Below are 53,832 nucleotides of genomic sequence, written 5' to 3'. Positions count from 1 at the left end.
CTGCTGTTTGCGCTGTTCACCATTTCGGGCGGCATCTTCGTTGCCGGCAACATCCATGGCACCCCGCTGGTCAATGCCGGGCTGTTGCTGGGCGGCGCAGTGCTTGCTTCGGTCATCGGCACAACCGGCGCCTCGATGATCCTGATCCGGCCGCTCATCCGCGCCAACGACAACCGGCGCTTCAACGCCCATGTCGTCATTTTCTTCATTTTCCTGGTGTCCAACATCGGCGGGTCTCTGACGCCGCTCGGCGATCCGCCGCTGTTCGTCGGCTTCCTGCGCGGCGTCGATTTCTTCTGGACGACCGTTCACCTGCTGCCGGAGACGCTGTTCGTCGCCGGCGTGGTGCTGGCCGTTTTCCTGGCGATCGACATCATCCTGCATCACCGCGAGGAAGGTGCGCCGAAGATCAAGGATCCGACGCCTGACGCCAAGGTGCGCATTCGCGGCCTGGCCAACATACCGCTGCTGGCAGGGGTGATCGCTGCGATCCTGATTTCTGCTGCCTGGAAGCCGGGAGTGAGCTTCTCTTTTCAGGGCGTCAGCCTCGAGCTGCAGAACCTGGTGCGCGACGCCGCCATCATGATACTGGCCTTCACTTCGCTTGTCGTCTCGCCGAAGGAGTTTCGCGGTGCAAACGCCTTCAGCTGGGGGCCGATCGCCGAGGTGGCGAAGCTGTTCGCCAGCATCTTCATCTGCATCGTGCCGGTGGTCGCCATATTGCGGGCCGGCCTCGACGGCGCGCTGGCGCCGTTGGTGCTGCTGGTCAGCTCGCCGACCGGCGCGCCTGACAATCTCGCCTATTTCTGGCTGACCGGGGCGCTGTCGTCCTTCCTCGACAATGCGCCGACCTATCTGGTGTTCTTCGAACTCGCCGGCGGCGACCCGCAGCATCTGATGACCGAGCTCGCCTCGACGCTGGCGGCGATCTCGGCCGGCGCGGTGTTCATGGGTGCCAACACCTATATCGGCAATGCACCGAATTTCATGGTCTATGCCATCGCCAGGCATCGCGGCATCAAGATGCCGAGCTTCTTTGGCTACATGGTATGGTCGGGTGCCGTGCTGATCCCGACTTTCCTGCTCGCCGGCTTCCTGTTCTTTCGCTGATCAGCCAACGCCGACATAGCGACGGACGGCCGAGGGATCGGCACGCAGTTCCTCGACGTCGACCGTCTCGCGGTTGCGGCCGTTTTCAATGAAGCAAATACGGTCGGCGACCGACAGCACGGCATCGACGCGCTGCTCGACGAGGATTGTCGACACGCCAAGCGCGCGCAGCTTCGACACGGTTTCGCGGATCTTGGCGATCATCGACGGCATCAGCCCTTCTGTCGGCTCGTCGAGCAGCAGCACCCGCGGCTCCAGACACAACGCCCGCGCCATGGCCAGCATCTGCTGCTCGCCGCCGGACAGCGTGCCGGAACGCTGCCTGAGACGCTGGCGCAGCAGCGGGAAAAGATCGAGCACGTTTTCGCGCGTCGCCTTGCCCCTGTTGCGGGCCATCAGACCGATCTCGATGTTCTCCGCCACCGTCATCTCGGCGAATAGCCGCCGGCCCTGCGGCACATAGGCGACGCCGGCCTTGGGCACCTCATGTGCCGGCAGGCCGGTCAATTCCCGCCCTTCGAGCCTGATCGAGCCGGCGGCTGCCGGCACCAGGCCCATGATCGCCTTCAGCGTTGTCGTCTTGCCGGCGCCGTTGCGGCCGAACAGGCAAAGCACCTCGCCCTCGTTCAGCACCAGATCCAGGCCATAGAGCACCTGGACCTCGCCGTAGAAGCAATCGAGCCCGGAAATGGTCAGTGCCTTGGACTGGACCTCAGCCATGCGTGGTCCCCAGATAAGCGTCCTGCACCGCGGCATTGGCGCGGATCTGTTCGGGCGTACCTTCGGCCAGAATCCTGCCGGCGTTGAAGACGGTGATGCGGTCGGCGAGTTGCATGACCACCGGCATGTTGTGCTCGATCAAAAGCACTGTGGCGCTATCGGCGATCTCGCGCACCAGCTCGATGAAATTGTCGATCTCGCTGTCGGCCAGCCCTTGCGTCGGTTCGTCGAGGATCAGCAGGCGTGGCTTCAGCGCCAGCCCCATCGCCACTTCCAGCAGGCGCTGGTGACCGTAGGACAATTGCCCGGCCGGCATTTGAGCGCGATCAGCAAGGCCGGTACGCTCGAGAGCCGCCATGACGCCGCTGTGAACCGCGCCCTTCGAACGGCCATCGGTCAGCGTGCGCTGCACCGGCAGGGCGACATTGTCGTAGGCGCTGAGATTGGCAAAGACGCTGGTGATCTGGAAAGTGTAGGCGACGCCCAGGCGAACCCTGGCGTAGGCCGGCAGATTGGTGATGTCCGCGCCGTCGAAGACGATCATGCCCGACGAGGGCTGGATACGGCCGCTGACCAGGCTGACGAAGGTGGACTTGCCGGCACCGTTGGGGCCGATGACAGCGCGGACCTCGCCCGGCATCAGCGCGAAGTCGACGCCGTCGACGGCACGCAGGCCGCCGAAACTGCGGGACAGGCCTTTGGTGGTCAGCAGCGGCATCATGGCAGCCACCCCAGCCAGCGCTGGCGGATGCTGCCGAGGATGCCCTTGGGGAAGAATAGCACCAGCAGGATGAGCGCGATGCCGACGATCAGCAGATAGGCGGAGGTGTAGCCGCTGGCGACGTCGATGACATAATACATGAACAGCGTGCCGATCAGCGGCCCGAGCGTGGTAGCGGCGCCGCCCAGCAGCACCCAGAGCAGCGGCAGGATGGAATACTGCACGGAAGCGAAGCTCGAGCCGACATAGCCGAACAGCAGCGCATAGGCGGCACCCGAAGCCGCGCAGATGGTGCCGGAGACGACGACGGCGGCGAGCTTGTTGGAGAACGTGTTGTAGCCGAGCATTTTTGTCCGCTCCTCGTTCTCGCGGATGGCGACCAGCACACGACCGTAGCTGGAGCGGACTATAGCCAGGCTTATGAGCAGCACGATCGAGAACAGCGCCAGCGCGCTCATGTAGCGCACGGTCGGGTTGGTGAGGTCGAACGACGCGCCGCCGAGGACAAGGACACGCATCGGCTGCGGCACGACCATGCCCTGGTCGCCGCCGGTCCAGGCGGCGAAATAGAGGATGACGAGGTAGAATACCTGCGCGAACATCATGGTGACGATCATGAAGGCGACGCCGGAGGTGCGCAGTGCCAGGAGCCCGATCACCAGCGCAAGCAGCGCGCCGCAGGCAAGCCCGGTTGCGAAGGCCGCCGGCACGCTCCAGCCGAGATGGATGATGGCAAGGCCGGCGCCATAGAGCCCGGCTGAAAAGAACATGGCGTGGCCGAGGCTGAGCAGCCCGACATAGCCGAACAGCAAGTTATAGCCCATGGCGAAGACCGCCAGCACCATGATACGGGCGAGCAGCCCGTGATGGTATTCCGGCAGGACAAAGCTAAGTGCGAAAAGCAGGGCGATGACGCCGAGATGCAGTGCATAGGGCTTTGCCGGCGAAGCATCCTTCATCGCGATGCCGTCCCGAACAGGCCCTGCGGCCGGAACACCAGCACCATGGCGACCAGCAAGGTGGCGATGATCTTGGCCAGCGTCGGCGAGAAGAACACCGAGATGATGCCGTCGGAAAGGCCGATCAGCACCGCCGCGACCACCGTGCCGCGCAACGAGCCGAGGCCGCCGATGATGACGACGATGAACGAGAGCAGCAGCGGGTCTTGTCCCATCAGATAATGCGCCTGGCTGATCGGCACGATCAACACCGCGGCGATGGAAGCCAGCAAGGCGCCGAGCGCGAAGACGCAGGCATAGACGCGATCGACCGGAATGCCGAAGGCCTGCGCCGTCTCGCTGTCATACTGGGTGGCGCGCATAACAAGGCCGATTTTCGTGCGCGTCAGCACCAGCCAGGTTGCGATCAGCAGCAGCGCAGACGCTGCGATGATCGACAGCTTGTAGCCGGAATAGCCGAACCACGGCAGAAGAATGCGGTAGCTGAAGGGCGGCTCCACCGGCCGCGCCTCCGGACCATAGAAGGTCAGCGCCAATTGCTGGATGATGTAGAGCATGCCGATGGTGGCGACGATGGTGGCTTCCGGATTGTAGTTCAGCCGGCGCAGCACCAGCCGTTCGGCGACCAGTGCGATCAGGCCGACGATCAGCGGCGCCAGCACCAGGGCGACCAGGAAGCCGAGCGCCGGATGGCCCGATATCGCCGTAGAGATCGCCCAGGCAAGCACGGCGCCCAACATGAAGAATTCGCCATGCGCGACATTGACGACGCGCATGACACCGAACACCAGCGACAGGCCGAGCGCCGTCAGCGCCAGCACGGCGGAGGTGACGAGGCCTTCGAGGGCGGCGAGGAGAAGGTGGGGTCCGAAGTGCATTCAGTGCGCCCTTGCCCTCCCCCTTGTGGGGAGGGTGACCGCGAAGCGGTCGGGTGAGGGTGAGAAGAATAGGGCACGGACTGTCACGACCCCACCCCGTCTCACAAACTTCGCGAACGCGAAGCTTGTGTGCCGACCCTCCCCACGAGGGAGAGGGTAAGGCGGCTCACAGCGCCTGCGTCGTGTAATTCCCTTCCGGCTCGTAGAGGCCGTCCTCGATCTTGGTCTTGTGGATGACGTTCAGCCGGCCGCCTTCGACCTTGGAGATGTTCTGGATACCAAAACACTGGTGGATCTTGCCGTTGAAGGTTTTCGGCCCCTGCGGGTGCTCCGGTCCCTCGGCGAACTCGGTCAACGCCTCGGTCGCCTCGACCAGCTTGGCGCGGTCTTCCGGGCCCTTGTAGCCGGCGTCTTCCATCGCCTTCTTGACCACGTAGAGCGTTTCCCAGCAGCCGAACATGTGCGCGGCGGTGGAGACGTCCTTGGGATCGCCGACGGCGGCACCATTGTCGTCGATGCCGACGGCGGCGCGGTAAGCCTTCTGCGCGGCGGAATCATCAGGCTGCGCATAGCGCGGCGAGCCTTCCCAGAAATGGCTGCCGTCAAGGAATTCAAGACCGGGGCTGTTGATGTCGGTGGCTTCGAGCGAATCGATGAAGCCGAACAATTGCGGCCGGTTGGAGCCGTAGAACTCGCCGAGCTCCTTGACGAACGTCAGCACCGCCGGGCCGACCATGACGTGGTAGATCACCTCGGTCTCGGCCGGGATCTGCGGGAAATATTTGGTGAAGGAGGATTCCGTCGGCGGGATGGCGATCTGGGCGATGACCTCGGCGCCTTGCGCCTTCAACGCCGGCGGCAGGTAATCGCGATGGTCGTAGCCGAAGGCGAAATCGGGGAAGATCTGCGTCACCTTCTTGCCGGCATTGGCCGCAATCCACGGCGCCATCGACTGAATCTGACTCTTCACGTCGGTGATGCCGGGCTGGAAGACGTAGCGGTTCAATTTGGTCGAGGCAACGTGGTGGCCTTCACTAACAACGAAATAGGGCATCTTGGCCTCACCGGCAGCCGGCGCCGAGCCGATGACGACATGCGAAAACAAGGTGCCGTAGACGATGTCGGTCTTGTGCTGGGAGGCGAACTTGCCGACCACTTCGGCACCACGGCCGGGGTCGGTGCCGTCATCCTCGATGATGACCTCGACCGGCCGCCCGTTGATGCCGCCGGCATCGTTGATCGCCTTGATCGCCGCGGCCGTGGTCTTCTCGTACCAACGGCCATAGGCGGCGCCAATGCCGGTGCGGTGCGACTGGAAGCCGATCTTTATCGGCGCCGAGCTCTGCGCCTGGCTGTAGCGAACGAAGCCCGGCGCGACCGCAAGACCGGCGCCGGCGGCCAACCCCTTCAGCGCCGTGCGGCGGGTAAGAGTGGATTTGGAGAGATCGAAAAACCCATTCTTGTCAGTCACGGCAGTTCCCCTTGTTTTTGAGCTTTGACCAATGGCTGTAACGAGGCGGGCCACTCTTGGGAGAGGGCCGAAATTGCATGTGTACAAACTAAATCACCAAAGCCCTGACGTGGCAAGCGAGCTTTCCCCGAGGTTCAATCAGGGGCATCAAGCTAGCCTCATTCATCCGGCGGTCGGCGTGGCAAGCAGCCACAGGCCGAAGACGGTGTAGGCGATCATCAGCAGGGTGAGCGGAAACTGGCTGAGCGCGGCGCGGGCGGGAATGGGGTGCAGCCGCCAGGCCAAGCCATGGGCGACAAGCACTGCAAGCATGTGGCCGGCTATGATGACGGCGGCCTGGAGATTCCACAGCCACCATGCCGAGCCGGCGCCCGCGACGACGCCGGCTTCGATCGGCATGTCGGCGGTGCCAAACAGGTTCCAGCCCAGCGCAAACGGGTCGGAGAGGGCTGCAACGGCATATTGGCCGTCGACCAGCAGCGCGGTCAGATAATGCGCCAAGTGATAGGCGAGCGCGATCGGCACGATCGACCAGACCAAAAGCCCGGCAGCGTGGCCGAGGGAATGCTTGCTGCCGGCCAGATGCTGGCCAAGAAAGACGGCAAGCGCGAACGCGGCCGCAAGCACGACAAAGGTCAGCACGAGGCCGAAACTGCCGCTGCCGATCAAGGCCGTCCGTCCAGGAAACTCCAGCGGATTGATGCCGAACCAGCCTAGCCAGAAGAAGGTTTTCGACAGGCCGTCGAACGACACCGACGACAGAGCCAGCAGCAGGAAAGCGATACCGCTGAGCGGCAGCGGCGCGGCACCGAGCAGCTTGGCGCCCGGCCAGCAGAGTTTCGTCCTGCCGCCTTCGCCGCGTTCGACGACGGCGAAGCGCGCAACCATCGAAAAGAACACGGTCAGGAATTCGCCGCGCCGGCTCCAGTCGCGGTAGCCGAAGACCAGCATGGCGACGAAGCTTAGCAGCCAATAGAGGCCCGCCGCCCAGGCCAGCCGTGCCGGGTCGTCGGGCGCCGGATCGATCAGCTCGAACCAGGCGAAGGCGAAGAACAGCACGAAAGCCGGCCAATAGCCGAGCCACGGGGACAGCCGCTGTGGCTCCTTCCTGCCGAACAGGTGCGAAACGACGCGGCACGGCCCGTACCAGGGATTGAGCCATGACCAGAGGTCGCCAAACAACCCCTGCAGCAGAGCCAGCCCAACCCAGAGCAGCGTCCAGACAGTCGGCGGCAGCGGATTGGAGAGCGGGTCGCGGCTGCCGAACATGCCGGCCGCAATAAGAATTGCAAAGCCGGCAAAGGATATCCGGCTGACGATTGTCCGCGCGCCGTCCCCGAAGGTGAAAAGCGGCAGGCGTTTGCGCCAAAAGCGGTCGAGGGAGTCCGGCGGGAGTAGAGCCAGGACAATGAAGCTGGCGGCAACGGCGAGCGCGCCGCCGGCGACGTAGTAGCCGGTGGGAAGGAGCAGTACGTGGCCGCGGTCGGAGGCATGGGCGAAGGCGGGAGTGGGCAAGAATGCAAAGGCAACAATGACGAGAGCTAAACTGTAACGACGGCGCTCTACGGCGCCCCCCTCTGTCCTGCCGATCTCCCCCCAAGTGGGGGAGATGTCCGGCAGGACAGAGGGGGGCGCGAAGGAACTCGTATTATGCAAAGAGTTCCCCACCCCTCACACCTTCACCAGCTGCTCCACGCGATCCTTTTGGCCAAATATGCGCAGGTAACGCTCGATCTCTTTCTCGTCGCCTGTCGACTTGGCCGGATTGTCGGAGAGCTTGACCGCCGGCCTGCCGTTGGCTTCGGTGACCTTGCAGACCAGCGAGATGGCGTCGAGCCGGTTGGTTTCGGTCGGCGCGCAGCCCTCGAAATCATTGGTCAGGTTGGTGCCCCAGCCGAAGGACATGCGCACCTTGCCGCGGAAGTGACGGTAGGTCTCTTCGATGGTCTCGACCTCGAGCCCGTCGGAGAAGATGAGCAGCTTCTGCTTGGGGTCCTTGCCCTTTTCGCGCCACCAGGAAATGATCTTTTCGCCGCCCTCAATCGGCGGCGCGCTGTCGGGGCGGAAGCCGGTCCAGTCGGCGACCCAGTCCGGCGCATCGCGCAGGAACGCCGCGGTGCCGAAGGTGTCCGGCAGCACGATCAGAAGGTTGCCGCCGTAGTAGCGCTGCCAGTCCTGCAGCACCTTATAGGGCGACTGTTTCAATTCCTTTTCCGAATTGGTGAGCGCGGCGAACACCATCGGCAGTTCATGCGCGTTGGTGCCGAGCGCTTCGAGGTCGTTGTCCATGGCGAGCAACACATTGGAGGTGCCGGTGAAGGCCTCACCGATGCCTTCCTTCAACGCTTCGACGCACCAGCGCTGCCACAGGAAAGAATGACGGCGGCGGGTGCCGAAATCCGAGATGCGGATGCCGGGCAGCGCCTTCAGCCGCTCGGTCTTGGCCCACATCTTGGCCTTGGCGCGGGCATAGAGCACGTCGAGCGCGAAGGGCCCGAACGCGCGCATGGCGGCGCGCGAGCGCAGTTCGTTGATGATGGCGAGCGCCGGGATCTCCCACAGCGTCGTATACATCCACGGACCGCTGAAGGTGAGCTCGTATTGGCCGTCGCGCTTGGAAAGCTCGTATTCGGGCAGCCGGAAATTTTCCAGCCAGGCGAGGAATTCCGGCTCGAAGATCTGCTTGCGGCCATAGAAGGTGTTGCCGCCGAGCCAGATCATCTCTTTCTTGCTGAAGCGCAGCGTACGGGCATGGTCGAGTTGCTCGCGCAGCTCTGCCTCGTCGATCTCCTCGGCAAGGCGGACCGAAGTGGTCCGGTTGATCAGCGAGAAGGTGGTGTCGACCTTAGGATACATGCCCCAGATCATCTGCAGCATCAGAAGCTTGTAAAAATCGGTGTCGAGCAAGCTGCGGACGATCGGGTCGAGCTTCCAGGTGTGGTTGTAGACGCGCCGCGCTATATCGGTCCTAGCCATGTCTGAATGCCGCCTTCGCTGCTCTGCGGAATGCCTCTTAGCATTGAATTTTTGAAAGCGCCTCCCGCTTTGCGGGCTGGCCCGACAAAAAGAAGCCCCTGCGGCAAGCGGCGTCTATGGCAGTGTCGACCTCAGGATACGGTCTTGGCGCCGACCACCTTGAGCGCCGGACGCTTGCGGCGAGTGCCGATGCGGCCCGCCACCGGCGCATCGGCCCGGCGGTCGGCCTGCTCTTTTTCGGCAAAAAGCCAGTCGATGAACAATTGCACGATCGGCGCCGATCTCATCTCGTTGCGGCAGACGACGTAGAAATCGTCCACTGCTGGCACGGAAAGGCTGAATGGCGCGACAAGCAGACCCCTGGCGAGCAGTCCGCTTGCGGTCACCGTATCGCCGAGCGCCACGCCATGACCGTGAACCGCGGCCTCGGTCGCCATGCGCGCATCGCCGAGATGATGGCGGCGGCTGCGCTCGAGGTCCAGCGCGTCGGCGGCGGCCAGCCAGGTGTGCCATTCGCGGCCGTCGTCGCCATGCAGGAAGACGTGATCGGCGAGGTCGCGGACGGTGCGGATCGGACGGTTGTTGATCAGTGTCGGGCTGACCACCGGGAACAGTTCGAGGCCCGACCATTTGCGCATCCAGCAGTCGGTCCAGCTGCCGTCACCATAATGCACGCAGATATCGATATGCGGGGCGCGGATGTCCTTGGCGTCGTTGGAGGGGATCAGCGTCAGCCTGATATCCGGGTATTGCGAGGTGAAGCTGCCCAGCCGCGGGATCATCCACAGCAACAGCAGCGCCGGCACGCAGGATACCGACAGCGCGCCGGTGCTGGCCGGCCTCGTCATGCGCTGGGTGGCGGCGGCGATGCCGTCGAAGGCGGTCGACACCGCCGGCAGCAATTCGGCGCCGTGCGGCGTGAGCTTCACCCGCTGGCCGGCGCGCTCGAACAGCTTGACGCCCAACGATTGCTCGAGCGCCTTGATCTGATGGCTGATGGCGCCGTGGGTGACGTTCAACTCGGCCGCGGCCTTGGTTAGCGAGGCGTGGCGTGCCGTCGCCTCGAAGGCACGCAGCGGATTTAAGGGGGGCAGACGCTTGGCCATGCGCACTCAGGGCTTATGTGAGATTTTCTCACAGGAAACACACTAACAATATCAATTGATTTTTCAATGCAGCTACAAGACACTTTACCCAAGCATTGCATCGAGACAGCCAACGGCCGGACCGGATGACGGCTACGAAGGTCGTTGTCGGCGCGCTGCACCAGCCATGGAGGACCGACATGGGTTATGATCGCAGCAAGCTCGAAGCGTTGCGCCGCAAATATGGCGAGAGCCATGGCGGCGAAATGTTCGACCCGAAATTCCAGCGTGTCGCCGATAAGATCTTCTCCAAGACCGGCACGCGGCTGGCGCCCTATTCCGGCATCCCGACCTTCCTCGCAGCGCCCTACCGTGAGATCGCCGCCGACAATCCGGATTTCGGCGATCTGCAGGTGGCGATGATCGGCGTGCCGATGGATCTCGGTGTCACCAACCGGCCGGGCGCCCGCTTCGGGCCAAGGGCATTGCGCGCCATCGAGCGCATCGGCCCCTATAACCATGTGCTGGAATGCGCGCCGACGCATGAGCTTAAGGTGGCCGACATCGGTGACGTGCCCTTCCAGAGCCGCTACCGGCTGGAGACCAGCCATGACGACATCGAACGCCGCACCAACCAGATCGTCGACGCCGGCGTCCTTCCACTTTCGGTCGGCGGCGACCATTCGATCAGCCACCCGATCCTGAAGGCGGTCGGCAAAAAGGCGCCTGTCGGCATGATCCATATCGACGCCCATTGCGACACCAGCGGCCTGTTCGACATGACCAAGTTCCACCATGGCGGCCCGTTCCGCAACGCGGTGCTGGACGGCGTGCTCGATCCGAGCCGCACCATCCAGATCGGCATTCGCGGCTCGGCCGAGTATCTGTGGGAGTTCACCTATGAGTCCGGCATGACCGTGGTGCATGCCGAAGAGGTGACCGGCCTCGGCATCCCCGCCATCATCGAGAAGGCGCGCAGAATTGTCGGCGACGGCCCGACCTATGTCTCCTTCGACATCGACAGCGTCGATCCGGCCTTCGCGCCGGGTACCGGCACACCGGAAGTCGGCGGGCTGACGACGCGCGAAGTGCTCGAGCTGCTGCGCGGCCTGAAGGGCCTCAACATCGTCGGTGGCGACGTCGTCGAGGTGGCACCGCAATATGATGCGACCACCAACACGGCGCATGCCGGCGCGCAGGTGCTGTTCGAGATCCTCAGCCTGATGGTCTTCAGCCCGGCAATCACCGGCAAGGCTGCCTGATGCGCTCGACCATGATCCCGAAAAGTGGGAACCGGTTTTCGGAAAAGATCATGGTCCAGTAGAGAATCCCAAAGGCGACCGCCGCGCTGGAGCCGGCGGTTGCGCTCAACAAACAAGCTTCCAGCAGGGGAACGACAATGACATTTCATATGACGCTCAAATCAACCATCGCCGCCGTGCTGATGCTCGGCGCGGCCGGCGTTTTCACCCAGGCCGCCAATGCCGACGCCGTCGACGACATCACCAAGGCAGGCGCGATCAATGTCGGCATCTTTTCCGACTTCCCGCCCTTCTCCTCGGCCAGCGCCGACATGAGCATCAAGGGCTACGACATCGACGTGGCGCAATTCATCGCCGACCAGCTCAAGGTCAAGCTCAACCTGGTCAGCGTGACCGGCCAGAACCGTATCCCGTATCTTACCGACAAGCGCGTCGACCTGCTGATGAGCGTCGGCTACTCCAAGGAACGTGAGCAGGTGATCGATTTCGCCGCCGCCTACGCACCCTACTACATCGCCGTCATCGGCCCGGCAGCACTTGCTGTCAAAGGCAAGGAAGACCTCGCCGACAAGTCGATCGCCGTCAATCGCGGCACGCTGGAGGACACGTCGCTGACCGAGGCAGCACCCGCCTCGGCCGACATCCGCCGCTTCGACAACTACAATTCCGTCATCCAGGCGTTCATCTCGGGCCAGACCCAGCTGATGGTGGTCGGCAACGATGTCGGCGCCCAGGTGCTCGCCCGTCAGGAGGCGCTGAAGCCGGAGCAGAAATTCCAGCTTCTCACCTCGCCCTCGCATATCGGCCTCAACAAGAAGGAAGACCGCCTCAAGCAAGCGGTCAACGATGCGGTTGCCAAGATGCTGGCCGACGGCAAGCTGGACGAAAGCTCGAAGGCCTGGCTGAAGACGCCGCTCGATCCCGCCAATCTCAAGGATTGATGGCCGGTGAACTATAGCCTCGACTTCGGCTGGCTTGCCGGGGCGACAGGGGCGATCGCGCGCGGCGCGGCCACGACGATCCTGTTGATCGCCGTGACCACGCTGGCGGGAACATTGCTCAGCATCCTCGGCGCGGCAGGGCGGCGGAACGGTCCGCTGCTGCTCAAGCGGGCGATCGGTGTCTATGTCGAGGTGATCCGCAACACGCCGTTTCTGGTGCAGCTGTTCTTCATCTTCTTCGGGCTGCCCAGCATCGGCGTGAGGCTCGATCCGGTGCTGGCCGCCATGCTGGCGATGACGCTCAACATGGCGGCCTACACGATCGAGATCGTCGGCGCCGGGCTCGACGCGGTACCGCCCGGGCAGACGGAAGCGGCTCTCGCCCTCGGGCTCAGGCCGCGCCAGGTCTTCATCAAGATCGTGCTGCCGCAGGCGCTCAAGGTGATCTATCCGGCGCTGACCAGCCAGATCGTCATCATGATGCTGGAATCCGCCGTGGTGTCGCAGATCGCGGTGCGCGAGCTAACCTACGAGGCCGACATGCTGCAGGCGCGCACGTTTCGGGCTTTCGAGACCTATTTCGTGGTGACGGTGGTCTATCTCGTCTTGTCGATGGGGTTGCGCCGGCTGCTGGTCAGCGGCGGGCGCCGGGTTCTCGGAGCCGGCGTGTCATGATCGAATTCACGTTCTGGGATATTCTGCGCAACCTGCTGCTCGCGGCGCGCTGGACGGTGCTCTTGTCGTTGGCTGCCTTTGTCGGCGGCGCCGTAGTCGGCATGATCGTGCTGTTCTTCCGTATCGCCAAGAACAAATGGGCCCGGCGGTTTGCCTCGGGCTATATCGCGCTTTTCCAGGGCACGCCGTTGCTGATGCAGCTCTTCCTGATGTTCTTCGGCCTGCCGATGCTGGGCTTGCGCATCGAGCCGTGGACCGCGGCGGTGCTTGGCCTGACCTTCTTCGCCAGCGCCTATCTGGCCGAGATCTGGCGCAGCGGCGTCGATGCGCTGCCACGCGGCCAATGGGACGCCGGCGCCAGCCTCGGCCTGCATTATCTGCAGGAGCTCAGGCTAATCATCCTGCCGCAGGCGTTTTCGATCACCCGTGCGCCGACGGTCGGCTTCCTGGTGCAGCTGATCAAGTCGACCGCGCTGACCTCGATCATCGGTTTCGAGGAGCTGGTGAGGACATCCAACGCGATCAACAATGCGACCTTCGAACCGTTCAAAGTCTATGGGCTGGTGGCGCTGATCTTCTTCGTCATGTGCTTTCCGCTGACGCAATATGCACGTTCGCTCGAACAGCGGGCGGCGGCCCGCTGAGCGGGACGCCATCGATTTCAACGCCCGAATACCAATGGCGGCGCGATATGGTCGCGCCGCAGCCAGCGCCCCAGCAACAGCGCCGCCACCACCGCCAGTCCCGACGACAGGCCGATCCAGATGCCGACGCCATTGAAGCCGAAACGGAACGCGAGCAGCACGCCGAGCGGCAGGCCGATGCCCCAATAGCCGATCGCGGCATAGATCATCGGCACCTTGGTGTCGTGCAGGCCGCGCAGCATGCCGGTGGCGACCGCCTGCGCGCCGTCGAAAACCTGGAACAGCGCGGCAAAGGCGAGGAATGACACGGCAAGCGCGATCACCCTGGCATTGGCCGGATTGCCGAGATCGATGAAGGCGCCGATCAGGAGATGCGGCCACAGGATCATCACCAGCCCCATCAACGCCATGAAGGAGACGCCGATGACAAAGGCGGTCCAGCCGGCACGGGAAACACCTTCCGGATTGCCGGCGCCATGGGCAAGGCCGACGCGCACCGTCACCGCCTGGTTGAGGCCGAGCGGCACCATGAAGGTGACCGAGGCGATCTGGATGGCGATCGCGTGGGCGGCAAGCGAGGCCGCGTCGATCAGGCCCATGAGAAAGGCCGCAGCGTTGAAGATCGTCACCTCGAAGGCGAGAATGCCGGCGATCGGCAGGCCGAGCCGCAACAGGCCCTTGAAGCGCGGCCAGTCGGCGCGCCAGAAGCGCCCGAACAGGCGATAGCGGTGAAACTTCGGCTCAAGCATCACCACCGCCGCCATGCCGGCGAACATCAGCGTGCTGGACAGCGTGGTGGCGAGGCCGGAGCCGGCGATGCCCATCGACGGGATGCCGAGATTGCCGAACATGAACAACCAGTTGAACAAGGCATTGCAGGCGACGGCAACGAAGACGATGATCAGCGCCCAGCCCGGCCGCTCCAGCGCCGAAATGAACGAGCGCAGGACGATGTAGCCGTAGAAGGGCAGCACCGCCCATTCAAGCCAACGCAGATAGATGCCGGCCTGATGCGCCAGCGCCGGCTCCTGACCCATGGCCAGCAACACGGCCTCGCCGTGCCAGAGAAAGACCCAGATCGGAAGGCAGATGAGGATCGCCAGCCACAGGCCTTGGCGCACGGTACGGCGCAGGTCGCGCACCGAGTGGCGGCGGCGGCCAAGCTCGGTCGCCATCATCGGCGAGGTCGCCAGCATCAGGCCGAGCCCGAAGATCAGCGGCATGAAATAGAGGTTGGCGCCAAGCGCGCCGCTGGCCAGCGTGTCCGGTCCGAGCCGCCCCATCATCATGACATCGGTGGCGGTCATCGCGGTCTGGCCGAGATTGGTCAGCACCATCGGCCAGGCGAGCGCCAGCATCGCCCTGATTTCCCGACGCCAGAGGTTTTCCGGCGCGTGAGCGCCGGCTTCGATCGCAGACATTTTTTCCGCCTATCCGATTGCGGCACGTCGGCAAGAGCCGGAAGCCGCGTCTCAGCGCGGAAACGGCCATGATCGGCCAGATCCCGCATTTACGGTGGGTTTGTCTATGAAATGGGCACCGGTGGCAAGAGGCTGACTTGCGGAAGGGTTAAGCCAGGCAGCTCAATGCAGGCTGTTGGAGAGGCCACGGAAGCCGCTATGGTCACGGCGGATCCATTTTAAAGGCACCCCTGATGAGCGCGTTTCCCGAAATCTACCTGGTTCGGCATGGCGAGACGGAATGGAGTGCGGCCGGAAAACATACCGGCCGGACCGACATACCGCTGACGCCGTCCGGCGAGGACGCGGCAAGGCGGGTCGCCGATCGGCTCAAGGACCCGTCTTTCTCGGCCGTGTGGTCGAGCCCTTCGCAGCGCGCCTTCAACACCTGTGCGCTTGCAGGCTTCGGCTCGCCAGGCGTGAAAAAGGACGATCTGGCGGAATGGGATTACGGTGCTTATGAGGGACTGACCACGAAGCAAATCCTCGTCGAGCGTCCCGGCTGGCGGCTTTTTCGCGACGGCTGCCCGGGCGGCGAGTCAGCCGCCGATGTCGGCTCGAGGGCGGACCGGATCGTCAGCCAGTTGCGCGAGGCCGACGGCAATGTCCTGCTGTTTTCAAGCTCGCATTTCCTGAGGGTGCTGGCCGCACGCTGGCTCGGCCTGCCGCCGCAAGACGGCGCGCTTTTCGTGCTGGATACCGCCAGCATAAGCGTGCTCGGCTATGAGCGCGATCTTGACGAGCCGGTTGTCCGGCGCTGGAACCAGAGATAGCGGCCGATCCCGATCTATCTGATCGCGTCCAGCGCCTGCCTTTGCCTGTGCATTTCGAGAAACACGCGGTAGTCGCGGTCGAACCGGCCGGCGGCAGCCGGATTGGGCTCTCGAGTCTTGCCGCCTTGCTGCATGGCCACGCAGGCGGCGTTCAAATCGGGGAAAAGCCTGGCGGCGGTGGCGGCAATCATGCCGGTGCCGAGCAGCACCGCCTCGTCCGCCAGCGGCTCGACCACCGTGCAGCCGGTGGCGTCGGCATAAAGCTCCATCAAAAGGGGGTTCTTGGTATGGCCGCCGGTGACATGCAGCGTGTCGATCAGATAGCCGTTCTCGTTCAGCGCCTCCAGCACATGGCGCAGGCCAAGCGCGATGCTGACGGCGGTGCGCCAATAGAGCTTGCACAGGCTGTCAAAAGAGGAATCCAGCGTCAGCCCGCTGATGACGCCGACGGCATGCGGGTCGGCGAGCGGCGAGCGGTTGCCGTGGAAATCGGGCAGTACATGCAGCCTTGCGGCGAGATTGTCGCCATCGGCGGCGCGCAGCTCGGCGACGCGGCGGGCGATCCTGGCATGCATGGCGGCATCCGGCTCGCCGCCGGCGCCATGCCAGCGGATGATGTGATCGAGCAGCGCGCCGGTGGCCGACTGGCCGCCTTCCGACAGCCACAGGCCGGGAAGGGCGGCGCCATAATAAGGACCCCAGACACCGGCGAAAGGCTGCGGATCGGTCGACATCGCCATGACGCAACTCGACGTACCGGCAATCAGGGCGAGATGGCGGCCGATGTTCGTCGCGTCACCGGCGAAACCGCCGAGCACGCCGAGCGCGCCGGCATAGGCATCGATGACGCCGGCGCCGACCCGGCATTTTTCGGTGAGGCCAAGCTCCGCCGCGGCTTGTGCGCCGAGCGGACCGATATCGGCACCGACCGGGCTTCCCTTTTCCGGCAGATTGCCGTGCTCAAAGATATCGCCGAGCCCCACGGCTTCGAAGAAGTCGCGCCGCCAGCCGGTGTTTTCGTGCGCCAGATAGGTCCATTTGGCTGTCAGCGTGCATTGCGAGCGGGCGAGCGAACCTGTCGCCTTCCATGTCAGAAAGTCGGTGAGGTCGAATAGATAGCCGGCTTCGTTCCATGTTCCGGGCAGGTTGCGCTTCAGCCACATCAGCTTCGGCGTCTCCATTTCCGGCGACATGACGCCGCCGATATAGCCGAGCACGGCATGACCGCTTTGGGTGCATTCATCGGCCTCGGCAATGGCGCGATGGTCGAGCCAGACGATGGTGTCCCAGCGCCTTTCGCCTGACACCGACACGCTGAGCTGGCCGCCATGCCGGTCCCGCACCACCAGCGAGCAGGTCGCGTCAAAGGAGATGCCGACGATATCCTGCGCCTTCACGCCCGCCTTTTCACGGGCAGCGCGCACGGCAATGCACACCGCCGACCAGATATCCTGTGAATCGTGCTCGGCGTGATCGGCCTTCGGCTGCTTCATGGCGATCGGGTGCTCGGCGCGGCCGAGCAAGGCACCACCGGTGTCGAGAATACCCGCACGGGCGCTCCCGGTGCCGACATCGACCGCGCAAACGAAACTGTTGGTCAAGGTGTTCTTGCTCTCGCTCCCAGGCCTGCAATCAGATCGGGCAATTGCAACATGTCAGCGAATATAAAGTCCGGCTCACTCGACGCAAGCCGCGCTTTCAGTGCCGGGTTGCCGGTGTGCGAGCCGCCGGTGAAGGCAAGGACGCGCATGCCTGCCGCCCGTGCGGCCGCGATGCCGGCCGGGCTGTCCTCGACGACGAGGCAGTTTTGCGGGGCCGCTCCCATTTTAGCGGCTGCATGGAGAAACAGGTCGGGCGCCGGTTTGCCCCGCGCCACCATGGCGGCGCTGAACAGATACGGCTCCAGCAGTCCAAGCAAGCCGGTAACCTCGAGCGCATAGCGGATGCGCTCCAGCGTGCCGGAGGAGGCGACGCAGCATGGCACGCCGAGCCTGGGCAGGACCAGCGCGACGCCGGGCATCGGTTTCAGCTCTTCGCGGAATCTGCGCATCAGTTCGGCGCGCATCTCGGTCAGATGCTGGTCGGTGATCTCAAGCCCGAAGTCGCTTCCGAGGATTTCACGGACGCTCTTCATGCTCTTGCCGAGGAAATGCTCATAGGCAGCATCCTCGCTGACGGTGCCGCCGGCGAGCGTGATCATCTCCAGCAATGCCGAGACGGAGAGCATCTCGCTGTCCACCAGCACGCCGTCACAGTCGAAAATGACCAGTTCAGGCGTCATCACGCTGGATCGGCTTCAGAGTTCGCCGGCGAGATAGCGCGTCAGTGTCGCGCGCGCACCGTCCGCCCACAGCGATTTGAGCGCATGGGCAAACGCTTCGGCGAACGGCGCCGAGCGGCCGACTTCGCCATAGATGTCTTCCATGGCAAGCCAGGCGGCAGGCATGCCCCTGGCCGCCTTGGCCGTCGCCTGCAACCGGTCCCAGTTCGGGTCGTTGGGCTCGGTGACGGCACCGGAATCCGTTGTGCCGAAGCAGTAGCGGCACCAGAGCGCCGATTCCAGCGCCAGGCCGGTGACGCTCTTGCCGGCCTTCAGCCGGTCGGCGATGGTCGGAATGATGAATTTCGGCTGGCGGTTGGAGCCGTCGAGGCAAAGCCGGCGTATGGTGTCGCCGATCTTCGGGTTGGAGAATCGGTGCTCGATGAGCTGATAATAGTCCTCCAGCACGGTGTCCGGCACCGGCGGCACCGTCGGGATGATCTCGTCATGCTCGAGCTTGTCGAGAAAGCCGCGCACCAGCGGCTCCTGCATCGCCTCATGGACGAAATGGATGTCCATCAGCCCGGCCGGATAGGCGATGGTCGCATGGCCGCCATTGAGGATGCGGATCTTCATCAGCTCATAGGGCGCGACATCGCTGACGAACTGCACGCCGACTTGTTCCAGCGGCGGCCTTCCGTCGGTGAAACGGTCCTCCAGCACCCATTGCTTGAACGGCTCGCAAAACACCGGCCAATTGTCATCGAGGCCGAACTCGCCGGAGAGAATGCCGCGCTCGCGGTCGGTGGTGGCCGGCGTGATGCGGTCGACCATGCCATTGGGAAAGGCGACGTTTTCGCTCACCCAGTTTGCCAGATCCTCGTCGATCAGCCGCGCAAGACCAATGATGCCATCGGAGGTGACGTGGCCGTTATGGGGGATGTTATCGCAGGACATGACGGTGAAAGGCACGATACCGTCGTCGCGGCGGCGCATCAGCCCGGCGAGGATAAGGCCGAACACGGTCTTCGGCATCGCCCCCGGTTGCGCATCGTCAACGATGTCGGGATGCGTCGGGTTGAACAGGCCGGAAGCCGGATCGATGAAATAGCCACCCTCGGTAATGGTCAGGGAAACGATCTTGATCGCCGGATCGGCTAGCCGCTCGATGATCGCCTTTGCATCGCCCGGCATCAGGAAGTCGATCATGGCGCCGGTGACGCGCGCGCTCATATGGCCGCTGTCCTGCTCGACCACCGTGGTCAGCCAGTCCTGCTCCTGCAACTTGTCGCGGCCGACCTTCTCGCCCTCGAACACCCCGGCGCCAACAATTGCCCAGTCATGGCCGACACCCGAATTGAACAGGTCGTCGAGATAGACGGCCTGGTGCGACCGATGGAAATTGCCGACGCCGAAATGCACGATGCCGGCCTTGAGCGCGGCGCGATCGTAGTTTGGGCCGGCGACTTTGGGAGGCAGGTTTGCGAGGATTGAGGACGAGAGTTTCACGGTCATCTGTTTTATCCTTTGGCGGGACGGCTCTTCTCCCCGTGGAGGAGACGGGGAGAAGAGCGCCTTCGCCCCCCTCAACTCATCCACTGGCCGCCATCGACATTGTAGGTCTGGGCGACGATGTATTCGGCATCCTCGCTGGCCAGGAACACCGCCATGCCGGTGAGGTCTTGCGCCGTGCCCATGCGGCCGTAAGGCACCGCTTCGCCGACCAGCCTCTTTTTTTCGCCCTTCGGCCGGTTCTCGTATTTGGCGAACAGGGCATCGACATGATCCCAATGCTCGCCGTCGACGACCCCCGGTGCGATCGCGTTGACATTGATGCGGTGCTTGATCAGGTCGAGCCCTGCCGACTGGGTGAGCGAGATGACCGCCGCCTTGGTGGCGCAATAGACGGCAACCAGCGCCTCGCCGCGGCGCCCGGCCTGGCTCGCCATATTGATGATCTTGCCGCCCTTGCCGCGGGCGATCATCGAACGGGCGGCTGCCTGCAGCATAAACAGCGTGCCGGCGACGTTGACCGAAAACAATTTGTCGTAGCTTGCCTTGGTGATCTCGACGATCGGCGCCAGGTCGAACAGGGCAGCGTTGTTGATCAATATATCGAGGCCGCCGGTCCTAGCTTCGACCGCCTTGACCGCCGCATCGATCGACGCGAGGTCGGTGACATCCAGCTTCACCGCGTAAGCGTTGCGGCCGATTTCCGAAGCCGTCTTCTCGGCAGCCTCGAGATTGATGTCGCCGATCGCGACCGTCGCCCCCTCGCGCACATAGGCTTCGGCGAACGCCCTGCCGATGCCGCGCGCCGATCCGGTGATCAGCGCCGATTTACTCTTCAGCCTCATTGCACCATCGCCTTTCCGTCGGCGCCGAAGCGATGCAGCTTGGCCTGATCCGGCGTCAAATAGATCGTGTCGCCGTGATGGACGGCCAGTTCGCCGTCGGCGCGCACCGTCAGCGGACCGACGCCGTCGGCTTGCACATGCAAAAATGTGTCGGAGCCAAGATGCTCGGCGACGCCGACCGTCGCCTTCCAGTCGCCTGATGTCTTTGAGATATTCATGTGCTCGGGACGGATGCCGACGGTTTTGGCGCCATATTTGGCTGCCGGCGCGCCTTCGAGCAGATTCATCTTCGGCGAGCCGATGAAACCGGCGACGAACAGGTTCTTCGGCGTCTTGTAGAGCTCCATCGGCGAGCCGACCTGCTCGATATTGCCGGCGTTGAGCACGACGATCTTGTCGGCCATGGTCATCGCCTCGATCTGGTCGTGGGTGACGTAGACCATGGTCGTCTTGAGCTGGTGATGCAGCTCGCTGATCTCCAGCCGCATGGTGCCGCGCAGCGCCGCGTCGAGATTGGACAACGGTTCGTCGAACAGGAAGGCCGATGGCTGGCGCACGATGGCGCGGCCGATGGCGACGCGCTGTCGCTGGCCGCCGGAAAGCTGGCCGGGGCGGCGATCGAGATAGTTGGTGAGGTTCAAGATGCGCGCGGCGTCCTTCACCTTCTTGTCGATGGTCGCCTTGTCCTCGCCCGCCATCTTCAGCGGGAAAGCTATGTTCTTGGCCACCGTCATGTGCGGGTAGAGCGCATAGGACTGGAACACCATGGCCAGCTTGCGCTTGGCCGGCGCCTCACCGGTGACGTCGCGGCCATCGATGTTGATGGTGCCGCCGCTAGTGTCCTCCAGGCCGGCAATCAGACGCAACAGCGTGGACTTGCCGCAGCCCGACGGGCCGACAAAGACGACGAACTCGCCATTCTCGATGACCAAATCGAGGCCGGGGATGATGGACGTTGCCCCGAAGGATTTGGAGACGTTCTTGAGCGTAATGTTTCCCATGGTTTCCTCCCCCGAAGGGCTATTTCGTCGTTTGCGTCATGTCCGTTATTTGGCGGCACCGCCCATTATTTTACGGCACCAAATGTCAAGCCGCGCACCAGCTGCTTCTGGCTGAACCAGCCCATGATCAGGATCGGCGCGATCGCCAGGGTCGAGGCGGCCGAAAGCTTGGCCCAGAACAGCCCCTGCGGGCTGGAGAAGGAACTGATGAAAGCGGTGAGCGGGGCGGCCTCGGTGGTGGTCAGCCGGATCGTCCAGAACGCCTCGTTCCAGGCGAGAATGATGTTGAGCAACATGGTCGAGGCGATGCCCGGCACCGCCATCGGCGTCAGCACGTAGATGATCTCGTTCCAGAGCGATGCGCCGTCCATGCGGGCGGCTTCCAGGATCTCGCCCGGGATCTCGCGGAAGTAAGTGTACAGCATCCAGACCACGATCGGCAGGTTGATCAGCATCAGCATGACCATCAGGCCGATGCGGCTGTCGAGCAGTCCCGTATCGCGGAAGATCAGGTAGATCGGAAACAGCACGGCGACCGCCGGCATCATCTTGGTGGAAAGCATCCACATCAGGATGTCCTTGGTGCGTTTGCTCGGCGAAAACGCCATCGACCATGCCGCCGGTATGGCGATAAGCAGAGCCAGGATGGTCGAGCCGACCGACAGGAACACCGAGTTGAGGAAGAATTTGAAATATCCGCTTTGCGCCTGAACCTCGGAATAGCTCTCTATGGTTCCCGACGGGAACAGGTTGAAGCCCTGGATGGCCTCCTGCTCCGATTTGAACGAAGTGATGATCGTATAAAGGATCGGGAAGAAGATCAGCAGGGCGACGATCCAGGCGGCCGCGGTCGCGATCGTCTTGTGCTGAGTGGTGACTGCACGTGCCATCGTTTCCTCCCTTATTTGTCCAGGTTCTTGCCGACCGCGCGCATGGCGAAGAAGGCGACGATGTTGGCGAGAATGACGGCAATGACACCGCCGGCGGACGCTTGGCCGATTTTGAACTCCAGCAACGCCTTCTGGTAGACGAGGAAGGGCAGGTTGGTGGAGGCATAACCCGGACCGCCATTGGTGGTGACCAGGATTTCGGCATAGACCGACAACAGGAAGATCGTCTGGATCAGGATGACCACGGTTATAGCGCGCGACATGTGCGGCAGCGTCAAATAGATGAAGCGGCTGACGAAGCCGGCACCGTCCATCTCGGCGGCTTCCTTCTGCTCGGCGTCAAGCGATTGCAGGGAGGTAAGCAGGATCAGCGTTGCAAACGGCAGCCATTGCCAGGCGACGATGATGATGATCGCCAGCATCGGATGCTGCCCGAACCAGTCGATCGGCTGCATGCCGAAGAAGCGCGCAATATCGGCGAAGACGCCGTATTGCGGATGCATGATCATGTTCTTCCAGACCAGTGCCGCCACCGGCGGCATGACGAAGAACGGCGAGATGACGAGGATGCGGACGATGCCTTGTCCCCACATCGGCTGATCGATCAGCAGCGCCAGCATGATGCCGCCGATCACCGTGATCAACAGAACGCTGCCTACGAGGACAAGTGTGTTGAGGATCGACTGCAGGAAGGCCGGGTTGGAATAGAAAAGCGCGTAGTTCGAGAAGCCGACGAACCCATCGCGGATGGGGTTGAGTGGGTTGTACTGCTGGAAGGAGAACCAAATGGTGATGACCAGCGGCACAATCATCCAGACGAACAGCAGCACCACGGATGGCGCCATCATGAAGCGGGCAAGCGAACGGGTCTGCTGAGTAGCCATGACGGTCACCCTTCGAGGTCAGCCAAGTTTTCAGCGGTGTGAAGCTGGCCGCCCGAACTGGGATTCGGGCGGCCGTTGCCGGTCGCCATGGGCAACCGGCACCGGGAGGAGCTTTATTTGATATAACCGCCCTCGGTCATCGTCGCGGTGGCGGCGTCCTGGGCCTGCTTCAGGGCATCGTCGACGCTCGACTGGCCGGCAAGGGCGGCCGAGAAGAGCTGGCCGACGGTGGTGCCGAGACCCTGGAACTCAGGAATGGCGACGAACTGGACGCCGACATAGGGCACCGGCTTGACGGTCGGGTGGGTCGGATCGGCGGAGTTGATCGAGTCCAGCGTCATCTTGGCGAACGGAGCCGCCTTCTGGTACTCGGCATTGGCATAGAGCGAGGTACGCGTGCCCGGAGGAGCGCTGGCCCAGCCTAGCTTGGAGGCGACGAGCTCGGAGTAATGCTTGCTGGTTGCCCAGGCGACGAACTTCTCGGCCGCGTCGGTCTTCTGCGTACCGGCCGGAATGGCCAGCGACCAGGCCCACAGCCAGTTGCCGCGCTTGCCGAGACCGTTGTCAGGCGCCAGCGCATAGCCAACCTTGTCGGCGACCTTCGAGCTCTTCGGGTCGGAGACCATGGATGCGGCGACCGTGGCATCGATCCACATGCCGCACTTGCCCTGCTGGAACAGCGCCAGGTTTTCGTTGAAGCCGTTGGACGAGGCGCCCTCGGGGCCGTCGGCCTTCATCAGGTCGACATAGAACTGCAGCGTGTTCTTCCATTCGGGCTGATCGAATTGCGGCTTCCAGTTCTCATCGAACCAGCGCGCGCCGAACGAATTCGACATGGCGGTCAGGAAGGCCATGTTTTCGCCCCAGCCGGCCTTGCCGCGCAGGCAGACGCCGTTCACGCCATTGGCGCGGTCGGTCATCTTGTCGGCGGCCTGCTTGATGAAGTCCCAGGTCGGTGCGTTGGGCATGGTGAGCCCTGCCTTCTCCATCAGATCCTTGCGGTACATGACGAAGGAGCTCTCGCCGTAGAAGGGCGCGGCATAGAGCTTGCCGTCGACCGAAAGACCGCCGGCGATGGCCGGCAGGATGTCCTTGGCGTCGTAGTCGTCGCCAAGCTTGTCGAGCGGCAGCAGCCAGCTCTGCTTGGCCCAGATCGGAACTTCATAGGTGCCGATGGTCATCACGTCATACTGGCCGCCCTTGGTGGCGATGTCGGTGGTGACGCGCTCGCGCAGCACGTTCTCTTCGAGCGTGACCCAGTTGAGCGTGGTGTCGGGGTTCGCCTTGGTGAAGTCGTCGGTCAGCGTCTGCATGCGGACCATATCGGCATTGTTGACGGTGGCGATGGTGATGGATTCGGCATGAGCGGCGAACGCAAGGGCGCTGGCCGACAACAGGCCGAGGGTGAGCGTGCGAAGTTTCATCAAATTCCTCCCATAAACCAAGATGAGCATTTGCCTTGGCTGTGGGCAATTACTCACTCTCCGTTAATTATGTCAAGCCGGATTCGTTGCTGCAGCGCAGCACGCCGACCTCAGCAGCGGCAACCGGGGACGCTCACACAGTATGTGGAGAAGGGTTCGGTCGGGCCCATCGGTCCGCCAAAAGCCTGAGCTTCGCTGCCCGAGCTGGTTTGGACTCAGCCTACTGGCAAGCGATCTCGCTCAGTATCCAATCGCGGAAGGCGCGTATCTTAGGCACGTTGCGCCGCGCCGTCGGATAGACCAGCCAATAGGCATGGCCGTCGTCACCAACCAGATCAAAGGGTTGGATCAGGCGGCCGTCGGCAAGTTCGGTCTTGAACAGCGCCTTGGTGACGATCGCCACGCCTTGGCCGGCGATTGCGGCATTGGCCTCGTAGGCCTGCGCGCCCATGCTGGTGCCGGGGCGCTTGGCCAACTCCTCGGCCGGCAGACCGGCGGCGGCAAACCAGTCCCGCCACCAAATGTCGCCCGGATCGAGGATCGGCAGCCGCAGCAGGTCGGCCGGTTCCTTCACGCCGCCGATGCTGGCGGCGAGCTTCGGGCTGAGAACCGGCGTGAAATCGGCCCTGAAAAGCATATGCGTCTCGACGCCCGGCCAGTTGCCGCCGCCGGAGCGGATGGCGATATCGATATCCTCTCGGGCAAAGTCAACCACCCTGTTGGAGGTATCGACGCGCACCGCCAGCGATGGATGCGCGACCTGGAACGAGCCGAGATGCTGCGCCAGCCAGTTGGAAGCAAAGGTCAGCAGCGTCGAGACACAAAGCACGCCGTCGGCGCCGCTGCGCGCAGCGGCATAGGCGCCGCCCAACAGCGCGAACGCCTCGCTGACCGCCGGCGCTAGCCGTTGGCCGGCTTCGGTCAGCACGATCTGTTTTGGCCGGCGCAGGAACAGGGGCGAGCCGATGCGCTCCTCCAGAAGCTTGATCTGATAGCTTGCCGCCGCCTGCGTCATGCCAAGCTCCTGGGCGGCTTTGGTGAAGGAGAGATGCCGCGCCACCGCCTCGAACACCCGGATCGCCTGAAGCGGAGGAAGCTGCGAAGCCAGCTTCGGTGAGTTCAGTTCCGGCATAAGCCCTCCTTATGGGCAGTGATCGACGTTTGATTGGCAGCAAGGGCCGATCCGACCGATATTCCGTGTTGAAGATCAATTTCGCCTAGAGATAGCGAAGGCTGACGATCATGACCACGGTACAGGAAAAGCTGCTACTTACTCCAGCCCATGGCTGGTTTTCACGGGTGGCGCATGTATTTGCAAGGCACGCGGCGCGGAAACGGGCCTATCTCGACGTTCGGGAACTGCCGCCACATCTGCAGCGCGACATGGGCTTTCTCGACGGCAACGACCCTTGCGGCCGGCGACAGTAGCCTTGCCGAATTTATCGACAATCCGATGCAGCAGTGCCCGTTCTTGCGGGCGCCGCAACAGGACGCTGCAGCATTCGATTTCGAATGAGCCTCGCTAAGCCAAGAGTCATGCGCCGGCCAGCAAAGCCGCGGCCGTTCGCTCGTCGGTGATGAGGCCGTTGACCAGCCGCCGGTTGACGGCGGCGAAGATGCCCGGCAGCTTGCGTTCTCCCATGGCAAGCGCGATCACCAGCGACTTTTCGCGCGACGGCAGCGACGCCGACGACACCCGATCGTTGGTGATGCCCTCGATCATGCGGCCGTCGCGATCGAACACCCAGCCGACGATCTCGGCAACGCCACCCGCCTTCTGCAGCGCCCTCAATTCACCCTCGGAAATGAAGCCGTCCTCATAGAGCGGCGCCTTCGGGCCGAGATCGCCGATGCCGACAAAGGTGACGTCGGCCTCGGCCGCAAGCGCCAGCGTCGGCTGGATCATCGGCTGGCTGAGCAGCATCTCGCGCTCCTCGGGCGAGGAGGCGATGACCGGCAAAGGCATCGGAAACGAGCGCGCCTTGACCCTGTCGGCCATGGTGAAGATGACGTTGTAGAAGGCGGCCGAGCCGTCCGGCGAGATGTTGCCGGTCAGCGATACCACCTTGTGCTGCGGGCATTCCATCGGCGGCAGTTGCTCGATCGCCGCCTTTAGCGTGCGGCCCGTGCCGATCGCCATGACAATCGGCGTCGGCGACCGCAGCCGCCGCTCGATCTCGGCCGCCGCCGCCTCGGCGATGCCGATGATGGTGGAGGACGAAGAAGGGTCGCTCGGCACCACCTCCACCAGATCAAGGGCAAAGCGCGATTTCAGCCGTGACGCAAGGTCGAGGCAATTGGCGATCGGATGGTCGACACGCACCTTGATCAGCCCTTCGGAGACTGCGAGCGACACCAGCCGCTGCGCCGTCTGCCGTGATATGCCAAGCGTGGCGGCGATCTGGTCCTGGGTGTTGCCGGCAACGTAGTAGAGCCAGCCGGCGCGCGCCGCGTCGTCCAGCCTGTTGCCGCCGCTATCCTGCCGGGAATTCAAGTTCGTGCCTCCCAACTCCGCCAAGCATAAGAGGCGGAGCACAACAGTTTCGCAGGGAATGAAGTTGCGCGCAATTGTCTATTGCAAGAGCAATTGCTTAGGGTCGGGAGTTGGTGTTTCGAGCGACGCGGCCATCGCCGATGCAGCCTCTTCGAAGTAATCAGGGCAGTCGCGGTCGCACTAGGTCGGTTCTCACAGGCGCGGCGGTTTATCTCCCGAGCTAAACGCTTTAAGGGGTTTTGGAGAATGGAGCCTTGCATGATGCCGAAAGCGGTTTTCTGGGATATGGACGGCACGCTGGTCGACAGTGAGCCACTGCACGAGGCGGCGCTGATTGCGGCGCTGCACAGTGTCGGCATCGCACCACCGGCCGACCTGCATGAGCGCGTGCTCGGCATTGCCGCATGGCCGGTCTACGAGATGCTGCGCGACGAGTTCGGCCTCGACCTGCCGTTCGACGACTGGATCGTGCGCAAATATGATCACTATCTGCCGATGGCAGAAACGCTGACGCCACGCAGCGGCGCGATCGAGATTTTCAACGCGCTGCGAGAGCTTGGCGTGGCGCAAGCGGTGGTGTCCAATTCGGACAGGCTGATCGTCGATGCCAATCTGCGCGCCGTCGGCCTCGTCTATCCCGGCATGAAAACGGTCAGCCGCAACGACGTGCGCGAGGGCAAGCCGCATGCCGAACCATTCCTGCGCGCAGCGTGGCTGGCCGGCGTCGATCCCGCCGATGCCGTGGCGGTCGACGACAGCCGGACCGGCGCCATGGCCGGACTGGCGGCGGGAATGAAGACGATCTTCTGGCCGGAGGTGCCGATGGATGGCCCGCCGGGGGCGATTGTCATCAACAGCGCCGATGAGTTGCGGGCCGAGCTCGGGCTTTAAGCCACGCCGGTTGAATGAGATTCAATTCCGGTAGGCAGGCTCCTGCTCGTCGAGGATCGCCTTCAGTTCGGACAGGTGGCGTTCGGCCTGGTCGGGATAGTCTTCCTGTTCCCTTGCCGCCTTTTCGGCGATCTCGTCCGACAGTACCCGCAGCGGCCGGCCGGTCCACAGCGCCTTGATATAGGTTTCGGCGGCGCGCTCGAAATAGAACATGCGGTTGAAAGTGTCGGCGACGCTGTCGCCGATGACCAGCACACCATGGTTGCCCATCACCATCACCTTGACCTTCGGGTCGACAAGGAGCTGCGAGCAGCGCTCACCCTCTTCCTCGAAGGCCAGCCCGCCATAATGACCGTCGACGACATGGCGGTTGAAGAAGATCACCGAGTTCTGGTCGACCGGCGGCAGCGTCGAGTCGGCCAACGAGGCAAGCACGGTGGCGTGGATCGAGTGGACATGCATGACGCAGCGCGCATGAGGCACATTGCGATGGATGGCGCCATGCAGGCCCCACGCCGTCGGGTCGGGCGCATTCGGGCCGGCCAGCGTGTCGGGATCGTTGGCGTCGATCAAAAGCAGGTCGCTCGCCTTGATGCGCGAGAAATGCACCTGGTTGGGATTCATCAGGAATTGCGAGCCATCGTCGTTGACGGCCAGCGAAAAATGATTGGCCACCGCCTCGTGCATATTGAGCCGCGCCGTCCAGCGGAAGGCGCAAGCGAGATCGACGCGCTCATCGTAGAATGGCAGGTTGGTCAACGGCTCCTTCTGCAGGCGGGCGATGCTCATCGTAAACCTCCGTGAAAGAGGCAAGGATGCCGCGCGGCTGCAACGCGCGCAACCGGTTTCGTTTGGTGCAGACAAGCACCGTTACTATGCCGCCGTGCTGGTGGCCGTGCCGATCCGAAGCCCGCCATGCTCGACGATGAAATCGATCACCTCCTGCAGCCCCTTGCCGCGCGACAGGTCGGTGAAGCCGAACGGCCGCTTGCCGCGCATGCGGGCAGCGTCGCTTTCCATGATTTCGAGATTAACGTTCACGTAAGGCGCAAGATCGCTCTTGTTGATGACCAGGAAATCCGACCGCGTGATTGCCGGCCCGCCCTTGCGCGGGATCTCCTCGCCTTGGCAAACCGAGATGACATAAAGCGTCAGGTCGGCCAGGTCCGGCGAGAAGGTGGCGGCGAGGTTGTCGCCGCCCGATTCGATGAAGACGATATCGAGATCCGGGAATTTTCTGGTCATCTCGGCGATTGCCTGCAGATTGATCGAGGCGTCCTCGCGGATGGCGGTGTGCGGGCAGCCGCCGGTCTCGACGCCGATGATGCGGTCCTCGGGCAGCGCCTGCAGGCGGGCCAGCATCATGGCGTCTTCCTTGGTGTAGATGTCGTTGGTGACGACGGCGATCGAGAACTCGTCGCGCAACGCCTTGCAGAGTTTCTCGGTAAGCGTCGTCTTGCCCGAGCCGACCGGGCCGCCGATGCCGATGCGAAGAGGACCGTTTGGGGACGTCATGTGGAGAACTCCGTCAAGGCAAGAATGGCGAAGCCAAGCCCGATCAGCAGGCACAGCGGCGAATAATAACGCCGATCGAGCCGCTCGAAAGGCTGCTCGGGCGTCAGCCGGCGCCACCACGGCGTGAAGCCGGCAATGCCACGCGCCAGAAAAACCAGCGCGATGAGCAGCGACGTGGCGGCAAGCCCGGCCTTAGGAAAGGGCGTGGCAAAGATGCCCTCGAGCGCCATCGGCCACAGTGTCGCAAGGCCAAGGCAGGCGGCAACGGCGAAGCAGGCGAAGGGCGCCGGCATCTCGTCGACGCCGCGAAAGCCGATGACCGCACGGGCGCAGGAGGCGGCGTCCCTGCCCGGCCAGATGCCGCCAATGCCCCAATAGACATGCAGTGCAGTGATCAGCAGCAGGACGAGCGAGAGGGCGAAAGCGAGGACGATCATGAGCGGAACAGTCGCGAATACTGGGTCTCGTGCGTCATTGCCATTATGTCGGAGATAAAAGCGCAGCCGCCGAGATCGTCGAGCGTCGATCCGGCAGCGCGGGCTGAAGTGGCCAAGGCCAGCGGCTCGAAGCCGGCGAGCAGCGTCATCGCAGCGCCCTGGCCGAGGACGCCAAGCCGGATCGCGGCCTGGACGAGGTTGGAGAAGAAGGCCTGCAGGAAGGCAGCCAGCGCGTCCTGCAGCGCAATGCCGTGGCCGCCGGCAACAGCACCGACGACAACGCAATAGGCGCATTCGGGCGGCAGGCGGCGGTCCAACACCTGGCACGGCCAGGCCGAGGCCGCTTTCAGGAAGGCGGCGCCCTGCAGCATCGTCTCGGTATGGCGCTCGCGCGAGCCCGCCAAGGCCTCGGCGAGTGCGGCAATTTCGGTGAGATCGCCGGCTTCACGCGCCCGCCGCCAGCTTTCGGCAAACAGCACGGCATCGTTCCAGCCCGAACCCATCTCGACCAGCGTCTCCAGCCATGCGGCGAGGTCTTTGCTGTCGGCAACCAGCCCGGCATGAACGGCTTGTTCCAGACCATGGCTGTAGGAAAAGCCGCCGACCGGGAAGGAAGGCGACAGCCACGCCATCAGCCGCAACAATGCGATGTTGGAAGGCTGGGCGACGTTGGAAGGCTGGTCAGTCATGGTCATGGTCGTGCGAATGGCTGTGGGAATGCGATTCGCTATGGGTATGGGAATGCGCTTCGGCATGGCTGTGCGCATGCGCCTCGGCATGAGCATGGCCATGGCCGCCATGGCCGGAATAAGCGCCGCGCACCGGCTTGAACGGTTCGGAGACATCACTCACGGTCGCACCCAGCCCTTCCAGCATCGCCTTGATGACATGGTCGCGCAGGATGAGGATGCGGTTAGCCTCGATGGCGGCGGCGAGATGGCGGTTGCCGATATGCCAGGCGAGCTCGGCCAGATGGACAGGTCCGCTGGCCCGGATATCGCAGAGCGGCTCCTCGGCCGCGATGATCTCGATTTGGCGGCCATCCTCCAGCACCAGCCGGTCGCCATCGTTCAAGGCCACCGGTTCGGGCAGGTCGACCAATACCCTGTCGCTACGGGCCGTTTCGATGGCGCGGCGGCGCAGATGCCGCTCGTCATGGGCAAGCACCGCACTGTCATATGGCGTCGTCGCTCCGGCTTCGCCTGCGGCCAGGACGGAGACGGCGCGCGGGAATTTGGTGAAGTCGGTGCGGATATCGAGCTTCATGTAAGACTGCCTTTCGCAAAAAGCCTAGACTATCCGGTTCCCCGCCCCAATGGCGCTCAAACGATCGTGTCGAAGAGCCGCAGGATAAACGATATCTGGTAGACAAGCGCGGCGGCGACAAAGGCGATGTGAAAGCGGCGGTCGCGCAGCAGGATCGCAACGACGCAAAGCGCGACGAAAACCGGCGTGCGGATCAAATATTCAACGCCGAAATGGGCGAAATGCGCCGGCCCTTTCAGCAGCGTATCGACCACGTCCAGCAGATAGGTCGCCGCCAGCAGGCCGAAGAACCAGGCACGGCGCGAATAGAAGAAATCCTCATAGCTGGTGTAGTCCAGCATCGAGTCCGGGAACAGCAACGCGCAGAGCAGGAACAGCGTGACGGCGTAGAAAATGATGAACAGGTACTTGCCGAAGGTCCAATTCTCGATCTGGAACAGACCGAACTCCCACCACCAGAAATGCACCAGCATCAAAAGCACCGACGCGACCCAGGCCAGATGCACGGGATAGAGCCGGTACTGGCCGGGATGCTGGACGATGCGGGCGAGCCCCGACAAAAGGCGGGTGACGCCAAGGCCGATCACCATGCCCAGGACGATGCGGATATGCGGGAAGATGTCGTGGGCGTAAGGAAGTTGCTGGTCCATAGGCCTCGCGCGGCACGTTCTACATCGGGCGTTCTAGCGCCTATGGTTCAGAACAGGAAGTAGCGCTGCGCCATCGGCAACACGGTGGCCGGCTCGCAGGTGAGCAATTCGCCGTCGGCGCGGACCTCGTAGGTCTCGGGGTCGACCTCGACATGCGGCGTGGCGTCGTTGAGGACCATCGAATGCTTGCCGATGCCGCCGCGGGTGTTCTCGACCGCCATCATCTGCTTGTCGACGCCGAGCCTGCCGCGCAGGCCGGCGTCGAGGGCGGCCTTCGAAACGAAGGTCACCGACGAATTGGTCATCGCCTTGCCGTAGGCGCCGAACATCGGCCGGTAGTGCATCGGCTGTGGCGTCGGGATCGAGGCGTTGGGGTCACCCATGGGAGCGGCGGCGATCATGCCGCCGATCAGCACCATGTCCGGCTTGACGCCGAAGAAGGCCGGGTTCCACAGCACAAGGTCGGCGCGTTTGCCGACCGCCACCGAGCCGATGTCCTTCGACAGGCCATGCGCGATGGCTGGATTGATGGTGTATTTGGCGATGTAGCGGCGGACGCGGAAATTGTCGTTGTTGCCGGTCTCCTGCGGCAGCGAACCGCGCTGGCGCTTCATCTTGTCGGCGGTCTGCCAGCAGCGGATCGCCACTTCGCCGACACGACCCATCGCCTGGCTGTCCGACGAGATGATCGAGAAGGCGCCGATGTCGTGCAGAATGTCTTCGGCGGCGATGGTTTCCTTGCGAATGCGGCTTTCGGCAAAGGCGATATCTTCGGGGATCGACGGCGACAGATGGTGGCAGACCATCAGCATGTCGAGGTGTTCGGCCAGTGTGTTGATCGTGTAGGGGCGGGTTGGATTGGTCGAAGACGGAATGACGTTGGGCAAGCCGCACACCTTGATGATATCAGGCGCGTGGCCGCCGCCGGCGCCTTCGGTGTGGAAGGCATGGATGGTGCGGCCTTTGATCGCCGCGACCGTGTTTTCGACGAAGCCGGACTCGTTCAGCGTGTCGGTGTGGATCATCACCTGCACGTCGTAATCGTCGGCGACCGACAGGCAGCAGTCGATTGCAGCCGGCGTCGTGCCCCAGTCCTCATGCAGTTTCAGCGAGCAGGCACCCGCGAGCACCATCTCCTCGAGCGCGGCAGGCAGCGACGCGTTGCCCTTGCCTGACAGGCCGATATTCATCGGGAAAGCATCAAAGGACTGGATCATGCGTGCCAAATGCCACGGCCCAGGCGTGCAGGTGGTGGCCAGCGTGCCATGCGCCGGACCGGTGCCCCCGCCGAGCATGGTGGTGATGCCCGACATCAGCGCTTCCTCGATCTGCTGCGGGCAGATGAAGTGGATATGCGCGTCGAAGCCGCCGGCGGTCAGGATCTTGCCTTCGCCGGCGATGATCTCGGTGCCCGGGCCGATGATGATGCCGACGCCGTCCTGCGTATCCGGGTTGCCGGCCTTGCCGATCGCGGCGATGCGGCCGTCCTTGATGCCGATGTCGGCCTTGACGATACCGGCGACGGCATCGACGACCAGCGCATTGGTGATGACGGTGTCGACAGCGCCTTGCGCCCGCGAAACCTGGCTCTGGCCCATGCCGTCGCGGATGACCTTGCCGCCGCCGAATTTCACCTCCTCGCCGTGAAGGGTGAAATCCTTTTCGACCTCGATGAACAGCTCGGTGTCGGCGAGCCGGACCTTGTCGCCGACGGTCGGGCCGTACATCTGGGCATAGGCGGCGCGGGTGATTCTAGCCATCAGCAATTGCTCCCGAAATACAGTCTGGTCGAAGCCGGGTCCCACATTGCCGCCATCCTATGGTCACGCAATGACCCGCTGAGCGACACTTTCCGATCCCATTTAGCGTTTGAGGTGGCCGGGCCACCCCAAAACGACCACTTGCCAATCGATGGAAAGGAACATCCATGCGCAAAACAATCCTTCTGGCAGCCGCCGCCACGCTGGTGCTCGCAACCGCCGCCAGCGCCCAGCAACAGCCTGCGCAGCAGCCCAGTCCGGCGCCGGCCGCGCCTGCTCCAGCCGCGCCCGGGGCGCAGCCGCAGGCGCCCACCATCCAGGCGATCAATGTCGTCGATATCAAGGATCTGCCGGCGGACACTCAGGCCAAGGTCAACCAGGTGATCGCCAAGCGCAGCGACGCCGACCTGCAGAAACTGCGCGGCTCGATCGACGCGACGCCGGAGGTCAAGTCCGCGCTCGAAGCCAAAGGGCTCACCTCGGCGCAGGTGATCGCCGCCAGCATGAGCACCAATGGCGCGCTGACGCTGATCACCAAGAAAGCGAGCTGACGAGACGAGGCGGCGGGCCGGCACAAGATCAGCCCGCCGCCTCGCAAAGGGAACCTTCACAGGGGAAGTTACGTTTCGGTCCTGTCGCCCTGACACCAGCCTCGAAAAGGACCCTGAGAACGAGCGATGGCGATCACCACCTTCTCCGACACCAGATGGCTGCATGGGATTGCTGCGACCGCGTTTTTGGCAGCCAGCATTCCGCACGCCGCGCTGAACGCGCAGAGCCTCGACAGCGCCGAGACCGTCAACCGGATCGTCGGCTCGGAGGTCGGGCAGGAAGAGACCAAGACAAATGCGGAAGCTGGCAAGGTCAGCTCGGCGATCGATCGCACGCGTGAAAACATCGCTGCCGTGCGCAAGACATCCAAGCTCGACAAGGTCGATATCGTGTTTCTTACCGACGCCGCGCGCACCGAAGGCGGCCCGCCGCCGGCGATCGAGAACAAGGTCAGGCAACATCGGGACGACATTGCGGAGTTGCGCAAGGAGATCGAGGCGAACGCATTGCTGTTCAACGCGATCGACTCGCGGCGTGTGCAGACCGAGGACGTTCTGGCGGTTGAATTCGATGATCCGGGAAAGGTCGTCATCTATGCGGCGGCCAAGCCGCCCGGTTAAGCTTCCCCTGGCTAAGCTCTGGTGAGCATCTGCAGCCGATGCGGTCGATCTCACAGCTTGCCCATGATCTTCTGCTGAAATCCGTAGACCTCGCGCTTGCCGCCGAACGGCACTAGCGTAACGTCGCGCTCCTGGCCGGGCTCGAAGCGCATCGCGGTGCCGGCGGCGATGTCGAGGCGCATGCCCCGCGCCTTGTCGCGATCGAATCTCAGCCCTTCATTGGTCTCGAAGAAATGATAGTGGCTGCCGACCTGGATCGGCCGGTCGCCGCTGTTGGCCACCTTCATGGTGACCGTCGGCAGTCCCTTGTTCAGTTCGATCTCGCCGCTTGCCGTGATGATTTCGCCGGGGATCATCGCGGCCTCACAGGACGAAGGCGAGGCCGGCGCCAATCGCGGCACAGGCGACCCCAGCGGCGCGGGCAAGCCCGCGGAAACGCCAGCCGAGGTTGAGACCGGCAGTGATGCCGACGGCGTGGAGCAGCGCGGTGGCAAAGGCAAAGCCCGCCATATAGCCGAGCCCGCCGGTATTTTCAGGCACCTCGGTGCCGTGGGCGTAGCCGTGGAACAGCGCGAACAGGCCGATGACGGCGACGCCGGCCGAGACGGGAAGATCGACCGCGAGCGCAACCAGCAGCCCCAGCGCCACGGCGGACGCCAGTATGGCCGGCTCGACGAAGGGCATCGGCACATGCAGCATGCCGAGCGCGCCGCCGGCCAGCATGACGGCTACGAAGGCCAGCGGCCATGCCCAGATCGCTTTGCCACCCTTGAGCGCCGCCCACAGGCCGACGGCGATCATCACCGTCATATGATCGAGGCCGGAGAGCGGGTGGATGAAGCCGGTGGCGAAAGAGGAAGCCGTGCCGACGCCGACATGGGCATAGGCAGGCATTGCTGCTGCCAGCAGCAGGGCCGCCGAGAGGGCTGCGCGTTTCATCGTAGCGGGGATCATCGGCGTACCTTCCATCTTCGAGATCATCATGCCTCTCACGCCGCCTTGCGGGCCGGGCCGCAGCCCTCTGCCTTGAGAATACGCTTGGTCGAGGCCGGATATTTCTTCAGCATCGCTGCCGGACGGATCGGGCGCGGCGAGAAGTTGCCGCCGCAATTCGGACAGACGCCGCCGAGCACGTTTTGTGCGCAGTCGGCGCAGAAAGTGCATTCGAAGGTGCAGATCACCGCATCCGTCGCATCGGGCGGCAGATCCTTGTCGCAGCATTCGCAGTTGGGACGCAGCTCAAGCATTTTCCTCTCCTTGGCGGTGTTATCTGATCGGCTCGTGCACGGTCACCAGCTTGGTGCCGTCGGGAAACGTCGCCTCGACCTGCACATCGTGGATCATTTCGGCAATGCCTTCCATCACCTGGGCCCTGGTGACGACATGGGCGCCGGCCTCCATCAGCTCGGCGACCGCGCGGCCGTCGCGGGCACCCTCGACGACGAAATCGGTGATCAGCGCGATCGCTTCCGGATGGTTGAGCTTGACGCCGCGTTCGAGCCGCTTGCGGGCCACGATCGCCGCCATGGCGATCAGCAGCTTGTCTTTCTCCCTCGGCGTCAGATTCATGCTTTTTCCTGCGGTGGCGTAATCGAAATCAGAGTGACCATAATTTGGGCAGGCCCGCCCGCCCGTTGAGCAATTCGACAAGCGGCACCAGCCGCTTGCGGAGCTGGTAGCCGTCCTCGGCGAACAGCCTCGCAAGAAGCTTGCCAGATTTCCGCACGCTCCAGAAACTGACGCCGCCCTGGCCGCCGACTATGCCCCGCGCCGGCTCGAGCAAAGCCTCTGCCCGCGACGAGACCATCAGCAGCGTCGCCACAGCGATGCCGCCGCCGGCAACCGCAGTACGGTTCAAGGTGGCCGCAATGTCCGGCCCGACGCGGAACTCCTCGGCGTGAATCAGCGCTCCGTCCTGGCCGACGCGCCAGCGGTCGTGGAAATGGCCTTGCGCTGCCCGTTCACCCATGGCCAGGCGGCCGAAGACGGTGGCCTCCAGGATTAGCGCCTCGGCTCCGGTGGCAAGCTCCACGTCGAGCGTGCGGGCAAAGGCCGAGCGGTCGAAGACGATGGTTTCCTGCGGCAGCCAGGCAATGTGGCCGTCTTCGCCGACGGTCAGCTTCACCCGCACTTCGGCGCGGTCGGATGCGGCTCGGTAGATTTTCTCGCAGGCCTGCGTTGTTATGGTTGCGGAGGCGCCGGCACTGACATCGACCTCCCAGGCGAGACGGTCGCCGCCGGTCAGCCCACCGGCAGTGTTGATCAGGACGGCTTCGAGCGGATCGGCTGAGACCGCCGGCATGCGGATCTTGGCAGAGCCGTCCTGGTACAGGCGCCGAAGACGCGTGCGGCCACCGTTCCAGTCGCAGGCAAGCCGCGCGACGCCGGCAACGCGCTGGGCCGGCGGCACTGAGGTCAAGCTATATGCGATCGTATCCACGACACCAACGTTAAGCACTGCGGCGGCTTTGTCGATATATAGCTTGTTGCTTGACAGCGTTTCGGTTTCTATAGAGGGAGCCACCTTGATACGATTATCGGCGCCTGGCGGGGTAAAAGGCGACGGTGACGACGTAATCGAGGACAAAAAAGGGCGCTGATCAGTTGGCGTCGGGAAACAATAGGTTGGGGAAGAAACCGAATGGCTGACCAGCTGGCAACCGATATCATCGCCAAGATCAAGGCTCATGCCGAGCCGGGCGGCGAGGAAATCACCACCAATACTGAACTGACCGCCCTTGGCATCCATTCGCTAGAACTAACGGAAATCATCTTCGATCTCGAGGAAGAGTACGGCATCGAAATCGAGATGAACACGGTCGATGCCTGGAGCAATCTGAAGAATGTCGGCGACATGGTCGAGGCGGTTCGCGCGCTGATCGCGAAAAAAGCCTGACTGAATGCACAAGCGCATCGTCATCACGGGCATCGGCGGGTTATGCGGGCTCGGCACCAATGCACCAGCAATCTGGAACGAGATGCGCGCCGGCCGTTCGGCAATCGGCGCGATCGTCAATTCCGAGCTGCATGACCTGAAGGTCAGGGTCGGCTCCGAAATCAAGGCGCTTCCCGATCACGGCATCGACCGCAAGCAGGTCGTGTCGATGGATCGCTTCAGCCTTTTGGCGACGATCGCCGCGCGGGAGGCGGCACAGCAGGCGGGATTGAACGCGCACGCGGCCAACACCTACAGGATGGGCACCATCGTCGGCGTCGGCGTCTGCGGCTGGGAGGCGATCGAAGAGAGCTATCGCGCCATCCTGCTCGAAGGCAAGAACCGCGCCGGCATCTTCACCGTGCCGAAAGTAATGCCGGGCGCTGCGGCCGGCCACGTCAGCATGAACCTTGGTCTTCGCGGGCCGGTCTTCGGCATCACCTCTGCCTGCTCGTCATCCAATCACGCCATTGCCTCGGCCGTCGACCAGATCAGGCTCGGTCGTGCCGACGTCATGGTCGCCGGCGGCACCGATGCCCCGCTGGTCTGGGGCATCCTGAAGGGCTGGGAGGCCCTGCGGGTATTGTCGCCGGACACCTGCCGGCCGTTTTCGGCCGATCGCCAAGGGCTTGTGCTCGGCGAAGGCGCCGGCATGGTGGTGCTGGAAACGTATGAGCATGCCATGGCGCGCGGCGCCGCCATCCTTGCCGAAATCGGCGGCGTCGGCCTTTCCGCCGACGCCTCCGACATCGTTGCGCCGACCATCGAAGGGCCGGAGGCGGCGATGCGCTTCTGCCTCGTCGATGCCGGCCTCAATCCGGAGGACGTCGACTATCTCAACGCGCATGGCACCGGCACCAAGGCCAACGACCAGATCGAAACGGCAGCGATCAAGCGGGTCTTCGGCGACCATGCCTACAAGCTTTCTATCTCCTCGACCAAATCGATGCATGCCCACTGCCTCGGCGCGTCCGGCGCGCTGGAAATGATCGCCTGCGTCATGGCGATCCGCGAAGGCATCGTGCCGCCGACCGCCAATTATCGGGAAGCCGACGCCGACTGCGATCTCGACATCACGCCGAACGTGGCGCGCGAGCGCGCGGTGCGCACCGCGATCAGCAACAGCTTCGCCTTCGGCGGCACCAATGCGGTGCTGGCGGTCAAGGCGGTCTGACGGCCAATCCCGTGCCCGAGCAGTAAAACTTTTCGCCGGTGACATTGATCGTACCGGGTGCTGCTCCTAACTCTCTGCAACCCGCCATGACCGTGCCGTTCGGCGCGCTCCCCGACCAGGAGTTTCAATGACCGATCTGTCCGCGTTTCCGATTGCCACGCGGTGGCCGGCAAACCATCCCGACCGCATCCAGCTTTATTCGTTTCCGACGCCGAACGGGGTGAAAGTGTCGATCGCGCTGGAGGAACTTGGCCTGCCCTACGAGCCGCATGCCGTCGACATCGGCAAGAACGAAAGCTGGACGCCGGAATTCCTGTCCTTGAACCCGAACGGCAAGATACCGGCGATGATCGATCCGAACGGCCCGGGCGGCAAGCCGATCGGCCTGTTCGAGTCCGGCGCCATCCTGCTTTATCTCAGCGACAAGACCGGCAAGCTGGTCCCGGCAGACACAACGCTGCGTTATGAGACGATCCAGTGGGTATTCTTCCAGATGGCTTCGATCGGGCCGATGTTCGGCCAAGTCGGTTTCTTCCACAAATTCGCCGGACGCGAAATCGCCGACAAGCGCCCGCTGGAGCGCTACCGCGACGAGTCGCGGCGGCTGATCGGCGTCCTCGAAACGAGGCTCAAAGGCCGCAGCTGGATCATGGGCGACGATTACACCATCGCCGACATCTCGCTGCTGGGCTGGGTGCGCAATCTGATCGGCTTCTATGAGGCGCGGGAACTCGTCGGTTTCGATGATTTCCCCCGCGTGGCCGCATGGCTGGAGCGCGGCCTCGCCCGCCCGGCGGTGCAGAAGGGCCTCACCATTCCGGCCAGAGCCTGATCGTGACTGGCCCGGCTACTTTGCCTTGGTCCGCGGTTTTGAGCCGCTCTTGCCGACTACGGAAGCGGCAAGCGACGCCGCACCTTTGGCGGTCGCCAGCACCGCACCAGCGGCAACGTTGGCCGTCGCTCTGACGGTGCGCATTGCGCTGCCCGCGATCGATCCTCTGCTGCTTGCCGGCTTTTTGGGTCCGGCGGCTTTGGGGGCCGCTGCCTTGGGTGCAGCGGCTTTGGCCGCGGCAGGCATCACCTTCTTCGGCGCTGCCTTGCCAAAGCTAGGCTTTGCCGCATCCTTGGCGCGGGCTGCCACTGCCGGGCCGGCGCTGGATTTCGCTCGAGTTGCTTTTGATCGTGTTGCCCTGCCCTTGGCGGGCGCAGGCTTTCTTGCCATGGTTTCCATCGAACGGTTCCCTCATGGGCACAATTGCCGTGTCCGGGATAACGGCCTGAAACTGCTAAGGTTCCGGCCGGGCGGTTCCTTGCAAGTCAGGCCAGGTCGCCGACCACCAGGTCGGCGGGCCGCCGACGGGCAACCACGCGGTCGATGTTCGGCATGTCGTTAGAGGCGATCCAGGCGCGCGCGTCCTCGTCGGAGCGGCCGTGCTCGTGCCATCGCTCCAGCAGTCGGCGCTCGAGCTCGGCGCGCGGCACATCGACGAAGATCGAGAAGTCGAACAGCGGCGCCAGCCGCGTCCAGGGTTCCTCGTCGAGCAGGAGATAATTGCCTTCGACCAGGATGAATTTGGTCTCGGCGGCGACAATCGCAGCAGCGGCGCGCGACAGCTCCATGCTGCGGTCGAAGACCGGGATGGCGATATCCGGCTCGCCGGCGCGGATGCGCTTCAGCAGCGCTTCGAAGCCGGCAAAATCAAAGGTTTCCGGGGCACCTTTTCGCGCGCGAAGTCCGCGCCGCTCGAGCACGACGTCATCGTAATGGAAGCCATCCATCGGAACGACTTCCGCCGTGCCTTCCGGCAGCAGGTCGTGCAAGCCTGCCGACAATGTCGACTTGCCGGCGCCGGGCGGACCGGCAATGGCAACGATGAAGCGCGGCGCCTTGCCGGCGCGCTTGAAAATGGCAGCAGCGATATGGGCGATTTCTGACATTGGCCCCCTTACGGTGGTTCTGGCGCATTTTGGCGGCAGTTTTCGAAAATTTCAAACGCCGGATTGTGCCAAGCCTTCAATCGGGCCTGGATTGGCCGATCCGCAGGAAATCGCTGTCGAAGGCGATGTCGCGCACGGCACCGTCGGCGGCCAGGATGCGCATGCGGCACGGCGAGGTCGTGACGTCGCGCGGCGGCTCGCCGGATGGCCACGGCAGCGCGCCGGTGACATGGCGGAACGAAAAACTGCGACCTTCAGAAAGGGCAAAGGCGGTCGCCACGCTTTCATGCTTCAGCCAGTTGTCGCCGAGCGATGCGGCATGGCCGACGGCCGTGCGGCCGTCCTCGATGCCGAGCACGCCGCGGTGGCGGCCGCTCCATGGCGCATAATCGCGCCCGCCATTGCTGACCCACAGCATGGTGACCGGCAGTTCAGCCGGATTCTTCAGCACCAGCACGAGATCGGCTTCCGCCTGGCGCGCCAGTGCGGTCCAGCCCGGCCCGCCATGATCGGCCTCGACCAGCGTGACGAAGTCCTCACGCAGCTGGTCCATGCGATAGCCGGTCAGGTCGATCGTGCCGCCGTCAGCGGCGGGAAAGCGCGTCAGGTCGGCGGTACGCGCCGGGTAGACGAGCAAAGAGCGGCCGCGCGCCGGATCGGGCTCCGGCGGCTCGTTCGGCGTCGCGGCAAGGCGCTTCGGCGAGAACGCCAGCCTGCCGCCGGTCTTCATCACCGTCATCGGATGGTGGGCGACGGGAATGGCGCCGGAGCCGCCGGAAAAGACGTGCTCCTGATAGAGAAAGGGATGATCGTCGCGCAAGGTCAGGATCTTGTCGACGGTCGCGCCCATGACCGGGCGCTGCAGCCGGAAGACGGCGCGCCAGCCATCGGCCGTTGCCGCGCTGTCAACGACCTCCCAGCGACTATTGGCCGGCCAGCCGTGCAAAGGTGCCTCTTCGACGTCGCTGATCGAGAACGGCGCGCAGAGGAAATCGCCGGACAGGTGGACCGTACCTTCAGGCAGGTCTTTCGGCAGCGTCTCGCGCGGCTCGCCGACCCAGGGTGCGCGATGCAGCGGCTTCAGCCGATGGCCATCGATATCGACCGCCATGTCGGCAAGATGGCCGACGGCAAGATCGATCGATACCGAGATGCCCTTTGCCGTGATCGTGACCGTATCCATGTGCACCTACCGATTCTGCCGACCCGATTCTGCCGGCCCGATTCTGCCGGCGCCAGCAAAGCCCACTCGCCGCCGGTTGCGCAAGCGCGGCGGCCGGCAATTCACATCAGACGGCGGCTGTATCGACGCAGCCGCCACGTGGGCCTGTGGACAGACACCCATCCAGGGCCCGAGCGATATTAACCAAATGGACTGCGCCCTTGCGTTAAGATAGCTTCGCGTCGTCTCAGAAACAGCCTGCCTTCGGAACCGACTTGTCCGCCTTGCGCTTACTTCCGCTCATCCACAAATGTGTCGCGGTGCTTGCGCTGCTGCTGTTTGCCGCCGGCTGCACGACGGTGACGCCTCCCGACAGCGTGCTGGCCGTGCCGGCGCCGCCGCAGAAATATGCCGCGATGGTCATCGATGCCGGCACCGGCAAGACGCTGTTCGAGGTCAATTCGACGGCGCCGCGTTATCCGGCGTCGTTGACCAAGATGATGACGCTCTACCTTCTGTTCGAGGCGCTGGATTCTGGCCGCATCAGCAAGGAGACACAAATTCCGGTGTCGGACAACGCCGCCCGGCAGCCGCCGACCAAGCTGCGGTTCAGGCGCGGCGAGACGATCGACGTCGATTCGGCGATTCGCGCCATCGTCGTCAAATCGGCCAATGACGTGGCGGTCACCGTCGCCGAATATCTCGGCGGCAGCGAAGCGGCCTTCGCCGGCATGATGACCGCCAAGGCGCGCCAGATCGGCATGAGCAGCACCGTATTCCGCAACGCCTCGGGCCTGCCGGATGGCGACCAACACACGAGCGCGCGCGACATGGCGGTGCTCGGCATGGCGCTGCACGCCCGCTTCCCGCAGCATTTCCACTATTTCTCCGAAAGCGACTTCATGTTCCGCGGCAGGCTGGTGCGCGGCCACAACGACATGCTCGGCCGGGTGCGCGGCGTCGACGGCATCAAGACCGGCTACATCAGAGCTTCGGGTTTCAACATCGTTACCTCCTATAATGCAGACGGGCACAGGCTGATTATCGTGGTGATGGGCGCCGACAGCGCGCGCCAGCGCAACGACCACGTCGAGGCGCTGATCCAGCGCAGCCTGTTGCCGACCTCGGAGGCAAAGACGCGGCTGCTGTATGCCGAGGAGCAGTGACCGTTGACCTCAGAGCGGGCGGCGGACCGGGGCGTTGCCGCCACAAGTTGGGATCGGCGTTCATTCACTGGGATGGACACCTTCAGTCGGCCGCATGCGGGGTTTGTCAGGCGACAAACGCAGAACCGCCGTTTTGCGCGACACTACTGAGATACTTTGCCGGTGGCTTCCCAAGCGCTTTCTTGAACATGGTGATGAAGGCCGTGACCGATTCGTAACCGAGATCGGCCGAAACCTGCTGCACGCTCGCGCCGGAGGCCAGCTCCCGCATTGCGACGATCAGGTGCAATTGCTGGCGCCAGCGCCCGAAGGTCAGCCCTGTCTCCTTTACCACGAGACGTGCGAGACTGCTCTCGCTGAGCGCAACGCGATTGGCCCATTCCGCCAGGGTGCTACGGTCGGCGGCATCTTCCGCCAGCGCCGCCGCGATCCGCCTCAAGCGCGGCTCGGACGAGATCGGCAGGTGTAGCTGCTGAACAGGCATGCGCGGCAGTTCGGTGAGCAGAACCCTGGTCAGGAGCTCGCCCCTCGCGTCATCGTCCTCGTCGCGATCCGCCAGCTCGATAATGAGCTCGCGCAGCAACGGCGAGATCGAAAGCGTGCAGCACCGGTCCGGCAGGTCGGCAGCTCCCGGCTCGATATACACGAAAAAAATCCGGGCATTGGCGGTCGCGACGTTGCTGTGCTCCATGCCACCCGGAATCCACACCGCGCAATGAGGCGGCACCATCCACAGCCCGCTGGGGACGCGACATGTGACGCCACCGCCGAGCGCGAAGACGAGTTGCCCTTTGCGGTGGCGATGGTCCGGTACCTCCGCCTTGGTCTCGGTAACCTCAACGCGCACGGCAATTGCCGGTACGAGGATGTCATCCGGATCGAAATTCGGCCAAGGGTAGCGGAGCGGCTGTCTCATATTGACTTATTTTAGCGATCAAGTGCCATGATATCTAAATTATTCCATCGGGAAAGTCGATAGGCTCCGACTTGCGAATGAGTCAGGAGCCTGCAAAGACGATGAGAAAGATTGTTCAGACGCCTAGCGGCCGTGCTGAAAGACCGGGCCGTGGATCCCATCGTCAGCGGCCATCTGAGGCAGCGACGGGAAGAGCTTGGCCTATTTGGCACGCTACCCAACATCCGGCGTGCGGCCGGGCTCTGAGATCATCAGCGCCCCGCCTGTGCCGCCAAGCCGAACAAGTCCGAGGCATAGCAGGCCACGCGTCCACCCCGCAGCAAGGAGGCATGACCCCATGCTCGCCTTAGTCACCTCTCTCGACAGCGCCACCGGGTTGCGGCTCGCCGAGCTTGGCGAGCCCGAGCCCGCCCCGCACGAGGCGCTGGTCTCGGTCCGCGCCGTCTCCGTGAACCGCGGCGAACTGCGCCTGCTCAACATCCGCCCGAACGGCTGGATACCTGGCCAGGACGTCGCCGGAATTGTCGAGCGCGCCGCGGCCGATGGCTCTGGGCCAGCCGTCGGCGCCCGGGTTGCGGCTTTGGTCGACCAGGCCGGGTGGGCCGAACGTGTCGCCGTTCCAACCGACCACCTCGCCATCCTGCCGGACGACGTCAGCTTCGTCTCCGCCGCCACTGTTCCGGTCGCAGGCACGACCGCGCTGCGGACCCTGCGCCTCGGCGGAGACTTGGCCGGCCAGCGAGTCCTGATTACGGGCGCAAGCGGCGCGGTCGGTCGTTTCCAGATCCAGATCGCCCGCCAGCAGGGCGCGTCGGTGGTGGCGGTCGCCGCCGCCCGGCATGCCGCGGATCTCCGCAGCCTCGGAGCCGAGCGGGTCGTCGAAACGATCGAGCTGGCCGAAGGACTGTTCTCGCTGATTACCGAGTCGGTCGGCGGCAACAGCCTCGCCCATGCGATCGAACGGGTGGCGCCTGGCGGGACCGTCGTCATGTTCGGCTCGAGCAGCGGCGAACTCACGCCCATCGGCTTCCGCCAGTTCGTTCCGGGTCACGAAGGCGCGCGGCTGCAGACCTTCGCCTACTACACTTCCGGTCCGGAGGTAGGCGCCGACATCGCCTCGCTGCTCGCGCTAATCGCAACCGGCCGGCTCGAAACGCGCGTGGCGCTGACCGTGCGGTGGCGGGACGTCGCTCAGGCCCTGGACGCGCTGCGGCAGCGCAGCATCAGCGGCAAGGCAGTCCTCACCATGACCGAATGAGCAGGCGGTGGCCGCAGGGGACAGTGTTCTGTTCCCAAGGCTGCTACGGCAACTTAGGCCCGCCCGCGATTGCCCGTTGAAGCCGGCGCCTGCTTCCGCTAAGAAGCCGTGGCTGGCCGGTTACCCGGCTGGTTCGTTTTTGGGATCGCCGATCCTGAAGGCACCCGTAGCTCAGCTGGATAGAGCGCTGCCCTCCGAAGGCAGAGGTCACAGGTTCGAATCCTGTCGGGTGCGCCAACATACTAGGGGGTCCATTCCGGACACATAGGTTACGATTTATACCGGAGACATGGTGGACTGCACCCATCTCTCGGGAAGGGCACGATCTGCTGATCCTCCTGGTTCAGCCATATCTCGTAGACCGAACCTCGAATCCAGCCCTGCCCGCCCATGACGATCAGCTTCGATCCCGGCGATCGCCTGGAACTCAATCGGCCTCGAATGATTTGTTCGTGAGATAAATTCGAAGGAGCGCCCCCGTGCCCGCACCGCCCGAAATGGATATCGTTCTCGAAAAGCTTCCTTTGAGGATCGGCGCCTACATACCCGACGACTTGCTGGAGGATTGGTTCGCGCCGGGAACGGGCATGAACCCGGTCAGCAAGGAGGCGCTTGCCGCCGCGAAGAACTACGGATGGCGCTTCGAATGTGAGTTCAAGCACTACCCCGAACGCAAGGAAGGCGTGTTCTGGAAGTGGGTGCCGGCGATCTGATCCGCGCTCGACAGCCGAAGCTTGACTGAAACGGGTCGCCAAGCCTGTCGAATCCCCTCAGCCGCCACCAATGGGCGTCATCACCTTGCCGGTTCCGCCGCATTCGGGGCAGGTCCGGCCGTCGACCATGCCGGTGCCTGAGCAGCGGCGACAAATATTCTCGCCAGCGCCGGGAATACCTGCCGGAACCTCGTCCGTGTTGGTTTGGCCGGCCTGCCGGCCCTGCAGCTTGTTTCTCAACCGGGCGACCAAGCCTTCGTCGACCTCAAGCGGCTTGCTGCTGTCGTCCGGCAGGCCTTCGCCGGATTGGCCGATGGTTTCATTGCGCGGCCGGTCGTTCGCGCCTGTCGTGATCTTCTGAGCCATTGCAGCTGCCTTTACGCCTTGCAATTTTCGAACGCCTCAGCTCCGCAGAGGTTCCGGTTGCGACCAGCAGCCTTCAGCCGGGCTTTCGCCGGGCCGCCCTTCTGCCTCGGCTGCCAAGAATGGCGGCAAGTGTGACCGGACGAAAATCCCAGTTGTCGACGCCAACATCGTACTGGCGCGTGACGGGGGACAACCTGCCGTGGGAATGGCCATGCAGGTCGATCGATTTCCTGCCGATCTGGTTCCAGGTGCGAAAAGGATAATGGCAAAGGATCAGCAGGCTACCGTCGAGGGTCAGTTCCTTGTAATGTTGGGTGCTCGCCCAACCCGTGGCGTCGATGGTGGCTGCGCCATCGTTGTTGCCGATGATCAGATGCTTGCTGCCATGGAGGGACGACAGAAGCGAAGACACGAATGTGGCCGACCGCTTGGCAAAATCGCCGAGATGCCAGACTTCGTCGTCCGGCCCGACAGTCTCGTTCCAGAACGCAATGAGGGCCCGATCATGTTCCGCCAACGAGCCGAACGGGCGGCGATCGATGCGCAGAATGCGCGGGTCGCTGAAATGCGTGTCGGCGGTGAAGTAGATCATGTGCGTTCGTTGGAGCCTGCTGTCGAACAGCCGCGCAGGTAGGCGCGTGACTCGCCAAGTCCATCTTGCTCTCCGTGATGCCTGCCCCAACCCGCCCGATCGCCGGTTGTTCCTGGAAGGATGCTCTGGGGGTTTTCCGCTCGCCGGAACTTTGAAATGAGACGCAGGTTAGGACGCGTGACGCCGATGTTCTGAAGGAGCCCTCGATGATGGCCGACGCAGCACCCTTTGGGCGAAACCCGTCACAGGCGCGGGGCGATATCGATGCCGGGCGCGAAGGGGATAAGACGCCGGGTATCGACCCGGCTGCCGCTCCCGTGGAAACTGACGCGGAATCCGCCGGCGACGTTCCGGCGAGCGACGCGCCTCCGCCCCGTAAAACGCCGAAGTTCACCAACGAGGCGAGCTATGCCGATGCGATGCGCCCGCTCAGGGGGGAGCGCGACGTCCAGCCGCGCAGATATGGGCCGGTCCTGGTGATTGCCGCCATCGTCGTGCTGGCCGCTGCAGTTTTCATCGGCGCGGCCATGCTGCGCTGAATACAGCCGATCCAGACCGCGACGCAGTGGATGGACATTTTGCTTCCGGTCCGAGAATTTGTTGCCACGCCAGGTTCAGGCGCGACCGAGATCTGATGCAAATTGACCACGAACCACCAATTCTTTGCCCGAGACGCCGCCATCGTCGCGCGCGACATGATTGGCGCGACGCTGCTCTTGCACGGCGTTGGCGGCATCATCGTCGAAACCGAAGCCTATCGCCCCGATGATCCGGCTTCGCACGCTTTCGGTGGCAGGACGGTGCGCAACGGCGCAATGTTCGGCGCCCCGGGCAGCGCGTATGTCTATCGCTCCTATGGCCTGCACTGGTGCCTCAATGCCGTGTGCCTTCCCGGCAGTGCCGTGCTTATCCGCGCAATCGAGCCGCGATCAGGGCTGGACGTGATGCGGGCCAATCGCGGCCTTGACGATGCCCGACTGCTTTGTTCGGGGCCGGGTCGTCTTTGCCAGGCACTGGCGATCGGTAAATCCCATGACGGGCTGCCGCTGGACGAGCCGCCATTCGAATTCAGGCCGCCGAGCGAAGCCAGCGCCATTTTGACAGGCCGCAGGATCGGCATTTCCAAGGCTGTCGATGCCGAGTGGCGGTTCGGACTGCGCGACTCGGATTATTTGAGCCGCAAGTTCTGATGCCCGCCGCAGCGGCAGAGCAGTTGCCTGGCATCACTCGTCGGGTTTACCGAGATGCATGGGTGTCGCCTGCTGGCGGGCTTCTCTGGTCACCTCGTCGGCTCCGGCAGGTGAAATCCCTCGCAATGCCTTCGCAGCTACGGTCAGGCGCCCGCGATCATTGCCGAAGCTCTTGATCAGCTGGCGGACCTGGTCGGCGGTGATGCCGTTCTGTTGGGCAAAATACTCGACTTCACGGTCGTCTTCCGCAGAAACGCGGTCGCGCTCGCGGAAATCTCGCTTGCTCTTATCGTCGGCCATTTTTTCCTCCTGGTGGAGCTTTGCATCAACGGCAACGTGGGTAAGCCGCTTTTGTTGCCGCGATCGGGCGGACTTTTCCGCCGCCGTGCCGACTGCCCAGGAACCATGAGGCGAGCAACCGGTTTGGCTGGATGCAGACACGTTCAGCCACCAATTCATACCGATGGAGACTACGATGACGTTCGCAAGCAAAACCACTGTAATTGCCGCGGCGCTGGCTATGTTGGCCGCGCCGGCATTCGGCCAGACGAGCCCACCTGCGCCCGCCGCGCCGGCACCGGATCGTGGCGCCGAACAGTCGCCCGGAATGAACGGGCAGAGCCAAGATGCCATGCGCGAAATGATGCGCCAGATGATGACTGAGATGCTGGAGGAGAGAATGCAAGAAGATCGCAGGCCCCGAGCAGAATGGCGAGGTCGCGACCACTGGCATCGCGACTACAGGATGGGCCCGCCTGACCGAGGTTGGGAGACGGGAGGCGGCGGTGGCATTGGACGCGGGATGCATGGCGCGAGGATGCGAATGATGTTCGCCATAGTGGATGCCGACGGCGACGGCGCGCTTTCTCAGGCCGAAGTCCAGGATTTCGTCGGGCGGATATTCAACGCAGTCGACGAGAACGGTGACGGCAGCGTCGACATGCAGGAAATCCGATCCTTCTTCCATGGAGGAGGCGCCGAGGATCAGGAGTAAGTCTCCTAGCGGTCGGCAAGGAAGCCCTATCTGGGCAGCGCCACCTACGTCGACCGGGGAGGATGAAAACCGCCGCTGGCAACCGGATACCGGGTTGCCAGCAGGGAAGATGCGTTGCTTGGCTGGCCTTGCGGCGCTGAATGCCGGGTCGGAACCAATCGAGACAGCAGGAATTTGGCCATGACGGAGAAAGCCACACAGAAAACCCCGACCATCGTTCGTATCTGGCGCGGCAGAACCCTGCCTGAAAAGGCAGATGCCTATGAGAGCTACAATTACGAGGCCGGCATCAAGCCGCTGATCGAGAAGGCGCTGGGCGTGCAAACCTTTCGCGAGGACACGCCGACCCATTCGGAATTCGTGACGATCTCCTATTGGGAGACTATCGAGGCGATGGCGGCGCTCACCGGCGGCGATCCGACAAAAATCCACCATCTCGAGCGGGACGAAGAGTTCCTGATCGAGCTGCCGTCGAGCGTGCAGGTGCTGCGCATCCGCTCCAGTCACGGCCGGCTGGGATAGCTTTGATCCTGATCTATAAAATCGCCGTCAGGTCGATCTCGGTAATGTGCCAGCGGCCGAGATTTGCGGTGTAGAGCTTGTCGCCCTTGAAGGCGATGTTGGTGGGATGGGCGAGCGTCGTTGCCGCCGGATCCTCGATCAGCACCTCGAGCCCGCTATCCTTTCGCCAACGATAGATCCGGCTCGGCTCGTAGCATGAGATGAACAGCGAACCGTCCGGCGCGAAGGCCACACCATCGGGAACGTTGTTCACGCCCTCCACGACGAGCTGGCGAGGCCCTGCCGTGCCGTCGGCAAGGATTGGCACATAGCTGACGCAGGCTGCATGGCTTTCCACGACGTAAAGTCCGTTCCCACCCGGCGCCATCGCCATGCCGTTGGCGAAGGCCATGGCCTCGCGGCACCACAGGCCGCCTTTGCCACTCTTCAAATCATAGCGGAAGATGCCGGAGCGGTTGTCTTCGCCTACGCTGTCCGACACGTAGAGCCAGCCGCGCGCCTCGTCGATAACGGGATAGTTCGGCACGCGGATGCCGGCCGAAGCGAAGCGCTGCATACCAGCCGTCGCGGCATCCCAGCGAAAGACCGCCGCATGTCTGAGATCGCAAGCGAAGCAGTTGCCTGCGCTGTCGAAGGCGATGCCGAGCAGAAAGCCCTCCGTGCCGCCCATGCGTTCGACCGAGCCGCCATCGGCGGCCAGGCGCAGCAGGTCGCCGGTTTCGGTGCCGCACCAGATGGAGCCGTCGCGATGGATGGCCACGCCTTCCGGATGCGCAACGCGCGGGCTGGTGAAGATGCCGTCGAAGAAGACCCTCGCGGCCGATAGTTCGAGCAACGGCTTTGCCATGCGCCGCCCCCTCTTCAGCCTGCCGCGGCATGCGACCGCTGCGCGGCGATGCAGAGCTCGACCATCAGCCGGTCGGCAGCAAGGATTTCGGCGATAAGCGCGCCGCGCTCCTTGGCGCTGACGAATTCGAGGCGGCGCAGACCAAGCGGGTCGATCCGGTTTCGCAGGACATCGAGCGTCTCGTTCGCGGGCAGCGGAACTTCGCGGCAATCGGCATCGAATGTCAGGGCAAAACCGGTGGCATCCTGGATCTGCTGGCGCGTCACGCCCGGCATGGTCTCGACGACGACCAATTCCCTGTTCTCCCGGTCGAGCCGGAAGACGCAAAGGTCGGTGAACACCAGTGCAGCACCGGTCCGGTAACCCATCGGCTTGCGTTCGGCCTCTGTCAGCAGTCCGCGCGCCGAACTGGCGATCTCGACCCTGTCGACCAGCGACTGCACGGAATGGCGCGGGACGTAGAGCAGATAATCGCGATGCATGTTGGCGACATCGGCCATGCCGCCTTGCCCGGGCAGCCGGATGAGGCTGCCGTCGCGCTTGCGCAGCGCAATGGTGTTGACGCGGCCGCGTCGGTCGACCTGCGCGGCACCGACGATCTCATGCGTCACCGCGCCGGCCTGGTAATAGGTCGAATAGGTGTCGTCGCCGCCGACATGCGCCACCGCCGTCTCGCAGTCGAGGCTTTCGATCAGCGACAGGATCATCGGGCTTGGCGCTATGTCGAGATGGCCGCAACTCATCGTCGCGATGATCATGTCCGGCGCGTGCGTCGCCTTTGCCAGCCGGTAGGCGACGTTGGCCAGCGGCGACACCGCGCCGGCGCTGGCAAAGCTCTCATTGTTGAGCTCGGCGGCGATGCGGGCAGCGATGATCTCGTCGATGGACGCCTTTTTTTCGCTGTGCACGAGGCCAGGCATTGCGAGGGCCGTTTCAGCGCGGACTTTCGTGGCGTCTCGGACTAGTTCCGGCACGCCTTCGGAAGGCAGACGCAGATTGTCCGCCAAGGACGCTTCTCTGACGGCAAAGGCGTTCGCCAAAGCCTGATAATCGGTGACGCAGAAAGGCAGGCAGGAGGCGGGATAGGCGCCGCCTGGCGCCAGCGCGATCGCCGACACCTGATTGCGGGTCAAAATGCTCTGCCGGCCGTCGTGCCGCAGCGCACCGACCGGGACGATTTCCTCGACCGTGACCAGCACCTGGCGCGCCGCGCCGGCCATGGCGAAGTCCAGCGCCCGCGGCCCGATGATCTCGACATTGCCGCTTTCGTCGGCGCGCTGGGCATGGACGACGAACGTATCGAGCCGCAAGGCCAGGATTATGCCGGTCGTGATTCCCTCGACCGGATCGGGCACGGCGACAGCGCCCGGCACGCGCGCCAGCATGTCCGAACCCTGCGGAAGCTGAAACGGCATCGACGGCAGGTTCTGCTGCGCCGCCCGCAACGCCTGGATCATGGCGAGCGCCGTCCAGTCGCGGACCGGCACGGCATTCATCTCGGCAGCCGCGCGGAAGCGGGGCGGCAAGCCAAAAATATCGAGGCTGGAAAAGCAGATATCGATCTCCGCCACGGCATCCGCTTCGAGAAGCAGTTCGAGCGGCAGGCCGCCGGCCCAGCAGACATAGCGCAGGCCCTTGACGCCCGAGCGGGCGATGGCGCGCAACAGGGCGATCGGCAGCCGGGCAAAATGATGCCCGCCGACACCGAAGGCGTCGCCGCCGCCGACCATCGCGGTCAAGCCTTCGACATCGGTGAAGCGCGGCCGGTTCGGCTTGACCAGGGATATCATGGCGCGGCCTTGGCCCGCGCCGCGCTCTTCTCAGCGAACTCCTTGACGCGGCGCTGGCCGATCTCGCTGCGGTAAAGGCTACCCAGGACGTCGCGCTCCATGGCAAGGCCGTCGACCAGCTCGCCCGACACAGCATGCGCGGTCAGCGCCTTCAGTGCCTCGATCGCGGCGGCCGGTTCGGCGGCGATCATGCCGGCGAGTTCCAGCGCACGCGGCATCAGCCTTTCGGCATCGACGATCTCATTGACCAGCCCGGCGCCGACGAACTCGGAAGCCGGCACGATGGCGCCGGTCATCAGCAGGAGGTTGGCGCGGTTGCGGCCGAGTTTTTGGACGCTGCGCTGGGTGCCGCCACCGCCGGGGACCAGCCCGAGCTTGATCTCGGGCAGGCCGAGCTTCGCGAACTGGTTGGCGATGACAATGTCGCAGCACAGCACCAGCTCCATGCCGCCGCCGAGCGCAAAACCATTGACCGCGGCGATGACCGGTTTGCGGTTCTGCTCGATGGCCGCATACATGCGTGTGCCCGCCGCCTGGAAGGCGTCGAACTCGACAGCTGTCTTGCCCGCGTATTCCTTGATGTCGGCGCCGGCCATGAAGCCGCGCCCCTCGCCGGTCACCACGATCGCGCCGACACCGTCATCCCTTGACAGCGCCTCGAAAACATCGGTGATCTCGCTTTGCATCAGTCGGTTCATGGCGTTGAGCTGATCGGCGCGCCGGAAGGTGACGACCGCGACGCGGCCGGACATTTCCAGAGTGAGTGTCCGGTAAACGCTCATCGTCAGGCAGCGTCCACGGTCATGTCGCCGGAAGCTTCCAGTGCGGCGATCTCGTCCCTGGAGAGGCCGAACTCGGCCAGTATCTCGCGGCCATGCTGGCCGACCAGCGGCGCCGGCCGCTCGATGGTTGCCGGCGTCTCGCTCATCTTGACCGCCGGCGCGACCACCCTGACCTTGCCGCCGCGCGGATGATCGTAGCTGGTGATCATGCCCATGTGCTTGACCTGTGGATCCTCGGCCGCGCGCCGAATGTCCTTCACCTCGGCGCACCAGATATCGGCTGCCAGCAGCCGCGCCAGCAGATCTTGCGTCGCAAACTTCCTGGTCTCGGCATTGACCTTGTCGAACACCTCGTCGCGTTTGTCGAACAGGGTCTTCAGATCATCGTAGACGGCGAGCTGCGGCGCTTCCAGCACCTCGTACAGTGTCTTGAACGGGCTCATGGCGATCGACACGTAGCCGCCGTCGCTCGCTTCGTAGATGCCGAACGGCGCCTGCATGCCGGGATGGCCGATGCCGGAATTCGGGCGCACGAAATCCTCGCCGAGATTGAGCACGGCGACATATTCCTGGTTGAGATGCGCCAGCATGCCGGCGAGCAGATTGACCTCGATCTTCTGGCCCTTGCCGGTCTTCTCGCGATAGTAGAGCGCCGACAATATGCCGTAGACCATGTTCATCGCACCGATCTGGTCGGCGAGGCCGGCGCCGGCCGGAACAGGCGCCTGGTCGCCGCGGCCGGTGTTGGAGATCAGCCCGGACAGCCCCTGGATCAGCATGTCCTGGCCGGGACGCTCGACATAGGGGCCTT

At 63.8% G+C, this 53,832-nt stretch carries 62 protein-coding genes and 1 tRNA gene (2 of these 63 running past the window's edge); 21 read left to right on the top strand and 42 right to left on the bottom strand.

Annotation, left to right across the window (positions count from 1 at the left end):
• A protein-coding gene (locus NKJ94_RS14470) for a sodium:proton antiporter (protein ID WP_352525862.1) crosses the window boundary here: on the top strand, positions 1–1,110 show its 3' portion. The gene continues 321 nt to the left of window position 1, outside the view; the window shows 1,110 of its 1,431 coding nt (coding positions 322–1,431); its start codon lies beyond the left edge, outside the window; it ends in the stop codon at positions 1,108–1,110.
• Here the strand turns inward: NKJ94_RS14470 and NKJ94_RS14465 are convergent, their stop codons facing one another.
• The 8 genes from NKJ94_RS14465 to gcvA (NKJ94_RS14430) form a co-directional block, all read right to left on the bottom strand.
• The gene (locus NKJ94_RS14465) at positions 1,111–1,830 is read right to left on the bottom strand and encodes an ABC transporter ATP-binding protein (RefSeq protein WP_352525860.1); all 720 of its coding nucleotides are present in this window, start codon (positions 1,828–1,830) and stop codon (positions 1,111–1,113) included.
• A complete protein-coding gene (locus tag NKJ94_RS14460; protein WP_352525858.1) occupies positions 1,823–2,551 on the bottom strand; it encodes an ABC transporter ATP-binding protein in 729 nt (242 codons plus the stop codon). Before NKJ94_RS14460 ends, NKJ94_RS14465 begins: the two co-directional genes overlap by 8 nt.
• Complete coding sequence (locus NKJ94_RS14455; RefSeq protein WP_352525857.1) at positions 2,548–3,510, bottom strand: branched-chain amino acid ABC transporter permease; 963 nt, start codon at positions 3,508–3,510, stop codon at positions 2,548–2,550. Before NKJ94_RS14455 ends, NKJ94_RS14460 begins: the two co-directional genes overlap by 4 nt.
• Positions 3,507–4,388: a branched-chain amino acid ABC transporter permease gene (locus NKJ94_RS14450; RefSeq protein ID WP_352525855.1), complete on the bottom strand. Its 882-nt coding sequence runs from the start codon at positions 4,386–4,388 to the stop codon at positions 3,507–3,509. The genes NKJ94_RS14455 and NKJ94_RS14450 overlap by 4 nt, the downstream gene beginning before the upstream one ends.
• Positions 4,389–4,554: 166 nt before the next feature.
• A complete protein-coding gene (locus NKJ94_RS14445) occupies positions 4,555–5,859 on the bottom strand; it encodes an ABC transporter substrate-binding protein (protein WP_352525853.1) in 1,305 nt (434 codons plus the stop codon).
• 162 nt (positions 5,860–6,021) lie between these two features.
• On the bottom strand, positions 6,022–7,449 hold the full coding sequence (locus NKJ94_RS14440; protein WP_502896040.1) for a hypothetical protein: 1,428 nt from the start codon (positions 7,447–7,449) through the stop codon (positions 6,022–6,024).
• Positions 7,450–7,530: 81 nt separating this feature from the next.
• Positions 7,531–8,835 (bottom strand): nicotinate phosphoribosyltransferase, encoded by a 1,305-nt coding sequence (gene pncB, locus NKJ94_RS14435; RefSeq protein ID WP_352525851.1) that lies wholly within the window; start codon positions 8,833–8,835, stop codon positions 7,531–7,533.
• Positions 8,836–8,966: 131 nt separating this feature from the next.
• Positions 8,967–9,941, bottom strand: a complete 975-nt coding sequence (gene gcvA / locus NKJ94_RS14430; RefSeq protein WP_352525849.1) for a transcriptional regulator GcvA — start codon at positions 9,939–9,941, stop codon at positions 8,967–8,969.
• Positions 9,942–10,120: 179 nt separating this feature from the next.
• On the opposite strand from gcvA (NKJ94_RS14430), the gene speB reads away from it, so the two are divergent.
• The 4 genes from speB to NKJ94_RS14410 all read left to right on the top strand — a co-directional run bounded on the left by speB (position 10,121) and on the right by NKJ94_RS14410 (position 13,442).
• Complete coding sequence (speB, locus tag NKJ94_RS14425) at positions 10,121–11,182, top strand: agmatinase (RefSeq protein WP_352525965.1); 1,062 nt, start codon at positions 10,121–10,123, stop codon at positions 11,180–11,182.
• Between the two features lie 137 nt (positions 11,183–11,319).
• Entirely contained in the window at positions 11,320–12,123 is an 804-nt protein-coding gene (locus NKJ94_RS14420; RefSeq protein ID WP_352525847.1) for a transporter substrate-binding domain-containing protein, read from the top strand.
• A 6-nt stretch (positions 12,124–12,129) separates the two neighbouring features.
• Positions 12,130–12,798 carry an amino acid ABC transporter permease gene (locus tag NKJ94_RS14415; RefSeq protein WP_352525845.1) on the top strand — a complete coding sequence of 223 codons (669 nt, stop codon included), beginning with the start codon at positions 12,130–12,132 and terminating at the stop codon, positions 12,796–12,798.
• Positions 12,795–13,442: an amino acid ABC transporter permease gene (locus NKJ94_RS14410; RefSeq protein WP_352525843.1), complete on the top strand. Its 648-nt coding sequence runs from the start codon at positions 12,795–12,797 to the stop codon at positions 13,440–13,442. Before NKJ94_RS14415 ends, NKJ94_RS14410 begins: the two co-directional genes overlap by 4 nt.
• Positions 13,443–13,459: 17 nt before the next feature.
• On the opposite strand, the gene NKJ94_RS14405 is transcribed toward NKJ94_RS14410, so the two are convergent.
• Complete coding sequence (locus tag NKJ94_RS14405; protein WP_352525841.1) at positions 13,460–14,863, bottom strand: MATE family efflux transporter; 1,404 nt, start codon at positions 14,861–14,863, stop codon at positions 13,460–13,462.
• A gap of 230 nt (positions 14,864–15,093) precedes the next feature.
• Here NKJ94_RS14405 and NKJ94_RS14400 point away from each other — a divergent pair, with 230 nt between their 5' ends.
• On the top strand, positions 15,094–15,675 hold the full coding sequence (locus NKJ94_RS14400) for a histidine phosphatase family protein (RefSeq protein WP_352525963.1): 582 nt from the start codon (positions 15,094–15,096) through the stop codon (positions 15,673–15,675).
• 14 nt (positions 15,676–15,689) lie between these two features.
• Here NKJ94_RS14400 and NKJ94_RS14395 read toward each other — a convergent pair whose 3' ends face one another.
• The 9 genes from NKJ94_RS14395 to gcvA (NKJ94_RS14355) all read right to left on the bottom strand — a co-directional run bounded on the left by NKJ94_RS14395 (position 15,690) and on the right by gcvA (NKJ94_RS14355) (position 25,623).
• Complete coding sequence (locus tag NKJ94_RS14395) at positions 15,690–17,276, bottom strand: FGGY-family carbohydrate kinase (protein ID WP_352525839.1); 1,587 nt, start codon at positions 17,274–17,276, stop codon at positions 15,690–15,692.
• Positions 17,273–17,956 (bottom strand): HAD family hydrolase, encoded by a 684-nt coding sequence (locus NKJ94_RS14390; protein WP_352525837.1) that lies wholly within the window; start codon positions 17,954–17,956, stop codon positions 17,273–17,275. The genes NKJ94_RS14395 and NKJ94_RS14390 overlap by 4 nt, the downstream gene beginning before the upstream one ends.
• Positions 17,957–17,971: 15 nt before the next feature.
• On the bottom strand, positions 17,972–19,450 hold the full coding sequence (locus tag NKJ94_RS14385; RefSeq protein WP_352525835.1) for a mannitol dehydrogenase family protein: 1,479 nt from the start codon (positions 19,448–19,450) through the stop codon (positions 17,972–17,974).
• A 71-nt stretch (positions 19,451–19,521) separates the two neighbouring features.
• The gene (locus NKJ94_RS14380; RefSeq protein ID WP_352525834.1) at positions 19,522–20,292 is read right to left on the bottom strand and encodes an L-iditol 2-dehydrogenase; all 771 of its coding nucleotides are present in this window, start codon (positions 20,290–20,292) and stop codon (positions 19,522–19,524) included.
• Entirely contained in the window at positions 20,289–21,293 is a 1,005-nt protein-coding gene (locus NKJ94_RS14375) for an ABC transporter ATP-binding protein (RefSeq protein ID WP_352525832.1), read from the bottom strand. The genes NKJ94_RS14380 and NKJ94_RS14375 overlap by 4 nt, the downstream gene beginning before the upstream one ends.
• A 65-nt stretch (positions 21,294–21,358) precedes the next feature.
• The gene (locus NKJ94_RS14370; RefSeq protein ID WP_352525831.1) at positions 21,359–22,183 is read right to left on the bottom strand and encodes a carbohydrate ABC transporter permease; all 825 of its coding nucleotides are present in this window, start codon (positions 22,181–22,183) and stop codon (positions 21,359–21,361) included.
• A gap of 11 nt (positions 22,184–22,194) precedes the next feature.
• Complete coding sequence (locus tag NKJ94_RS14365; RefSeq protein ID WP_352525829.1) at positions 22,195–23,067, bottom strand: carbohydrate ABC transporter permease; 873 nt, start codon at positions 23,065–23,067, stop codon at positions 22,195–22,197.
• A gap of 113 nt (positions 23,068–23,180) precedes the next feature.
• The gene (locus NKJ94_RS14360; RefSeq protein ID WP_352525828.1) at positions 23,181–24,491 is read right to left on the bottom strand and encodes an ABC transporter substrate-binding protein; all 1,311 of its coding nucleotides are present in this window, start codon (positions 24,489–24,491) and stop codon (positions 23,181–23,183) included.
• Between the two features lie 220 nt (positions 24,492–24,711).
• Positions 24,712–25,623 carry a transcriptional regulator GcvA gene (gene gcvA, locus NKJ94_RS14355; protein ID WP_352525826.1) on the bottom strand — a complete coding sequence of 304 codons (912 nt, stop codon included), beginning with the start codon at positions 25,621–25,623 and terminating at the stop codon, positions 24,712–24,714.
• Positions 25,624–25,733: 110 nt separating this feature from the next.
• Here gcvA (NKJ94_RS14355) and NKJ94_RS14350 point away from each other — a divergent pair, with 110 nt between their 5' ends.
• A complete protein-coding gene (locus NKJ94_RS14350; RefSeq protein WP_352525824.1) occupies positions 25,734–25,919 on the top strand; it encodes a hypothetical protein in 186 nt (61 codons plus the stop codon).
• Between the two features lie 106 nt (positions 25,920–26,025).
• Here NKJ94_RS14350 and NKJ94_RS14345 read toward each other — a convergent pair whose 3' ends face one another.
• Positions 26,026–26,985: a sugar-binding transcriptional regulator gene (locus NKJ94_RS14345; protein ID WP_352525822.1), complete on the bottom strand. Its 960-nt coding sequence runs from the start codon at positions 26,983–26,985 to the stop codon at positions 26,026–26,028.
• A 258-nt stretch (positions 26,986–27,243) separates the two neighbouring features.
• On the opposite strand from NKJ94_RS14345, the gene NKJ94_RS14340 reads away from it, so the two are divergent.
• Positions 27,244–27,876 carry an HAD family hydrolase gene (locus NKJ94_RS14340; protein ID WP_352525820.1) on the top strand — a complete coding sequence of 211 codons (633 nt, stop codon included), beginning with the start codon at positions 27,244–27,246 and terminating at the stop codon, positions 27,874–27,876.
• Positions 27,877–27,897: 21 nt separating this feature from the next.
• Here NKJ94_RS14340 and NKJ94_RS14335 read toward each other — a convergent pair whose 3' ends face one another.
• From NKJ94_RS14335 to ureC, 7 genes are all read right to left on the bottom strand, one after another.
• Positions 27,898–28,665, bottom strand: coding sequence for a class II aldolase and adducin N-terminal domain-containing protein (locus NKJ94_RS14335; RefSeq protein WP_352525819.1), 768 nt, complete (start codon positions 28,663–28,665; stop codon positions 27,898–27,900).
• 84 nt (positions 28,666–28,749) lie between these two features.
• A complete protein-coding gene (gene ureG, locus NKJ94_RS14330; RefSeq protein WP_352525818.1) occupies positions 28,750–29,391 on the bottom strand; it encodes an urease accessory protein UreG in 642 nt (213 codons plus the stop codon).
• Positions 29,388–29,828 (bottom strand): DUF3995 domain-containing protein, encoded by a 441-nt coding sequence (locus tag NKJ94_RS14325; RefSeq protein ID WP_352525817.1) that lies wholly within the window; start codon positions 29,826–29,828, stop codon positions 29,388–29,390. The genes ureG and NKJ94_RS14325 overlap by 4 nt, the downstream gene beginning before the upstream one ends.
• Positions 29,825–30,523 carry an urease accessory protein UreF gene (locus tag NKJ94_RS14320; protein ID WP_502896037.1) on the bottom strand — a complete coding sequence of 233 codons (699 nt, stop codon included), beginning with the start codon at positions 30,521–30,523 and terminating at the stop codon, positions 29,825–29,827. Before NKJ94_RS14320 ends, NKJ94_RS14325 begins: the two co-directional genes overlap by 4 nt.
• Entirely contained in the window at positions 30,510–31,094 is a 585-nt protein-coding gene (locus NKJ94_RS14315) for an urease accessory protein UreE (RefSeq protein WP_352525814.1), read from the bottom strand. The genes NKJ94_RS14320 and NKJ94_RS14315 overlap by 14 nt, the downstream gene beginning before the upstream one ends.
• 56 nt (positions 31,095–31,150) lie before the next feature.
• Positions 31,151–31,744, bottom strand: a complete 594-nt coding sequence (locus tag NKJ94_RS14310; protein ID WP_352525812.1) for a hypothetical protein — start codon at positions 31,742–31,744, stop codon at positions 31,151–31,153.
• Positions 31,745–31,791: 47 nt separating this feature from the next.
• A complete protein-coding gene (ureC, locus tag NKJ94_RS14305; protein ID WP_502896036.1) occupies positions 31,792–33,504 on the bottom strand; it encodes an urease subunit alpha in 1,713 nt (570 codons plus the stop codon).
• Between the two features lie 167 nt (positions 33,505–33,671).
• Between ureC and NKJ94_RS14300 the strand changes: the two genes are divergently transcribed.
• Entirely contained in the window at positions 33,672–34,055 is a 384-nt protein-coding gene (locus tag NKJ94_RS14300; RefSeq protein WP_352525811.1) for a hypothetical protein, read from the top strand.
• A 126-nt stretch (positions 34,056–34,181) separates the two neighbouring features.
• On the top strand, positions 34,182–34,676 hold the full coding sequence (locus tag NKJ94_RS14295; RefSeq protein WP_352474746.1) for a hypothetical protein: 495 nt from the start codon (positions 34,182–34,184) through the stop codon (positions 34,674–34,676).
• Positions 34,677–34,726: 50 nt separating this feature from the next.
• Here NKJ94_RS14295 and NKJ94_RS14290 read toward each other — a convergent pair whose 3' ends face one another.
• The 5 genes from NKJ94_RS14290 to NKJ94_RS14270 are packed head-to-tail and all read right to left on the bottom strand — an operon-like array spanning position 34,727 to position 37,116.
• A complete protein-coding gene (locus NKJ94_RS14290) occupies positions 34,727–35,032 on the bottom strand; it encodes an urease subunit beta (protein ID WP_352476983.1) in 306 nt (101 codons plus the stop codon).
• Between the two features lie 7 nt (positions 35,033–35,039).
• A complete protein-coding gene (locus NKJ94_RS14285; protein ID WP_352525961.1) occupies positions 35,040–35,630 on the bottom strand; it encodes a HupE/UreJ family protein in 591 nt (196 codons plus the stop codon).
• A gap of 35 nt (positions 35,631–35,665) precedes the next feature.
• On the bottom strand, positions 35,666–35,923 hold the full coding sequence (locus tag NKJ94_RS14280; RefSeq protein WP_352525809.1) for a DUF1272 domain-containing protein: 258 nt from the start codon (positions 35,921–35,923) through the stop codon (positions 35,666–35,668).
• 19 nt (positions 35,924–35,942) lie between these two features.
• On the bottom strand, positions 35,943–36,245 hold the full coding sequence (locus NKJ94_RS14275) for an urease subunit gamma (RefSeq protein ID WP_023677011.1): 303 nt from the start codon (positions 36,243–36,245) through the stop codon (positions 35,943–35,945).
• Positions 36,246–36,273: 28 nt separating this feature from the next.
• Positions 36,274–37,116: an urease accessory protein UreD gene (locus NKJ94_RS14270; RefSeq protein ID WP_352525807.1), complete on the bottom strand. Its 843-nt coding sequence runs from the start codon at positions 37,114–37,116 to the stop codon at positions 36,274–36,276.
• A gap of 201 nt (positions 37,117–37,317) precedes the next feature.
• Between NKJ94_RS14270 and NKJ94_RS14265 the strand changes: the two genes are divergently transcribed.
• The 3 genes from NKJ94_RS14265 to NKJ94_RS14255 all read left to right on the top strand — a co-directional run bounded on the left by NKJ94_RS14265 (position 37,318) and on the right by NKJ94_RS14255 (position 39,617).
• Positions 37,318–37,572, top strand: coding sequence for an acyl carrier protein (locus NKJ94_RS14265; protein WP_006325998.1), 255 nt, complete (start codon positions 37,318–37,320; stop codon positions 37,570–37,572).
• A 4-nt stretch (positions 37,573–37,576) separates the two neighbouring features.
• On the top strand, positions 37,577–38,785 hold the full coding sequence (locus tag NKJ94_RS14260) for a beta-ketoacyl-[acyl-carrier-protein] synthase family protein (protein WP_352525804.1): 1,209 nt from the start codon (positions 37,577–37,579) through the stop codon (positions 38,783–38,785).
• Between the two features lie 127 nt (positions 38,786–38,912).
• Entirely contained in the window at positions 38,913–39,617 is a 705-nt protein-coding gene (locus tag NKJ94_RS14255) for a glutathione S-transferase family protein (RefSeq protein ID WP_352525802.1), read from the top strand.
• Between the two features lie 15 nt (positions 39,618–39,632).
• Here the strand turns inward: NKJ94_RS14255 and NKJ94_RS14250 are convergent, their stop codons facing one another.
• From NKJ94_RS14250 to NKJ94_RS14240, 3 genes are all read right to left on the bottom strand, one after another.
• Positions 39,633–40,016 (bottom strand): hypothetical protein, encoded by a 384-nt coding sequence (locus NKJ94_RS14250; RefSeq protein WP_352525801.1) that lies wholly within the window; start codon positions 40,014–40,016, stop codon positions 39,633–39,635.
• 86 nt (positions 40,017–40,102) lie between these two features.
• Positions 40,103–40,723, bottom strand: a complete 621-nt coding sequence (locus NKJ94_RS14245; RefSeq protein ID WP_352525800.1) for a nucleoside triphosphate hydrolase — start codon at positions 40,721–40,723, stop codon at positions 40,103–40,105.
• A 76-nt stretch (positions 40,724–40,799) separates the two neighbouring features.
• Positions 40,800–41,906: a hypothetical protein gene (locus tag NKJ94_RS14240; RefSeq protein ID WP_352525798.1), complete on the bottom strand. Its 1,107-nt coding sequence runs from the start codon at positions 41,904–41,906 to the stop codon at positions 40,800–40,802.
• A gap of 254 nt (positions 41,907–42,160) precedes the next feature.
• Here NKJ94_RS14240 and NKJ94_RS14235 point away from each other — a divergent pair, with 254 nt between their 5' ends.
• Positions 42,161–43,051 carry a D-alanyl-D-alanine carboxypeptidase family protein gene (locus NKJ94_RS14235; protein WP_352525796.1) on the top strand — a complete coding sequence of 297 codons (891 nt, stop codon included), beginning with the start codon at positions 42,161–42,163 and terminating at the stop codon, positions 43,049–43,051.
• A 106-nt stretch (positions 43,052–43,157) separates the two neighbouring features.
• Here NKJ94_RS14235 and NKJ94_RS14230 read toward each other — a convergent pair whose 3' ends face one another.
• Entirely contained in the window at positions 43,158–43,967 is an 810-nt protein-coding gene (locus NKJ94_RS14230) for an AraC family transcriptional regulator (RefSeq protein ID WP_352525795.1), read from the bottom strand.
• 337 nt (positions 43,968–44,304) lie between these two features.
• Here NKJ94_RS14230 and NKJ94_RS14225 point away from each other — a divergent pair, with 337 nt between their 5' ends.
• From NKJ94_RS14225 to NKJ94_RS14215, 3 genes are all read left to right on the top strand, one after another.
• A complete protein-coding gene (locus NKJ94_RS14225; RefSeq protein ID WP_352525793.1) occupies positions 44,305–45,225 on the top strand; it encodes a zinc-binding dehydrogenase in 921 nt (306 codons plus the stop codon).
• Positions 45,226–45,385: 160 nt separating this feature from the next.
• Positions 45,386–45,462, top strand: a tRNA-Arg gene (locus NKJ94_RS14220).
• A gap of 242 nt (positions 45,463–45,704) precedes the next feature.
• Complete coding sequence (locus NKJ94_RS14215; protein WP_352525791.1) at positions 45,705–45,938, top strand: hypothetical protein; 234 nt, start codon at positions 45,705–45,707, stop codon at positions 45,936–45,938.
• A gap of 57 nt (positions 45,939–45,995) precedes the next feature.
• On the opposite strand, the gene NKJ94_RS14210 is transcribed toward NKJ94_RS14215, so the two are convergent.
• The gene (locus tag NKJ94_RS14210; RefSeq protein WP_352525978.1) at positions 45,996–46,304 is read right to left on the bottom strand and encodes a hypothetical protein; all 309 of its coding nucleotides are present in this window, start codon (positions 46,302–46,304) and stop codon (positions 45,996–45,998) included.
• A gap of 73 nt (positions 46,305–46,377) precedes the next feature.
• A complete protein-coding gene (locus tag NKJ94_RS14205; protein ID WP_352525789.1) occupies positions 46,378–46,896 on the bottom strand; it encodes a metallophosphoesterase in 519 nt (172 codons plus the stop codon).
• 206 nt (positions 46,897–47,102) lie between these two features.
• Between NKJ94_RS14205 and NKJ94_RS14200 the strand changes: the two genes are divergently transcribed.
• Both NKJ94_RS14200 and NKJ94_RS14195 read left to right on the top strand, forming a co-directional pair.
• The gene (locus NKJ94_RS14200) at positions 47,103–47,435 is read left to right on the top strand and encodes a hypothetical protein (RefSeq protein WP_502896034.1); all 333 of its coding nucleotides are present in this window, start codon (positions 47,103–47,105) and stop codon (positions 47,433–47,435) included.
• Positions 47,436–47,537: 102 nt separating this feature from the next.
• Complete coding sequence (locus tag NKJ94_RS14195; RefSeq protein ID WP_352525787.1) at positions 47,538–48,086, top strand: DNA-3-methyladenine glycosylase; 549 nt, start codon at positions 47,538–47,540, stop codon at positions 48,084–48,086.
• 33 nt (positions 48,087–48,119) lie between these two features.
• Here NKJ94_RS14195 and NKJ94_RS14190 read toward each other — a convergent pair whose 3' ends face one another.
• Positions 48,120–48,386: a DUF3606 domain-containing protein gene (locus tag NKJ94_RS14190; RefSeq protein WP_352525785.1), complete on the bottom strand. Its 267-nt coding sequence runs from the start codon at positions 48,384–48,386 to the stop codon at positions 48,120–48,122.
• A 175-nt stretch (positions 48,387–48,561) separates the two neighbouring features.
• On the opposite strand from NKJ94_RS14190, the gene NKJ94_RS14185 reads away from it, so the two are divergent.
• Positions 48,562–49,080, top strand: a complete 519-nt coding sequence (locus NKJ94_RS14185) for an EF-hand domain-containing protein (RefSeq protein WP_352525783.1) — start codon at positions 48,562–48,564, stop codon at positions 49,078–49,080.
• A gap of 180 nt (positions 49,081–49,260) precedes the next feature.
• Positions 49,261–49,602, top strand: a complete 342-nt coding sequence (locus NKJ94_RS14180; RefSeq protein ID WP_352525781.1) for an antibiotic biosynthesis monooxygenase family protein — start codon at positions 49,261–49,263, stop codon at positions 49,600–49,602.
• Positions 49,603–49,615: 13 nt separating this feature from the next.
• Here the strand turns inward: NKJ94_RS14180 and NKJ94_RS14175 are convergent, their stop codons facing one another.
• The 4 genes in view from NKJ94_RS14175 to NKJ94_RS14160 are tightly spaced (at most 14 nt apart) and all read right to left on the bottom strand, a layout consistent with a single transcriptional unit that may run on beyond the window.
• Complete coding sequence (locus tag NKJ94_RS14175; protein ID WP_352525780.1) at positions 49,616–50,449, bottom strand: SMP-30/gluconolactonase/LRE family protein; 834 nt, start codon at positions 50,447–50,449, stop codon at positions 49,616–49,618.
• Between the two features lie 14 nt (positions 50,450–50,463).
• Positions 50,464–52,239 carry a CoA-transferase gene (locus NKJ94_RS14170; protein ID WP_352525778.1) on the bottom strand — a complete coding sequence of 592 codons (1,776 nt, stop codon included), beginning with the start codon at positions 52,237–52,239 and terminating at the stop codon, positions 50,464–50,466.
• Positions 52,236–53,021 carry an enoyl-CoA hydratase/isomerase family protein gene (locus NKJ94_RS14165; RefSeq protein ID WP_352525776.1) on the bottom strand — a complete coding sequence of 262 codons (786 nt, stop codon included), beginning with the start codon at positions 53,019–53,021 and terminating at the stop codon, positions 52,236–52,238. Before NKJ94_RS14165 ends, NKJ94_RS14170 begins: the two co-directional genes overlap by 4 nt.
• Positions 53,022–53,023: 2 nt before the next feature.
• Positions 53,024–53,832: the 3' portion of a CaiB/BaiF CoA transferase family protein gene (locus NKJ94_RS14160; RefSeq protein ID WP_352525775.1), read on the bottom strand. 397 nt of this gene lie beyond the right edge of the window; the window shows 809 of its 1,206 coding nt (coding positions 398–1,206); the start codon falls outside the window, past its right edge — the gene reads right to left on this strand; its stop codon occupies positions 53,024–53,026.

This window comes from Mesorhizobium sp. M0060, assembly GCF_040323155.1.
Classification (GTDB): Bacteria; Pseudomonadota; Alphaproteobacteria; order Rhizobiales; family Rhizobiaceae; genus Mesorhizobium.
This window is presented reverse-complemented; position numbering and strand designations above follow the sequence as displayed.

Excerpts from the sequence above, each read along its gene's own strand:
- NKJ94_RS14465 (WP_352525860.1), bottom strand. The coding sequence starts at position 1,830 with ATGGCTGAGGTCCAGTCCAAGGCACTGACCATTTCCGGGCTCGATTGC.
- NKJ94_RS14460 (WP_352525858.1), bottom strand. The coding sequence starts at position 2,551 with ATGATGCCGCTGCTGACCACCAAAGGCCTGTCCCGCAGTTTCGGCGGC.
- NKJ94_RS14455 (WP_352525857.1), bottom strand. The coding sequence starts at position 3,510 with ATGAAGGATGCTTCGCCGGCAAAGCCCTATGCACTGCATCTCGGCGTC.
- NKJ94_RS14450 (WP_352525855.1), bottom strand. The coding sequence starts at position 4,388 with ATGCACTTCGGACCCCACCTTCTCCTCGCCGCCCTCGAAGGCCTCGTC.
- pncB (WP_352525851.1), bottom strand. The coding sequence starts at position 8,835 with ATGGCTAGGACCGATATAGCGCGGCGCGTCTACAACCACACCTGGAAG.
- gcvA (WP_352525849.1), bottom strand. The coding sequence starts at position 9,941 with ATGGCCAAGCGTCTGCCCCCCTTAAATCCGCTGCGTGCCTTCGAGGCG.
- speB (WP_352525965.1), top strand. The coding sequence starts at position 10,121 with ATGGGTTATGATCGCAGCAAGCTCGAAGCGTTGCGCCGCAAATATGGC.
- NKJ94_RS14420 (WP_352525847.1), top strand. The coding sequence starts at position 11,320 with ATGACATTTCATATGACGCTCAAATCAACCATCGCCGCCGTGCTGATG.
- NKJ94_RS14410 (WP_352525843.1), top strand. The coding sequence starts at position 12,795 with ATGATCGAATTCACGTTCTGGGATATTCTGCGCAACCTGCTGCTCGCG.
- NKJ94_RS14405 (WP_352525841.1), bottom strand. The coding sequence starts at position 14,863 with ATGTCTGCGATCGAAGCCGGCGCTCACGCGCCGGAAAACCTCTGGCGT.
- NKJ94_RS14390 (WP_352525837.1), bottom strand. The coding sequence starts at position 17,956 with ATGACGCCTGAACTGGTCATTTTCGACTGTGACGGCGTGCTGGTGGAC.
- NKJ94_RS14385 (WP_352525835.1), bottom strand. The coding sequence starts at position 19,450 with ATGACCGTGAAACTCTCGTCCTCAATCCTCGCAAACCTGCCTCCCAAA.
- NKJ94_RS14380 (WP_352525834.1), bottom strand. The coding sequence starts at position 20,292 with ATGAGGCTGAAGAGTAAATCGGCGCTGATCACCGGATCGGCGCGCGGC.
- NKJ94_RS14375 (WP_352525832.1), bottom strand. The coding sequence starts at position 21,293 with ATGGGAAACATTACGCTCAAGAACGTCTCCAAATCCTTCGGGGCAACG.
- NKJ94_RS14370 (WP_352525831.1), bottom strand. The coding sequence starts at position 22,183 with ATGGCACGTGCAGTCACCACTCAGCACAAGACGATCGCGACCGCGGCC.
- NKJ94_RS14365 (WP_352525829.1), bottom strand. The coding sequence starts at position 23,067 with ATGGCTACTCAGCAGACCCGTTCGCTTGCCCGCTTCATGATGGCGCCA.
- NKJ94_RS14360 (WP_352525828.1), bottom strand. The coding sequence starts at position 24,491 with ATGAAACTTCGCACGCTCACCCTCGGCCTGTTGTCGGCCAGCGCCCTT.
- gcvA (WP_352525826.1), bottom strand. The coding sequence starts at position 25,623 with ATGCCGGAACTGAACTCACCGAAGCTGGCTTCGCAGCTTCCTCCGCTT.
- NKJ94_RS14350 (WP_352525824.1), top strand. The coding sequence starts at position 25,734 with ATGACCACGGTACAGGAAAAGCTGCTACTTACTCCAGCCCATGGCTGG.
- NKJ94_RS14340 (WP_352525820.1), top strand. The coding sequence starts at position 27,244 with ATGATGCCGAAAGCGGTTTTCTGGGATATGGACGGCACGCTGGTCGAC.
- NKJ94_RS14335 (WP_352525819.1), bottom strand. The coding sequence starts at position 28,665 with ATGAGCATCGCCCGCCTGCAGAAGGAGCCGTTGACCAACCTGCCATTC.
- ureG (WP_352525818.1), bottom strand. The coding sequence starts at position 29,391 with ATGACGTCCCCAAACGGTCCTCTTCGCATCGGCATCGGCGGCCCGGTC.
- NKJ94_RS14325 (WP_352525817.1), bottom strand. The coding sequence starts at position 29,828 with ATGATCGTCCTCGCTTTCGCCCTCTCGCTCGTCCTGCTGCTGATCACT.
- NKJ94_RS14320 (WP_502896037.1), bottom strand. The coding sequence starts at position 30,523 with ATGACCATGACTGACCAGCCTTCCAACGTCGCCCAGCCTTCCAACATC.
- NKJ94_RS14315 (WP_352525814.1), bottom strand. The coding sequence starts at position 31,094 with ATGAAGCTCGATATCCGCACCGACTTCACCAAATTCCCGCGCGCCGTC.
- NKJ94_RS14310 (WP_352525812.1), bottom strand. The coding sequence starts at position 31,744 with ATGGACCAGCAACTTCCTTACGCCCACGACATCTTCCCGCATATCCGC.
- ureC (WP_502896036.1), bottom strand. The coding sequence starts at position 33,504 with ATGGCTAGAATCACCCGCGCCGCCTATGCCCAGATGTACGGCCCGACC.
- NKJ94_RS14300 (WP_352525811.1), top strand. The coding sequence starts at position 33,672 with ATGCGCAAAACAATCCTTCTGGCAGCCGCCGCCACGCTGGTGCTCGCA.
- NKJ94_RS14295 (WP_352474746.1), top strand. The coding sequence starts at position 34,182 with ATGGCGATCACCACCTTCTCCGACACCAGATGGCTGCATGGGATTGCT.
- NKJ94_RS14290 (WP_352476983.1), bottom strand. The coding sequence starts at position 35,032 with ATGATCCCCGGCGAAATCATCACGGCAAGCGGCGAGATCGAACTGAAC.
- NKJ94_RS14285 (WP_352525961.1), bottom strand. The coding sequence starts at position 35,630 with ATGATCCCCGCTACGATGAAACGCGCAGCCCTCTCGGCGGCCCTGCTG.
- NKJ94_RS14280 (WP_352525809.1), bottom strand. The coding sequence starts at position 35,923 with ATGCTTGAGCTGCGTCCCAACTGCGAATGCTGCGACAAGGATCTGCCG.
- NKJ94_RS14275 (WP_023677011.1), bottom strand. The coding sequence starts at position 36,245 with ATGAATCTGACGCCGAGGGAGAAAGACAAGCTGCTGATCGCCATGGCG.
- NKJ94_RS14265 (WP_006325998.1), top strand. The coding sequence starts at position 37,318 with ATGGCTGACCAGCTGGCAACCGATATCATCGCCAAGATCAAGGCTCAT.
- NKJ94_RS14260 (WP_352525804.1), top strand. The coding sequence starts at position 37,577 with ATGCACAAGCGCATCGTCATCACGGGCATCGGCGGGTTATGCGGGCTC.
- NKJ94_RS14255 (WP_352525802.1), top strand. The coding sequence starts at position 38,913 with ATGACCGATCTGTCCGCGTTTCCGATTGCCACGCGGTGGCCGGCAAAC.
- NKJ94_RS14250 (WP_352525801.1), bottom strand. The coding sequence starts at position 40,016 with ATGGAAACCATGGCAAGAAAGCCTGCGCCCGCCAAGGGCAGGGCAACA.
- NKJ94_RS14245 (WP_352525800.1), bottom strand. The coding sequence starts at position 40,723 with ATGTCAGAAATCGCCCATATCGCTGCTGCCATTTTCAAGCGCGCCGGC.
- NKJ94_RS14240 (WP_352525798.1), bottom strand. The coding sequence starts at position 41,906 with ATGGATACGGTCACGATCACGGCAAAGGGCATCTCGGTATCGATCGAT.
- NKJ94_RS14230 (WP_352525795.1), bottom strand. The coding sequence starts at position 43,967 with ATGAGACAGCCGCTCCGCTACCCTTGGCCGAATTTCGATCCGGATGAC.
- NKJ94_RS14225 (WP_352525793.1), top strand. The coding sequence starts at position 44,305 with ATGCTCGCCTTAGTCACCTCTCTCGACAGCGCCACCGGGTTGCGGCTC.
- NKJ94_RS14210 (WP_352525978.1), bottom strand. The coding sequence starts at position 46,304 with ATGGCTCAGAAGATCACGACAGGCGCGAACGACCGGCCGCGCAATGAA.
- NKJ94_RS14205 (WP_352525789.1), bottom strand. The coding sequence starts at position 46,896 with ATGATCTACTTCACCGCCGACACGCATTTCAGCGACCCGCGCATTCTG.
- NKJ94_RS14200 (WP_502896034.1), top strand. The coding sequence starts at position 47,103 with ATGATGGCCGACGCAGCACCCTTTGGGCGAAACCCGTCACAGGCGCGG.
- NKJ94_RS14190 (WP_352525785.1), bottom strand. The coding sequence starts at position 48,386 with ATGGCCGACGATAAGAGCAAGCGAGATTTCCGCGAGCGCGACCGCGTT.
- NKJ94_RS14185 (WP_352525783.1), top strand. The coding sequence starts at position 48,562 with ATGACGTTCGCAAGCAAAACCACTGTAATTGCCGCGGCGCTGGCTATG.
- NKJ94_RS14180 (WP_352525781.1), top strand. The coding sequence starts at position 49,261 with ATGACGGAGAAAGCCACACAGAAAACCCCGACCATCGTTCGTATCTGG.
- NKJ94_RS14175 (WP_352525780.1), bottom strand. The coding sequence starts at position 50,449 with ATGGCAAAGCCGTTGCTCGAACTATCGGCCGCGAGGGTCTTCTTCGAC.
- NKJ94_RS14170 (WP_352525778.1), bottom strand. The coding sequence starts at position 52,239 with ATGATATCCCTGGTCAAGCCGAACCGGCCGCGCTTCACCGATGTCGAA.
- NKJ94_RS14165 (WP_352525776.1), bottom strand. The coding sequence starts at position 53,021 with ATGAGCGTTTACCGGACACTCACTCTGGAAATGTCCGGCCGCGTCGCG.